We start from the raw sequence: 57,671 nt of genomic DNA, 5'->3' as shown, positions 1-57,671 counted from the left end.
GAGGACTTACTGGTTTCTCCCGGAATAAGAATCAGCCCGGCAGAAGTGGCGGTAGCGGCTTCTGTAGGCAAAAAACGGCTCCAAGTAAACGCTTTGCCTAAAATTGCCATTATTTCCACAGGGGATGAATTGGTAGAAGTTGACCAAATCCCTTTACCTCATCAAATCCGGAAATCCAATGTATATGCTGTGCAAGCCGGTTTGAAAGAGCAGTTTGGTATCCAAGCCCGGTTATACCATTTGAACGATGATAAAGAAGTCTTGCATTCCCGTTTACAAGAGATCCTTTCTGCGTTTGATGTGCTCATTCTCAGTGGCGGTGTATCCAAAGGAAAAGCGGACTATGTGCCGGAGATTCTGGATCGTCTAGGGGTAAAAAAAGCATTTCACCGGGTAAAACAGCGGCCAGGCAAACCGTTCTGGTTCGGGGCTACTCCTGACCAAAAAGTAGTCTTCGCTCTCCCAGGCAATCCTGTTTCCACCTTTTTGAACGCCTATAAATACGTTTTCCCTTGGATCAGTACTGCACTGGGACAACAAGCTTCCCCCCAGATATTTGCCCAATTGGCAGCTGAATTCACCTTCAAGCCGTCAATGACTTACTTTCTGCAAGTACAACTTAAGTACAACCCACAGGGGATTTTGCAAGCACACCCTATCGAAGGCAAAGGCTCCGGTGACTTTGCAAATTTACTGGACTGCGATGCTTTTGTAGAACTTCCCGAAAACCAAGAACACTTTCGAAAAGGAGAGGTATTTTCAGTGATCCCTTACCGGTTTGGGTTTTCATCAATGCGATAACATCGAGTATACGTTTTTGGCTCTTCTAACTAATTGACTGTATATCCTGTTACCTAGTTAGTTAACAGGATATCACTCATACTAACGCCATAAACCATGCTTAACAAAATCCTGATCCCCACAGACTTTTCCCCAAAATCACTATGTGCGCTGGAGATGGCTTGCACCATTGCCATGCGGTCAAAGGCAAAAATCGAACTGTTATACATTGTGGAAATCGCCCTTTCCCTCAAACAGGATCATCGCGGCCGGTACATCAGTACAGTACCGGCTGCTCAAGCCTTTGTCGACCAAGTGTATCAAACGGCTTTTGCTAGGTTGATACAACAAAGAGAGCTGGTCAGCCAATACCCGGTAGACATTGAGCTCAAGGTGGAAATGCACAATGACCCTTCCAAACTGGTTTCTTTTTTGGTGCAACATGATTATGATTTGCTGATTCTGGGAGGGAAAACCATCCGGAAATACGATGAATTATTTGAAAGTACCCAACGGGAATTATTAACGGAGTTCTCCAAATTTCCCATCATGGCCATTAACCAGGAAATGCAGCACTACCGTTTGAAAAAGCTCCTGTTAACCACCAATTTTCAACAAGACTTAAGTAAAGTAATCAAGTGGATCAAAGATTTCCGGCACTTGTTGGAAGCCCAGTTATACATCCTTTATGTCAATACCCCAACACATTTTCTTAGTAGCCGGGAGATACAAATCAAATCAAAAGAGTTCGTTCGGAAATACGGTTTGGAAAAGGCCGAGTTGGTGCTTTACAACGATCGAAGGGAAAGGTTTGGGATTCTGAATTACGCGGACGACATTGATGCCGACTTAATCATTACATTTACCAATAACACCCAACGGATACACCGTATCCTGAAAGGGAATCTTACCGAAGATTTGGTCAACCATTCGCTGCGCCCTGTTTTAACTTTCAACTTAAAGCGCCTGGCAGATTAAAACGATAAAGACCGCCTGACAATAATTTGCCGGGCGGTCTTTGAATGACTCCTGAGAGCTATTGCTCTCAATGTATGTTTACCTTAGTTTTTTTTCACTTTAAAAGAAGCGCAGTTTTCTTCGTACAATACATTTTTCACGATCACGATCACGACTTCGTCTTTGTTGGAAGCCACTCCCACTTGTTTGTCTTTTACGGCTCCGTCTTCTGAGCTAGAAGGAGCGTTTTCCCATAATACCTCACCGGTATTTTTCCACTTAAAGTATTTTCCGTCAATCTTAACCGAGGTATATTCGCCTTTGGTACTGAAAACAAAGTTGCTCAAAATTGTTTGGTAATTTTTTCCGGTTGGCACGGTCGTTTTCGCTACATAATCTCCGGTGTTGGCCACAAACAACTCACACAAACAAGCTCCTTTGTTTTTTTCATCTTCCATCCCCACAAAGCTAAAATGAATAATTTTCCAATCATTTCCGTTCTTTTGAAAGGTTAACGTCACCGTTTCAGAGCCTTTCGACCAAGTAGTTCCTTCTTTTTGAAATTCATAATCCACTACATACACTACCACACCCGTATTTCCTTTGATGGCATTGTGTAAAATTTCCTTCACATCATATTTCACCACCAAATCGTCTTCACGCATCACATGCTCCAGGTAGCTGCTGAATTCCTCGTATCCTTGCGAGATCACTTTCACCTGACCGCTTACTTTGGAAAGGATGGAAGTAGATTGAAAATTAGGGGCTAAAAATTTTAAGACAGAACTTTTGTCTTTGGACTTAGTAATATTTGCATAGGCTTTTGCATACTCCTGTGTAATTTTCTTAAGCTTTTGCTCATCAGCCTTCGCATTTTGCGCCACCGAATCAAAAGCTACGATTGCCACAAGGCAATACGTAAATAGGATTGTAAAGATTTTCGTAATTCTAAACATGATAATACAATTTAAAAAAATTTGATTTCCGGTAATATTCTTAGCTTTTTAACCTTTTGAACATAAAAAAATTGCTACACTTCAAGCATGGCCTGGCATTTCTCTAAGGTAGCCTTTAAAAGCAAAAATCTATTTTAATTTTAAGCTAAAAAAATTTACTTTTTCCAATAAAGTCACCTCATTTCCTTTTTGCTTTTACAAGCAAGATTCTATCCAAATCTACCCATCCAGGTCTAAGCCCAACTTATTCCTTAAGTCCACTAAAATAGGGTATTTCTCAGCCAGGTAATTGAACTTTTCATGCTGAGTATAGAGCCTTCTTTCTTTTTTGGTCTCGGTTTCCTTGATTTCAGAGTGGATTGTGATGTAATCATTGGCCAGACAATTCCTTAAAAAGCTGGCAACTTCCGCTTTCAAGGATTGTACTTGTAAAGAACCTTCCTGAAAGACCATCCCTTGGATCGTATTCAGGTTACTTTGGTTTTCGGTATAGTATCTTTTCCAGGCGGCCTGTAACGCTTCCAGATCAAAGGGGGTTTTTCTTTTTTCTTTGGGGGTTAAAGCCTGGTTCTCTTTCTGAACTTGTTCCGCTTGTTGGATACGTTGACGGGCATGCTCTGTATTCGTACTGATGGCATGTGTGGGCTTGAGTTTTCCCTGTAATTTTTTGCGGAAAGCTTCTTGTACGGAGGCTTGTTGCGGATTTGGAGTTGATTTAGGATCTACCCGGTCTTTTTTTTTTCCTGGTCCACTTTGGCCAGGGCGATTGCACTGTTGACATAGCACATCTTCAACAAAGCGATCTCCGTATGCAGTCGTTGGTTTTTACTGCTTTTATAATTCAAATCACATTGATTGCCGATATTCAATGCTGTCATCAAAAAGGAGACTTCGGCTTGTTGGGCTTGCTCAACGTACTTGGCTTTTACACTTTCCGACACTTCCAACAAATTGGCGGTTTGTGCATCCTTACACACCAGTAGATTTCTGAAGTGCTCGCACAAGCCTACAATAAAGTTATGTGCATCAAATCCTTTTTTCAGAATCTCGTCAAACAGCAATAAGACATTGGCCGTATCTTCTAGTCTCAGATACTCTGTCGCTTTGAAATAATAATCATAATCAAGAATATGCAAATTCTTAATCGTTGTTTGATAATCCACCGAACGGTTAGGTGAGAAGGTCACGATCATATCAAACAAAGAAAGTGCATCACGCATAGCCCCGTCTGCTTTTTGGGCAATCAGGTGCAAAGCCTCTTCTTCAAAGGAAATATTTTCTTGCTCACAGATCTGACTGAGCTGTTGTACGATATCCGTAATCTGGATACGGTTAAAGTCAAAGATCTGGCAACGGGAAAGTATCGTAGGGATGATTTTATGTTTCTCGGTAGTCGCCAGGATAAAGATCACATAGCTGGGTGGTTCTTCCAAGGTCTTCAAAAAGGCATTGAAAGCCGCATTGGACAACATATGCACCTCATCAATGATATAGACTTTGAATTTTCCTCGCTGAGGTGGGTAACGCACCTGATCGACCAGGTTTCGAATATCTTCCACAGAGTTGTTGGAAGCGGCATCCAATTCATAGACATTAAAGGAGGTGTTTTGTTCTAACACGGTTCCTTCATTTTCCTTTGAAGCGGTTTCATTAATCACCTTTGCCAATATCCGGGCACAAGTAGTTTTCCCTACCCCTCTAGGCCCACAGAATAACAGGGCCTGAGCAAGCTGATTATTCGCAATCGCATTTTGTAAAGTAGTCGTAATATGTTCCTGGCCGATCACCGTCCCAAAGGAGGAAGGGCGGTATTTCCGGGCCGATACAACGAAATTATCCATATAGCAGCTTAGCCGTTCATCTGGTGTTTATACTAATATCAAGGCGTATTGATTTCCTCTGATCTTTTATTTTTCACTACACATCCCCACCGAAATCAGCTTTCAAAGTTAGGGGATAGATCCTGGAATACAAATAATTTTTTTCTCCCGGGCCTTGGTTTCCGGCCTCTGAAATCGACTTTCCTGAAAAGTCGGCAAAATACCCTCCTGAAGCTCAAGGAGTACGGATAAAAAATGGGAAGAACCTGTAAAAGCCCTTCCCATTTTTTACCTTTTTAAAGACATATACTTTGTGATCAACCTCGATTAATACGCCCATTTAAGATACATGGCCCCCCAGGTAAATCCTCCGCCAAAGGCACAAAGTACCAAGTTATCTCCTTTTTTCAATTTGTCTTCCCACTCCCACAGGCAAAGCGGAATGGTAGCCCCAGTGGTATTGCCATATTTTTGAATATTGACCGTGACCCGTTCCATAGGTACTTCTACCCGGTTTGCCGTAGCCTCTATAATTCTCAAGTTTGCTTGATGAGGCACCAAATACGTAATATCATCCCCACTTAGCTGATTGCGCTCCATAATTTCTTTGGCTACTTCCGACATATTGGTGACCGCATGTTTGTATACGGCCCGGCCATCCTGGTAGAAATACTGTTCGCCTTGTTCTAAGTTGGAGTGATTCAAAGGATAAGCAGAGCCTCCGGCTTTTACTCTCAACAGGTTTTTGCCTTTTCCATCGGTTTTTAAAAGGGCATCCACGATGCCGAAAGGTTCTTCGGTGGGTTCTAACAATACAGCTGCTGCTCCATCGCCAAACAAGATACACGTTGTCCGGTCTTGGTAATTAATGACCGACGAGTTTTTATCCGCCCCGATGATGACCACTTTTTTATAATTGCCCGAACGGACAAAGTTCGCACCGGTTTCCAAGGCATATATAAATCCGGAACAAGCTGCAGCCATATCAAAGCTCATGGCATTGCCCGCTCCTACTTCTTCACAAACGATATTCGCAGTAGACACATAAGCCATATCCGGAGTGGCCGTAGCACAAATAATCAAGTCAATTGTATCCGGAGCGATTCCCCTTTTCTCACACAACTGCTGTACCGCTGCACTAGCCATCACAGATGTTCCTTGGCCCTCCCCTTTTAAGATCCTCCGCTCTTTGATCCCCGTCCGGCTTGTTATCCACTCATCATTGGTATCTACCAGTTTTTCCAAATCTGCATTTGAAAGTACATCTTCGGGCACATACCCCGCTACTGCAGTGATAGCAGCATTGATTTGTCTCATTGGTTACTTTAAATTAGTTATTTAATCCAACAACAGATTGCTGATACCCTTTTCCACATTCATCCGGATACCGCTTTGGTAATATTGCGATTATTAGCATGAAATTTCAGATTTTCACAATTACTTGATAATCAACAAAATCTGAGTTATTTTCATCTTATTTTTAACAAAATTGGCACAAATCTAATTTCTTTTGCCTTATTCCACAGCACTTTTTCAGTATAAATTTTCAAGTTTGAGGAAATCCTCTTAACAAAACCCTCGCTTTTTATCCCTTCTTAACATTCAATACATCAATCCTTTTCTCCCTGACTATTCGCCGGTTTATCACTATTACAAAATATTCAAAATCAAGCATATTTACATTGATTCTCCTTTTTATTTTACTTCTTTTCCATACAGATGAGTACAAAAGTTTTGCCGCCCCCTTTACTTACATAAAACAAGGCAATGCCCCCAACAAAATCCCAAATGCCCAATTAAATATTTCTAAAAGGTTCATGGGAAAAGAAGATTATTGAATATTTTTATACGCCATTTAAAAAACATCCATTAAAAACGAATGAAAATGAAAGTGAAGTTTTGTACAAAGGATGCTCTAAAATCCTTAGTAATTCTTGCTATGCTTATGGGAGTCCAATTCAACGCCTTCTCCCAAACCACCTTTAAAGTCGCACCGGAAAGTAAAGTATCTATTGACGGAACCTCTACCATTCACGACTGGACAGCCAAAGTGAATAAAGCTGAGGGACAATTAACACTATCCAAAAAATTTGCAAAGAAAGGACCTAAAACAGGCGAATCTGTGGAGGCCGCTACGCTTACGTTGATTGTAAAAAGCATTGAAGGAAGAAATTCCACAATGAACAATAAAATTTACGAAGCCTTTAAAGAGAGCGAAAACCCTCATATCACGTACCAACAAACCGGGGCTGCGGCTATCTCGCAAGCAGACGAGGCTTCCGGTTCGTTCACGCTGGTCAGCAAAGGAAATCTGAGTATGGCCGGTGTCACGCATCCCATCGAAATTGAACTGAAAGGAAAAAAAATAGCCGGTAACAAATATCAGTTCACCGCCAGTAAGAAACTCAATATGACGGATTACAAGATGGAAACACCTTCTGCCATGTTTGGCCAGATCGTTACCGGTGAGGAAATAACGGTCAACTTTGATTTGATAGTGGCACCTCAATAAGAAACCCCAACACCCATCTTGTCAGTAAAAATTTAAGTTCAATCATTATCTAAGTAAAGTAACAAGCGAATGAATTTGAGAAGAATGAAATTAGCAGGTGCCTTCATCGGTGCATGGGCATTAAGTATGCCGTTTGCCAATGCACAGGAGGCATTTGACGAATCCTCTGCTTTTGAAACGTATGTAGACTCCATCCCCGGTACTGGAATCAGTTTTAAAATGGTGCCCATTCCCGGTGGGGAATTTATGATCGGTAGCCCGGAGGCAGAGGCTAACCGGAAAGAGGACGAAGGCCCGCAGAAAAAAGTAAAACTCGAGCCCTTCTGGATGCTGGAAGTAGAGGTTCCTTTTGAAATGTATGAGATTTTCAGAGATAAAACCAAAGACTTGATGTCAAATGGCGAAACCTATGTTTCCGAAAGCGGTGATCCTATTACCCGCCCCAGTCCTCCATACGAAGATCCGACTTTTGGCATGGGAAAATACGGGTATCCGGCTGCCAGTATGACCCAATATGCGGCTCTTTCTTTTTGTAAATGGCTGTCGAATCGCACGGGTAAATTTTACCGCTTACCTACCGAAGCCGAGTGGGAATATGCCTGTCGCGCGGGAAGTAATACAGCGTACTCTTACGGAGACGACCCGGAGCAATTAGAAGAATATGCTTGGTACTATGATAACGCTGACGATGCCTATCAAAAAGTAGCACAGAAGAAACCTAATGCTTGGGGGCTGTATGATATGCATGGCAATGTAGCAGAGTGGACGCTGGATCAATACGATGCTGAGTTTTACGCAAACTTAAAGAAAGAAATAAACGAAAACCCCTGGCGCTTGCCTACCAGCCTTCACCCCCGTACGGTAAAAGGCGGTTCGTATTATGACGATCCGGAAGATTTGAGAAGTGCAAAACGCACCGAGTCCAGCATGAGTTGGAAAAGAAGAGATCCGCAAATCCCTAAAAGTTTCTGGTGGAACACCGACTCTCCGTTTGTTGGCTTTCGCATCATTCGTCCCGCCAAAGACATGAGCAAAGAAGAGATTGCCAAATTCTGGTCAAGTGTATTAGATGAATAACAATACGATGAGAAAGAGAATGGGAACGGTTGGTATGATCCTCCGTATCCCGTTCTCTTTTTTTATTTATTTTGAAATAAGTTGAGTACAAAACTCAAAATACTCCCTTTACTAAGGGAAAACACCCCTTGAAAATCAAGTATACATAACTTTCTAATCTCTAGCTAAAAGTAAATATGAACAGAAGCGGAAAATTTAATGCCACACGAAGAAATTTTGTAAAAGGGTCTGCCGCTGCAGCAGGCGGAATGCTCTTGAGCCCCCTGGCCTTTCAAACAGGCTATGCCGGAGCCGTTGACGATACCATCAAAATCGCCTTGGTAGGTTGCGGTGGTCGCGGTACCGGAGCTACCGTACAAGCCCTCAAAACCAAACAAAATGTAAAGCTGGTCGCTATGGCCGATGCTTTTAAAGACCGCCTGGACAATTCCCTCAAGCACATTGGCAACCAAGAAGACGTTGACAAGTCCAAAATCAAAGTAAAAGGAGGAAATAAATATGTGGGTTTTGATGCGTATAAAAAAGCGATCGACCAGGCTGATGTTGTGATTTTGGCCACCCCTCCGGGCTTTCGCCCCATCCATTTTGAATACGCTATCGAAAAAGGCAAACATGTATTTATGGAAAAGCCGGTAGCCACCGATGCCACGGGAGTTCGCAAAATATTAGCAGCCGCCAAAAAAGCCAAAGAGAAAAAACTCAACGTCATTGTCGGCTTGCAGCGTCACTACCAAACCAGCTACCGGGAACTAATGAAGCGAATCCACGATGGGGCCATCGGGGATATTGTAGCGGCTCAAGCCTACTGGAACAGTGCCGGGGTATGGGTGAAAGAGCGCGAAGAAGGCCAAACCGAGATGGAATACCAAATGCGTAACTGGTATTATTTCAACTGGTTGTGCGGAGACCATATCGCAGAACAACATATTCACAATATTGACGTGGTGAACTGGGCAAAAAATGCCTACCCGGTAAGAGCTCAAGGAATGGGAGGCCGCGAAGTACGGACCGATAAAAAATTCGGAGAAATCTTTGATCACCATTTCGTGGAATTCGAATATGCGGACGGCACTGTATTGTCTAGCCAATGCCGCCATCAGAAAGGTTGTATGAACCGCGTTTCCGAATTTCTGCATGGCACCAAAGGACGGGCTACCACCCAAGGCCGCACCATGATTACCGACCTTCAAGGGAATAAAATTTGGAGCCATCGTGGCAAAAATGACCCGAACCCCTACCAACAAGAACACGATGAGTTGTTTGCAGCGGTAGCCAACGGAGACTATAAATATGCCGATGCGGAAAACGGAGCCATGAGTACCATGACTACGATTTTGGGTCGTATGGCTACTTACTCCGGGCAGATCATTGATATGGAAGAAGCCTTGAAATCCGAGCTGAGTATTATGCCGGAAAAATTCGCCTGGGATGCTACTCCACCCGTAGTGCCGGATGAAAATGGCTTTTACCCCATCCCTACACCTGGGGTTACCAAAGTATTATAACCTCCTAAAAAGTATACCTGATAAAAGACAGCTCATAAAAGCTGTCTTTTTTTCTATCATCCCTCTTCCCTCCGGCTCCTTTTCTCCGGAGGCCTTTGATTAAGTCCTCCCTTCTTGTTTCCTTTGCACACTGAGTACATGTTAGAAATTTCAGCGCTTTGTTCTACTTCCCTCACGAGAACATTAGCACTCCAAAGTCAGCTAGTGAAAGAGGAAGAAGAGCGGGTTGAAAAAAATCAAAAGAAGCTTATTTAGGTGGATACAATGGCACTTATTAAGCGTACAAACATGTGCAATAACCTTAATAGACGAACATGAATTACCTATCAGTCGAGAATTTATCCAAAAATTACGGAGATAAAGCTTTATTTGAACAAATCGGCTTTGGCTTGGAACAAGGCCAGAAAGTGGCTTTGGTTGCCAAAAACGGCTCCGGAAAATCCACCCTGCTCCGTATCCTGGCAGAACGTGAAATGGCCGATGGCGGGGAATTTGCCTTTAACAAAGATATTTCCGTAGGCTTTTTAGAACAAGATCCTCACTTTGAGAAAGGGCTCAGTGTGATCGAATATATTTTCCAGTCTGAAAACCCCTTGTTCCAAGCGATCAAAAATTATGAAAGAGCCTTGGAATTGCAACATACGCAAGCGGGAGACGAGGCTTTTGCCCAACTGGAAGAAGCCACACAGCAAATGGAAACCTTAAAGGCCTGGGACCTGGAGCTGAAAGTAAAACAGATCCTGACCACGTTTAATATTGATCAGTTGAACCGGCCGGTAGACCAACTTTCCGGAGGGCAACAAAAACGGGTGGCATTGAGCCGGGTGCTGATCGAAGAGCCGGATTTTCTCATCTTGGATGAGCCCACCAACCACTTGGATTTGGAAATGATCGAATGGTTGGAAAATTACCTGATTCGCAGCAAGATGACCTTACTTCTGGTCACACACGACCGCTATTTCCTCGACCGCATTTGCACGGAAATCCTGGAAATGGACGATACCGGCCTTTATCATCACAAAGGGAACTACGAATATTATTTGAAGAAACGGGCAGAACGCATCGAGATGAATTCCCGGGTTACAGAGAAAGCCCGGAACCTGATGCGCAAAGAGCTGGACTGGGTAAGACGGATGCCCAAAGCCCGGGGTACCAAAGCCAAATACCGGATGGATGCCTTTGAGGATTTAAAGACCAAAGCCAAAGGCAAACGCAAAGAAGAGGGGTTGCAACTGGATGTGCAGATGAAAAGAATGGGTGGCAAAATCCTGGAATTGAAACACCTTTCCAAAGCCTATGGAGAACTCAAAATCCTGGACGACTTCTCGTATGTATTTAAAAAGAAAGAGCGCATCGGTATTGTCGGGAAAAACGGAGTGGGAAAATCTACCTTTCTGAATATTCTTACGGAACAAGAAGCCTTTGATCAAGGGGAAATTGACAAAGGGGAAACCATTGCTTTTGGCTACTACTCTCAAAAAGGCCTGGAACTGACCGAAGACAAACGGGTCATCGATGTGGTAAAAGAAATTGCGGAAGTCATTCCGATGAGCAATGGAAAAAACTTTACAGCTTCACAGTTTTTACAAACCTTTCAGTTTCCTCCCGAGCAACAATACGCCTATGTTTCCACATTGAGCGGAGGGGAGAAAAGACGCCTGTACCTGTTGACAGTCTTGGTCAAAAACCCCAACTTTCTCATTTTGGATGAGCCAACCAACGACCTGGATTTAATGACATTGAATATCCTCGAAGATTTTTTGAGTGAATACCAAGGTTGTGTGATCATTGTGACGCACGACCGTTACTTCATGGACAAATTGGTAGATCATTTATTTGTATTTGAAGGGAAAGGAAAAATCCGTGATTTCAACGGTAAATATACGGAGTACCGTAATGAGCAACTCCGGATAGAAAAAGAAGAAAAGGCCAAAACCAAAGAAACCTCTGACACCGATAAAAAGAAAACACAAAAGCCCAGTACTTCCAAGAAGAAACTTTCTTACAAAGAACAGAAAGAATACGAAGCTCTTGAAATCGAAATAGAAAAGCTGGAAGAGGAAAAAGAAGCCGTCAATCAGCAATTAAGCAGCGGTACAATCACCGATCATGAAGAATTGCAAAAGCTCTCTGAAAAAGTAGGAGAATTGATGGATACTATTGAAGAAAAGACCCTGCGCTGGATGGAATTAGATGATTTGAAAAACTAATCCCCAAGATTTCCGGCATCAATCACCCGGATGGCAGCATATAAAGTCGCATCTATACTGCGGGGCATTTCTGTAGGAAAACCAGGGCTTGTGGTATACATATCACAAGCCTTGATAATTTTAAATACATTCATCGCCTTTTACAGCCAAAAGTTTAATGAATCCTATGGTTATAGCCTAACATTAGATAATAAGGAATAAGTGGTGTGGCTTTAAAATCTTGTCTGATTACCTTGCCAATATTGAGCGTTAAATCAGATTTTTTAAACGAATATCCTGTTTGTATTCCATACAGAAAGTGTCCTCCTGCAGCAGGCTCGTACCAACCGTCTTTTACCTCGCTCAAAATGTTTTGCTTAAAAGAATCAGAGTGCTTAAAGTGTGTAACTATAGCTTTGTCAAAACCAATTTCACCACCTACAAACCATTTCTCCCTGTAATATCCAAAAACACCTTTTATTTCACTTCCGAAATTTTGCAATCTGACCAAAGGGTTCTCAAATCTCCTGTAAATACCATTTAGAATAATACCCATTTTAAAATTTGAGCCGTTTATAAGTACTACTTGACCACCAATCTTTACTTTGAAATCATCCAATAGCTTTTCTCCGGATGGCATTGAAAAACGGGTGTTTAGTACCCAAGGTATTTTTGTGCTAGACCGATAAGTGTAACCCATATTGTATGACAAACTATAATCCCACCCTACACCAATGCTTAAAAGATGTTCAGCGTTTTCTGTAGCATTCCAATTGATCGTTTGTGCATTGATTGGGGAGATGTAAAAAGCCAGAGACAAACTAAAAATTAATACTTGTAAAGTTTTCATGGCAATTAGTTTAGCGCAATTAAATAATCAAGCACAACTGGATACACTGAATCCCATTTGAAGTAAATCATTTCATGGCCTGTATCATCAATTTGAACGATTTCATGATTTGGAAAAAATGCAGCTTCCTTCTCAGAAAATTCCAGTCCGTGAGACGCATTATTTTCGCCATATAGGAAAAGAACTTTCGTTGTATAATTACTGAGGTTGGTTGTGAAGTCAAATCCATCCTTTTCAGCGATCTTCGAAAGAGCATTTAAAACGACCGCTCCATTTCTCCAAAATGGTGATGGTCCCTCTATACCTTCATCATTGCCTTTAGCATAGGTATAGCTTGAAGCTATTCCTACTTTATAATCCAATCTTTCGTGATCGTTTTCCCGTCCGGTGAGAAATTGATCGTAATAGAGTATATCATTGGTTGCTTCTGCAAAAAGCTTAACTTTCCGACTGTTTTCACTATACTCATTCCATAATTTTTTATTGAGCCCTCCCGCTTCGGCCAATATGGCCCCATCTATCTGGTCAGGGTAGGAATTGATATATCCTGCAGCTAACATTGCCCCCCAGGAATGACCGAAAAGAAATACTTTTTGACTTGATGAACACTTATAATGTTCAATAACAGCGTTCAAATCATCCAACATCAGTTGAATAGAATAAATACCCTTATCATGTCTTCTCGAAAGCCCTGATCCACGTTGGTCATAAAAAACAATAAAGTACCCATCATCTGCCAACTGTTTGATACTTAGCGCATTTCTATAGTCCGCTCCTGGCCCCCCATGTAAAAATACTACCATTGGATTGGCAGGATTTCCATAAGTTTCAGCATGTAAAACGGTACCATTCACCGTGATGGATGGTAAATTGAAGTTTTCATCTACCGTTTCCGGTACTAAGTTGCCCGGTTTGTCAAGATAAAGTTCTTGTTCGCAAGCACTGAGCAATAAGCAAGTTGAGGCAATTGCTAATAAAATTTTTTTGCACATAATTTTTGATTTAAAATTTGTACAAAAATCAGTATGCTTCAATCGAAAATCGCCCTGAAATGAAGGGTGGAACACATTTAACCGCTCACAAGCTTACCAAGCAAAATATTATAAATCAACAAGTTATGAAAGATGAACCTTTGTGCATGAATCATGAAACTCATTCAATGAGCTTAATTTGAAGATTTTTTAAATACTCCGATGGAGATTGACCGGTGATATTCTTAAAATTTCTGTTGAAAGAGGTTTTTGAGTTGAAGCCGCATTCGTATGCAAGAGAAAGTAAAGTGTATTTCTGATTTTCGGCCTTGGCAACCTTTTCTTTAAATTCTTTAACTCTTAAATTATTGATATAATCAAAAAAGTTTTTTTGTTCTACCCTATTGATAACTTGAGAAAGTATGTTGGGGTGTACATTAAGTTGTTTAGCCACCATAGACAGGTTTAGCCCGGGCACAAGGTGCAATTTTTCTTGACTTATCAATTGTTCAAGTTTACTATGTATACTTTCTAATTGATCATCTGTAAGGAAAGATTTCTCGTATTTTGAGTTTTCGGCAGATACTTCGATCTCATCAAAAGGCTCTTCCAACTCAAAACCCGAAGGGTCCGTTGCAGGTAATGGATTGGTAAAAATACCAACTTGTTTAATTCCAAAATATCCAATGAACAACACATAGAGTACAACAAAAGAGAAGATATATTTATCAGGGGTGAAGAAAGCGATCACCCAAATGCAAAGTAACCCGATTACTAAATTGAAAAGCCATTGCAAATTAATTTTTTCAGTATAGGAAAAATTATCCCTAATGCTCTTTTTATGCATGTACAAAAAGCGAAGAGACAAAAAACAATATACAACACCTGAAAGAAGAGTGACCGTAAATATTGTAAAGGTAAGAATTTGATAAGATTCGCCTCCGTTTCGATAAACAAGAATTTTATCATCAAAACTTAGTAGTAAAAACGGTAGAATTGACAACAGGGCAAGGGCAAACGGAATAAAATGCAGTAACTTATGAGTGATTCTTGCAGGATGGGTGGTAAAAGCAGTGACGTAAAGGTAAAGAAACGGACTGTGTACTAAAGGCATCGGTATTTCAAGCCCCAAGAAATAAGGAAATTGTATATATTCTTGAGAAGAGATAATCCCAAACATTGTAAGGTGTAAGGTTATTACACAAAGCCAAATAAAAAGTATTTTATCGGCACTGCTTTTATTCCTTTTCGTTAAAAGCAAGATTGAAAGGAAAGCGCTTATAATAATTCCGGTTATATAGATCATTTAGTAAGGTTGTATACCACAAATTTATCCATCCGTTTTACTGGTCATTAATATTTACTTGAAAGACTCTAAAGTTAAGAAACTCATACCTCTTGAAATACAAAACCCTATTTTTATCAACAAACTACTTTCACTTGTTTTTTTACAGAGTATTTTATCTATTCCACTCTCCGGATTACCCATAACGGTAACATTCATATGCCCCCTAACAACTTTCTGCATTGTCTTCTTTGACCGGCTATTCATTTCTTGAACTTGTTCAACCTATACTTCCTGGGTGTCAATTTATCTTTGTTCAAGATTTTTAACCAAAAACGTTCAGAAATGAAAAGAATCACATTTGCCATACTTGTATTTACCTTGGCATTTACAGCTTGTAAATAACAAAAACCAACTTATGTCACACAACACATCGAAAACAAATTTAAACAGCCCGGATGGAAAAACGGCTTTGTTAATCATTGATATTCAAAACGACTACTTTCCAGGTGGAACCATGGAATTAGCAAAGGCCCATGAAACGGCAGAAAAAGCTGGTAAAATACTCTCCTACTCCCGAAAGGAAGGTATGCTTGTTATTCATATAGCCCTACAAGAAGGAACCTACCTTCTTCTTACCGAATACGTAAGGAGCGGAGATCCACAAAAGTGTAGCGCCTACTGGTCCGGAGAAAGTAATTACAAAAAATAATCCTAATAGCTTTAGGGAAACCGAATTGATGGACTATTTAAAGGAAAATAACATTTCAAATTTGGTAATAACCGGTATGATGACCGATGTTTGTGTGGCGGCCACAACCCGGGCAGCAATGGATTTGGGGTTTGAAAACACCATTATTTCAGACGCTGTCACAACAAGAAACCGAGAATTACATGGTAAATCCCTACCAGCAAATCGAGTTACGGAAACCTATTTGGCGGGTCTGAATGTATTGGGAGGTCTCTACTCTAAAGTTGAATCAACCGAAGATTTTTTGAAATAAAGTAGCATGACAGATTATACTTCTTTCCATAAAATATTTTAAAATATGTGGATTTTTCAAAAGATGAACTGGCAAAGTTCTGTTCATACTATAAGCCTGAAAAAGTAGAAAAGAATACGATTTTATTGAAAGAAGGTAAAATTTGTAATTTCGAAGGGTATGTTCTCGAAGGTTGTTTTAAAATTTTCTATAAAGATGAAGATGTTCGAGAACATATCCTATATTTCACAATCGAAGATCGGTGGGTTTTAGACATAGGCAGTTTCGTTCTAGGTACGCCCTCACAACTCAATATACAAGCCTTGGAAAATTCTGTAATTTTAACAATTGACAGAGCTACAAAAGAACGTTTGTATGTCGAGATGCCTAAAGTAGAAAAATTTTTCAGGATCGTGAACCAAAAATCATTGGCAGCAAATCAATTGCGAATGATAAGTATGCTTCACAAAAATGCAGACAAGAGATATCTGGATTTTTTAGAAAGGTATCCGACCTTGTCACAGTGAATTGCCCAACATCAAATTGCGGCCTATTTAGGAATAATCTCACGAATTTTTGAGCAACATCAGAAAAAAGTATTGAGAAACCAGAAATAAATAGAACTGAGACACTAGTAATTGAATAGGCGGATCCGCCAGTAACTGAGGAAGTACACCTCTGGATGGACTTATCCTTTTTGGAACGAAGAAAAGGACCATTACAAATCATTTGGCAGAGGGTGCTACGATAGAGCTGTTTTGATAATGCGAAGCATTTGAAATGCCAAATACCCATATAACCACCGTTGTGTGTAATTTGAGAAAAGATAAATTATTTATGAGCTATACTACAAGATTCGCTAATTTGACAGACAAAGAAAATTTGCTGGAACTTTACAAACGAGTTTCAAAAATAATCGGTGGAATTGCAAGAACTGAGAGTGAAATTACTGAAACATATATTATCAACAATCTAAAAAAATCAATTAATAATGGTATCTGTTTGGTTATTGACCAACCAAATGGTGACAAAATCATAGCAGAAATACATTGTTATAAATTACCTCCTAGTGTTTTCGACCATATTTTATCTGAATTGACCATTGTAGTTGACCCTGAATATCAAAATCAAGGGCTCGGGACATTACTTTTTAATTCCCTTTTAAAACATATTGAAAATAACAGGACTGATATTTTAAGGGTAGAGCTTATAGCTAGGGAAAGCAATGTAAAAGCAATAACATTTTATGAAAAACTAGGCTTCAAAATTGAAGGTCGATTTGAAAGAAGAATTGATAATAAAACTGAAAATTTTGAGGCTGATATCCCAATGGCTTGGTTTAATAAAAACTACACACCACAAAACATAACCGCAATGACGGCGGATTCTTTGTCGGCTGAATCCACCCGGATTTGCTAAAATCAATAACTTAAAACCCGTAACCGGCGCTTATATGAGACTGCCCTTGGTAATAAGATAAAAATGAAAAAGCATCTGCATTTTTATATGGTAGTCATTTTATGCGTTTCCTTTGTATGCTGTATAGAAAAGAAGAGAAATCACCGCATCAAAAATAGCATCAGCCAAAAAGCAAGTGAATTACCGGATGGCTTCACACCTATTAAAGAGGTAGATACCGTATTCACGCCGAATGCTCCATACAGAATTTCGCGAAAGATCAGGAGGCTTAGAGATGGCCATCTATTAATCACTGCGCTTTCCGATGTTATGCATTATGATGGGAAATCACTTTCGAAAATCTCAAAACCAGAAGGGCTTGAAAGTTTTGATGCTTTGGAGGATTCGAAAGGCAATATCTGGATTGCAAGTACCCATTACGGCGTTTTTCGTTATGATGGAAACTTTAACCTTAATTATAGTTATTAATGAGTAATCAAGAAGACATATTATTAAATTCGGACGAACTTCCTAAGGAGTTCAAACATGAGAGGTCCCGTATCATGTACATAGAAGATAAATCCGGTGGACTTGAAGGAGATGCAAGAATTGGAAGAGTGTATTTTTCCAAAACAGGCAAAACGATTTATTACAAAGGCAGAAGATTTCAGAGCTTAAAAGGCATGGGGTTTAAAGCCAATTATTTTGATCTTGATAATGGAGATCAATTCTGGATTTCAGGACCTAAAAAAGATCAAAATGATCGACTTTATGGAGGTCAATTGAACATAGAGATTGATGACGATATTCAAGAGGAATATTATAAACTAATAAATAAGGACTAAGAGCGGTCCTTTCTTTGAATACCCAAAGAATTTTTTGATCAACAACAGGATAAATGCTTGCATATACCTGGCCAAGGAGCAACCCTCATTGACAACCCTTATATTGAGAAACATCCAATTCGGAGAAATTCATTACCGAAATATTTTGCATGTATCGGTAAATAACCTCCCTCCCATACTCCTACCCATCAACCCGTAATAAAAATTTTCATTTTTCCCTTTACTCTAAATAAGTATTCCCTTAAATTATACTCGTAAAATTACCCGCTCAAGGGTAGTCATTTTTCTATCCCTTCTATTTCTAAACTAAAATAACAAACCATGGAAATTCGCTCTTATGACGGCACCAAAAACAACCTGGAAAATCCTCACTGGGGCAGTGCCAATTCCCAACTGTTACGACTGACTAAAATCGAGTATGCCGATGGAGTAGCCGAGCTGGCTGGCCCTTACCGCTGCAAACCCCGCGCAATCAGTAACATCATTTGCTACCCTCAAACCCCAAACAAACCTAATAAGCACAGTTTAAGCAATTTCGTATGGGCTTGGGGGCAGTTCATCGATCATGAGCTTGACCTTACTCCTTCGGGAAAAGAATTTGGCGAAGCCGATATTTACGCCCCTTACAATGACCTTGACCCTAAGGTCGCCAAAGGTAAAATTCCTTTTGAGCGATCGGTATTTGATCCGGATACCGGAAACCATAGTAAACGACCCAGACAGCAAATTAACAAACTGTCCGCGTTTTTGGATGCCACCAATGTCTATGGCAACAGTTATCACCGGGCCAATGCCTTGCGTTCCTTTGAAGACGGCAAGTTAAAAATATCCAAAATTGACGGAGAGGATTTTCTTCCCCTTCAACAAGACGCTCCTTTGATCAATGACTTTCCTTCAAGCCTCAATGGTCAACCTCATTTTTCGGCCGGAGACATTAGAGCCAACGAGCATTCGGTTTTGACCTTCATGCACACTTTATTTCTCCGGGAGCACAACCGCATCTGTGATCAATTAAAAAAACAACACAAGGATTGGAATGATGAAGCCTTGTTTCAGCAAGCCCGGAAACGGGTAATGGCTTTGATGCAAATAGTTACGTTCAACGAGTACCTGCCAGCCCTCTTGGGTGAAGACGCTATCGCTCCTTACGAAGGGTACAACCCTCATATCAACCCGGGGATCTCCAATGTGTTTTCTACCGCTTGCTACCGTTTGGGGCATTCCATGCTTTCCGAAACACTTGCGGTGATCGATAAGCAAGGGAGCATTGATCATTTCAATTTAAGGGATTTATTCTTCCGGCCTGATGTAATTCTCAACGGGTTTAAAAACCGGGAGGTTTTTGGCTTAAGCAATTATAAATTGCAAATAGAAGACCTGTTCCGGGGGCTTTCGCAAAGCATTATGCAAGAGGTGGACAATGAAATCGTGGAGAGTGTCCGGAGCTTTCTGTTTCACACTACCGCCCGGAAAACAGAAACACTCAATGGGGAGAGCAAAGAGTTTTTGGATTTGGCTTCCCTCAACATTCAACGGGGAAGAGATCACGGATTGGCCAACTACAACCAGTGTAGGGTGGATTTTGGCTTAGAACCCATCAGAAGCTTTGCCGAAATCACGAATAATGCCAGCTTGCAAAGTAAATTACAAGCAGTGTATGGAGATGTGAACAATATTGACGTATGGATAGGCGCTCTTTGTGAAGATCACTATCCCGGTGCCAATGTAGGAGAACTCATCCGGACTGTATTGAAAGATCAGTTTGAACGCCTCCGGGACGGAGATCGCTTTTGGTATGAAAATGACCCGCATTTAACACCGGTGGAAGTCAAAGAATTGAAGTCTACGCTATTGTCAGATATCGTAAAACGCAATACTAAAATCGGAGTCACACAATTCGACCTCTTTTATGCGCCTTTACCCTTTATTCCCGGCACAAATAATGGCACGCTGCCTCAAGCCGTTCAACGCATCCAATTGGAAACCCGGGTGCGCTTGGCCCACTATGAAACTCCCGGAAATATTGATACCGGAATCCAAGCCTTTAACGAGACCTTAGTCATCAGCCGGGTAGGACAAAGTATTACCTTCGAAGAAAGAGTAAGAAGGGTACATGGCTTATTCAACTTGGAGATTGAAGGCATGAGTTTCTATCACTGTCAACAAAAGTTATTGCCAGGAAGAACGTATGACCCTAAATTTTTCCCGGCAGAGGGGACTATCGTTGTGTACCAGGACGGCAAAGGGAAAAACTTTATGAAGGCGGCCGGGCATGACGAGAATGAGCAGCCTCAGGGTTGGATTTTCTCTGCCCGGGAAACCTCGGCTCCTACCGAAGATGTCCATGACCGGGCGGATATTTTGACAGATTTTGAAATTATCGTAGACAATGAAATGCGCTATTCGGACTTTGACTCTCCCGGGATTCCACAAGACGACCGGGTGGTACAACAAAAGTTGCTCTGCAAACGCATCAACAATCAATACCTGACCATTGACGATGCTACCGAAACTTTACGGCTGATCAGTTTATTCACATTAAACTTGGGCAAATACGAAGTGTATACCATCTTGGAAAAAGCTCCGGAAGAGGTTGAACTCGATGGTCGCAGGCATTTTGTTGCTCAAGGAACAGTGGTGGCCTTTCGTGATGAAGAAGGCGGAAAAATCCGCATACGAGTGGCAGGCCACGATGAGGATATTACCGGGCAAGGTTGGATTTTTGACGCCACAGAACAGTAGCCACACAGCAAAAGCGTAATTTGAAAAAGAGCCATGTACTACAGGCCCATAGACTTTGTAGTACATGGCTCTTTTGTATGAGAAACCGCAACGTTAAATAACTTAAAAGACTATGTGATGAATTCCTCCTACCGTTGTCTGTAGACGTCCAATACATCACGATCTTCAAATACCGGCGGAACATCTTGCCACTTGGACTGATCAAACTCCTTGACCCCCTTAAGCAAAGCCGTTTTTACACTCTCCGGAATTTGCTTCATCACGTTCAAAGCCTTCGTTTTATACACAACCTTAGCGGTATATACTTTTGCGATACTGCTTTCATTGGTTATGTAAAAGTCTAAGGTTACATCCACCCTTCCGGAACTATTCGTAAAACTGCTTTTATCCGAAATACTCAATTTTCCCACCTTTAAGATCAAGCCTATTTGCCCTTTTTCTTTGGGTAAGGAACTGTCTAAAAACTGCTTAAGAGCTTTTTCCACCCCATGTTGTAAGTCTACAGTTACCTTATTGTTAAATACGCCCACTTTCGCCACTCCTATCGAGTGTTTGTCATCCCGGGCATCAATTACTTCTTTGATATAAAAATCACGATCGTTTAAAGATACCTGTTCCGGCTCCAATGTGACAAGCCGCACTTGCGCCTGGCCGGAAGAGGTAAATAACAGGGAAACTAATAACATTGGTGTTACCAGGAATTTCATTATCAATTTGTTTTGTGTTTGTGGTAAAATAGCACTGTTAGTCGATGGTAAGCATATCACGATAGTAGAGTATATACCAAAGTTATACCGATTTCCTTTAACAATTTCCAGACTTTTGAATAATTTCAAAAGGCAGAGAAATTCATCAAATAAGAAACATATCCATTTTTTTAAATGAATTGGGGGAAGGTACTCGATATTGTTCATAAAAAAACCGCTCAACAGAATATTGAGCGGTTTGCAATTGTACCTAGAGCCGGAGTCGAACCGGCACGGCCTAATGGCCATTGGTGTTTGAGACCAACGCGTCTACCAATTCCGCCACCTAGGCCTCAAAAGTGCGGTGCAAACATAGTAAGAAAATCGTACTTCCCAAACATCTTCTCAAGGAAAAATCACAACTATTTTTCAAGTAACTCAAATACAAAAAGTTACATTTTTATTTTTTTTCATCAATTTATCATTTCTTATTTTGAACTAGTTTAAACGTATAGTTTTTGACCGAATATGGGATCAAAATCGGCTCATCAAGGCACTTTTTGAAGAGAATAGCCAAAGCTATTGTTGAGAAAAGTAACACAGAAGAGGCGTTTTTGAAACATTTTTCAGGAAAAAGAAAAAGTTTAATTCACTTCTTTATTAAAAATCATAACTTTCCATCAAAGTCTTCTATTAACTGATTTCCTAGAAAAACCGAATATGAATCGAGAGGGTTTACAGTATAATTTTTTTCCAGCTTTACACAGTGGTTTGTTTCCTAGAAAAGAAAAACTTCACCCTTCTACAGATCTAGCATGAGAAAGAGCTTTGAAAAAACTCTACTTTTATTTACGTATTTCATACCGAAGCTCTTTCTCTGATTTGATGATTATTTGCTTAGACCTTCTGCAGATTGTCCGTTTTTTCCACAGTGGGCTGTTGCCGTTTTGTACTCCATCCGGTTTTTAATCCCAATACAAACCAAGCCAAGGCTACGGTTCCGAAAGCAAAAAGGGTGTCCCCCACTGAGCGCAGCCATCGCAGCATTTCCATATGAGGTTCTTGCATAAATTCAGCGGAACGCGCATACCACATTCCTTCGTTCACGCTCGCAATGGTTTGTAACAGCCCAATAGGCAGTAAGCTCAATACCACCATCAATACCAAACCAATATTGATTGACCAAAAAGCATAAAACAAGGCTTTCTCCTTCCAAACCACTTTTTGATAAAGTCCTCTTAACACAAATAGCATCAAACCAATGCCCAACATACCATACACTCCAAATAAGGCCGTATGCCCGTGTACAGGGGTGGTATTGAGCCCTTGCATATAATACAAGGCTATAGGCGGATTAATCAAAAAACCGAAAATACCGGCCCCCACCAAATTCCAAAAAGACACTGCCACCAGACAATAAATCGGCCACTTATAAGCTTTCACCCAAGAAGTTGCCTTGCTGAGTTTATAATTGTGAAATGCCTCAAAACCTATCAATACCAACGGCACTACTTCCAAAGCACTAAAAGTAGCCCCTAAGGCCAATACGGCTGTGGGTGTTCCGCTGAAGTACAAGTGATGAAAAGTACCGATAATTCCTCCTGCCAGGAAAATAATAGTAGCAAACAACACCCCGGCTGTAGCCGATTGGATCCGCAACAATCCCATCCGGGTAAACAAGAAAGCCGCAACCACTGTAGCAAACACTTCAAAGAAACCCTCTACCCACAAGTGCACGACCCACCAGCGCCAATATTCGGCTACGGCCAAATGTGTTTGACGACCCCACATTAATCCGGCTGCGTAAAAGACGGCAATCGCAATGGAGGAAATCAGGAACAATAAAAGCAAATGACGGCTTTCGGTTTTTTGTTGCAAAGCCGGCAATAAAGCCCTTCCCATCAAAAACAACCATAAAAACAAACCTATCAATAAGAAGCCCTGCCAAAAACGCCCCAAATCCACATATTCATACCCTTGATGTCCAAACCAGAAATTATCGACCAAGTTCAACTTCTGCATAATTCCCATCCACTGCCCGGCCAACGAGCCCACTACGATAAGCAACAAAGCGCCAAACAGGAAATTCACACCCAATTTTTGTAATTTCGGCTCGTGTCCGGATACTGCCGGGGCAATATACAAACCGGTTGCTAACCAGGAAGTTGCAATCCAGAAGATCGCCAATTGCACATGCCAGGTGCGTGTAACGGAATACGGCAAGAGTTCGGCCAACGAAAGTCCGTAAAACCCCTGCCCTTCCACACCATAGTGGGCTGTAACAACCCCCAGCAGTACCTGCACCAAAATCAATGCTGTTACAATCCAAAAATACTTGAGCGTGGCTTTCATCGAAGGAGTAGGTTTTAAACCCAACAAAGGATCGGTTTCCGGTAAACTTTCTGCCAGCTCTTCCGCACCTTCGTTACGGGCATGGTAAAAGGCCAATAAACCAACACCTAATAATAGCATAATCACACTAAAGCCCGTCCACAAAATCAGGTCCCCATTAGGGATATTGCCAATCATCTTGTCAGGAGGCCAATTCTGGGTGTAACTGACTTGCTCCCCCGGACGTTGTGTTACACAGGCCCAGGATGCCCAGAAGAAAAAGGCATTCATTTTCCGGACTCTTTCCGGATCTTTTAACGCATTCTCCTGAAGGGCATAGCTCTCCCGTAATGCATCAAATTGGGGGTCGTTGGTAAACAGTCCCTTGTAGTATACACTATTCTGATGAAATGCTTCTGCCCGCAAATTGGAAATTATCAGCTCTCCCGAAGTTTCTTGATAGGTATTCTGACGAATATCCTTTTGCAAAACCACTTCCAGTTGGGCCTGAAGTTCTTCAGGGAGTTCTTGATAGTGTTTACTTTCCCGGCTTTGCGCCAGACGATCCAACATAAATACCGCTTCCCGGTGTAGCCAATCGGCCGTCCAGTCCGGGGCTTGGTAAGCACCATGCCCCCAAATGGACCCTATCTCCTGCCCTCCTATACTCTGCCACACATTTTGACCGTCTTTAATATCTTGCCCGGTAAAAAGAAGTTCGCCACTTTCCGAAACCACTTTCTCCGGAATAGGCGGGGCCATTTGATAAATTCTCACACCAAAATACCCTAACACCAAAAAAGAAACCCCAACGACAAAGCCCAGGGTTATCCATAGGGTTTTATATGTTTTCATAAGGATAGATTTGTAATTAAATAATCAAGTAAAAAATAATGAGAAACAGTTTACTGTGGTTGGTGAATGAAACGGTATACCACTGTTTGATATGCCTATACAATTCGGTATTGAGTGATGTTCAAAACTTAACTCGTCTCTCTCATAAATTCCGTTTTACTCCAAAAAACTTCCGCCATCCGGCTTGCCCTCCATTTGGCTTCCTCGGCTTTCGCTCCATGAAAAAGAGCATCTACGGTTTGGCAAAATAGATCTAACCAATGATCATAATGTTTCCGGGTAACCGGCAAATGCATATGTTGGAGAAAGGGGCTTCCCTTATAGGTATATTCTTCCAGTAACAACGTCTGCCAGAATCGATACATGATGGAGAGGTGCTTCGTCCAGTCGCTAATCTGTTCATTAAATACAGGCCCGAGCATTGCATCCTGCCGGACCCGGGCGTAAAACTCCTTTACTAGTTGCCGGATGTCTTCCAGTTGTTCGATCGGTTTAGTACACTGCATAATAAAATTATTTAAAGATCTTTTTATCTTTTATTTAAACAAACCATTCACAGTTCCCTCAAAACAAGGAGAGGCTGCTTTAACAAAGCTAATTACATACAAAAATAAAGGTATTGATTATTAGGAGAAATGGCAATCATTTTTTCAAAAACACCAAACCATTGCTTAAATCTTCCGTTAATTCCCGGACCGAGATATTCTCTAACATCTCTTGTAGGGAATTCCGGATTGCTTTGAACTGGTGATGAATCGGACAGGGTTTGTCTTCTGAGCATTCTTTGACTCCCAAACCGCAACCGGTAAAAAGTTTGTCTCCATCAATGGCTTTGACTACATCAATCAGTTTCAATTGCGCTTGATGGGGTTCTACATAAAATCCTCCGTTGGGACCCTTCATGGAACTCACCAAACCCATACGGCTCAAGTTTTGCAGAATCTTCGCAGTAAAAGGCTCCGGAGCTTCAATTTCTTTGCAAATATCTTTTATCCCGGCTCGTTTCCCCTGTTCGGTTCTGGCTACTATAAATATTACCGCTCTGATTCCGTATTCACATGCCTTTGAAAACATTCCCTTTTTAAGTTAATGGTTTACCAGATCAGGTGCTTTTCATTCTTCTTTACACCCATCCGTTAATTTTCCTTTTTATGAAATGCTAAACTATACGATCCCTGGCATTTTGCATATTCTTTTCCAATAATTCAGTTTGGGGAAACAAGATGTTATTCTCCAAGTGTATATGCCGGTGGAGATCTTTCTCAAACTCATTTAGTTTGGCAAAAGCCACCCGGTAGGTAGTACAGGCATCACTTGGCGGAGTATAATCATTGCTTAATGCCCGGATTTTTTCAAACCGTTCCCCTTCATCGCTATGTTCATTCATCATCACCCGGATAGGATTGGCCACGGACCCAAACCCAGATTGTTCGCCCCTGCCCTTTTGCTGTATCAATTTGCGTACATAAGGGAATAAAATGAACTCTTCCTTTTTCATATGTTGAGCTAAAGCCCCGGCAGAGGATTCAAATAATTGAAAAATCTCCATCAGTTCCGGGTGGTTCCTTCCATGTACCGCGACAATTTTTTCAAGATACCCTTTTAAGAGTGGTATGGCTTCTTCTACATAGCGATGGTGTTTTTTTTCGATATAGTCAACCAACAAATCCGGAGGCCAATCGGCAACGTTTACATTTGCGGACTCAGTCCTGTTACTGTCCGGTAACTCTTGAAGAGCGGCCAGTACGTTAGCTAATATGTCTTCATCGGTACAGGCCTCTTCCAGCGTCCGGCCTCCACGACAACAAAAGTCCAAATGATATTTTTCAAATACATCCGCTGCTTGGTAATTACGGCTTACCATGGCTCCCAAGGTTTCATTTACAGATACTTTCATAGTATTATCAGGTTGTGTTCAGGACAAATGTAAAAAGTTTTTTGATTAATAAAAGATAAAAAGGTCTTTTTATTTCAAATAAAAAGAATTAAAAATCAGGAAGTAAGCGAAATGCAGACAAAGAAGTATCATTATTAAGATTTAAATAACTCATTATTTAACTGAAGATCAATAATTTACCAATTAAACAAGATATCCAAAAAGATTAATTACCGAAACCCCATCAAAACAACTAACCTATTTTGGTTTTTCTTGTACTCCGTATCAGACCATCTCTTCGGCCTGCTTTTTCAAGGCATTATTCATTGCTTCAAAGCCTGCCTGGGTTTTAGATTTTATCATCTTCAAGATCGGTTTTGAAAAAAATCCACTGAAATTCTCTCCATGAACCAACTGTGTATGTCCGGCACCTATGGATTTTAATAAAAAATAATGCTCACCATCGAACAAACCTTTGATCCACAAATGCCCCAACCAACGGAATTCTTGCTGCGATTTCAACGCAATGATTTGGGGTCTGAACACTTGGGCTTTTGTCCCTTCCATCACCAAGGTATTTTCAAGCACCTCGCCTTTACGTGCGTTTCCTTTAATTGATCGGATAAAAGGATTCCATTCGGGATATTTTTTGAAATCCATCAGAATCTGCCATACGGTTTCCACAGGCGCTTGAATATTGATAGAGGTTTTGATCGTTTTATTCATGTTTGACGAAAAAGTTTAAAATTGAACTTCTGAAGCAAAACTAAGCAGATACCTCTCTATCCAATTTGCAGCGGCTGCCAAAGAATTGACAGTTGACGCCAACATGGTCAAGGGTTGAAGGATGAAGGGTTGAAGGATGAGGGATGAAGTGAATTTTTATTTATTCAATGGATTTACAAAATTTGCTGGGCACAACAAACCTTTTCACCCGGTTTAAATACAAAGCATGACTTTTAACGGACGGTTTCTACTAAACATCATTCATTTTGCGGCCCAGAGAGGAAGCTGTAAACAAAAGCTCCTTCAGTTGAGTGGTCATTCATACAGTGAATTGAATACAGAAGCATTCAGGGTAGAAATGCAAGCCTATAATAAAGTAATGGAAGCTTGTTTGGCAGCCACAAACGACCCCTTCTTCGGGATGCATATGGGAGAATATATGAACCTGTCGGCTGCCGGCCTGATCAGTCAAATTATCCAAACCAGCTCCACGGTAAAAGAGGCCTTGGAATATTGTTGTGAATTTTCCGGTTTGGGCTGCCGGGCTTTACCTTTGGCACTGACCGAAGAAAAAAATCACTTCAAACTAACCTTCACACCGGATGCTCTTTGGCAAACTCATTCTCCTTCAGTGGTACAACAAACGGCGGAAGGGAGTTTGGTTTTTACCATTAGAGAATTCCAAGTGCTAACCCGTCAACAACACCGGCCACTAGCCGTTTCCTTTGCTTTCTCACAGCCAGAGACGACAGACGAATATCACCGTTTACTCCAATGCCCTGTAAAATTCAACCAACCTGAAACGGCTATTTTCTTTGACAAAGCACATGTAAACGAACCCGTGATTACCAGTAATTTCAAGCTTTTGCAAATTCTTGTTCAACATGCGGAAGAGCAATTAGCCTCCTTGGCCCAACAAGAAGGTTTTGCGGAAATGGTGAAGAGAACGGTTGTCCACTTGGCGAACCCACAGTTTCCCACCATCGAGCAGGCAGCAGCCCATTTGGGCCTCAGTGTGCGTTCTCTTCAGCGAAAACTTCAACAGGACCAAATCAACTTTAAAACCCTCATCGAATCCCTTCGTAAAGAGTTGGCTTTACGGTATTTAAAGAACTCCAACCTCAGTATCAACGAAGTGGCTTTTCTATTGAGCTATGCGGATGCCAGTGTTTTTATCCGCTCTTTCAAACGTTGGACGGGGTATACTCCTTTGGGATATCGCACTCATCACAGCATTGCCAGTTAGTCTTCTTTCTTATCACTTGCGGATCATTTCACCCTACATCTCTTAAGAAGATTAGGCTCAATTATTTAGCTCTACTCTTCCGGTTTCCCAAAGTAAAATATTCTTTTTACGGTAGAAAAAATTCCACTCAACTCTATGGTTTTTTAAAAGTTGAAGTTTACCTTCGCCAGCACATTCAGCTAATTTATATTTAATCTAAATTAATATAATTATCATAAAATGATGAAAAGGGTATTATTCCTAATTGTAGGCTTACTTGCCTGCCAATTGGTGTGGGCACAAAGCAATTTGGGAGGATTAAAAGGTAAAATCACCCAGGAGGACGGCCAACCCCTTCCCTCAGCCAATATCGTATTGAAAGGAAAACGCCTCGGAACTTCTTCGGATGTCACAGGAGATTTTACCTTGCAGAACATTCCCGCAGGTAAGTACGAAGTAGTCGCTTCTATGGTAGGCTTTGAAGCTCAAGTACAGGAAGTTACCATCAAAGCAGGAGAAATTACCAACGCAAACTTCACCTTGAAAGCCAACAGCGAAATGCTTTCGGAAGTAGAAGTTTTCGGAGTACCGGATAAGCAACCGGACAAGTTGGATGCAATGACGCGTCTGCCACTACAACCCCGGGACCAGATCCAAAGTATTTCGGTCATTTCCAACCGTTTGATTGAATTACAAGGCAACTTGACCATTTCAGACGCGACCAAAAACGTACCGGGTGTGTACACCTTTGCCACTTATGGGAACCGTAGAGAGAGTATGTCAGCCAGAGGCTTCCGCGGAATTCCCATTCTGAAAAACGGTGTGCGGGTGCACTCTGATTTCCGGGGTGTTGGGATCCTTACGGACATGTCCGGAGTGGAAAGTATGCAAGTCATGAAAGGGTCGGCTGCCATTACTCAAGGGATTGCCGGTGATTTGGGTAGCCCGGGTGGGGTCATCAACATTGTGACCAAAACGCCAAAATTCCGTCAAGGAGGAAATGTTTCCCTTCGTGTAGGAAGCTGGGGACAAGTACGCCCGACTTTTGACGTATACGGCCCGATGGACAAAAAGAAAACCGTGGCATTCCGGATTAACGGAGCCTATGAGCGCTCTGACAGCTACCGGGCATTTGTTTCCAATGAAAAGATCTATGTAAACCCTTCGTTGGCTTGGCGCCCTGATTCCAAAACCACGATTACCTTGGAAATGGATTACTTGGACGATAATCGCACCCCGGACCCGGGAACAGTCAACCTGGCAGAAAATGATAAAAACGCCATCTACGATATGCCTCATAGCCAGTTCTTAGGGTATAAGTCAGACAAAGCCATCACGAAAAACGCAACTTATGCAGCCCGCTTCGAAAGAAGACTCAATAGCCAACTTTCTTTAAAAGCTGCTTATTATATGTCCAATTTACTATTGGAGGATATGAGTGCCAGCCTTTCTCAAGGGGGCCGGGGCATGGATATGTTAAAAAGCAAAAGCCAGCGCTATAGAAGTTTAAGCAACTCTTACCGGAAAGACAACAACAGTGTATTGCAAGTTGACTTAATTGGCCAGGAAGTGGAATCCGGTTTCCTAAAACATACGTTCCAAGTTGGCTTTGACTACCGTACTTTGGATTTGGAAACACGAAGTGCTTCTTCATTAATCGATACCATTGATGTATTGCAACCGGTAAACCATACCTTACCTCAAGGTAATAGTGTAGAAGACGGAGATCCCATTACCAGTAGTTCCAAGTCCTTTGGTTTGGTAGCTCAAGATGTAATTACCATCGTAGAACAATTGAAAGTATTCGGAGGGATCCGTTACAGCTCTACACAAACCCAACGAAGTGATAACAGCGGAGTGGACCATAGCTCAGCCTGGAACCCTCATGTAGGCGTTATGATTTATCCGGTGAAAAATCTGAATATTTTTGGTAGTTATACCAACAGTTCCAACCCTCGCAATGCTACTCTCCAAGGAAAAGACGGTGAAGAATTGGGCAACGAACGTTGGGACCAATTCGAAGCGGGGATTAAATCCAGTTGGTTGAAAGACCGCTTGCGCTTTAACCTGACTTTGTACAAAATCAACAACAAGAACATGAACATGCCTGTATACGATGATAACTGGGTAGAAACCGGATATTATCAAAAAGGCGGAAATGACGAACGCAAGGGAGTGGAAGTAGAAATCACCGGGCGTCTCTTGGACAACCTGGAGGTCATTGCCGGATATGCCTATACCGATGCGAAATACAAAGAACACGAAGCCTACTATTATAACTCTGCTCCCTTGAATACGCCTAAGCACACTGCCAATGCCTGGGCCAATTACTTATTTGACCAAGGGCCTTTGAAAGGCTTGTCCCTTGGATTGGGAGCCTATTACACCGGTGAGCGTCCTATCAACGACTGGGCCCGTGTAGTAACTCACGATGGGATTGTCCCCGGCCAAAAGCCATTCAATGTAGAAGCCTATACCTTGGTGAATGCACAAGTTTCTTATAATATCACGCCTCAGTTAAACATGAGAGTACTCTTTAATAATATTTTTGATGAAATCGGATACAATGCCTACCGTACCCGGTACATCAACCAAACGGACCCACGCAGCTTTGCCGCAATGGTGAATTACCGTTTTTAAAACTTTTCTTTAGTATAGTCATGGGATGGCCATCCGATCCGGTCATTCCGTGGCTTGATTCAAAAACAGCTTTGGTTTCCGGAGGTGTTTTTTACAGTTTTTAAGACAAAATAAAACTAACCCTCATGATAATATCCGTTCATACACTATGAAAAAAAAGTATTCTCTGCGTAAGTTCTTTAATGACATCCACCTATGGCTGGGGATTGCCAGTGGTATCGTTCTGTTCATTGTTTGCTTGAGTGGTACACTTTATACTTTCCATGCAGAAGTAGAGGAAATGCTGGAACCTGAAAAATACCGGGTAGAAGCCCCTAAAAATACAGCCCCTATGCTGGCAGAAGCCTTGCTTTCCAAGGTGCAGGAAGAAACCGGGGGTACGGCTAGTGCTATCAGTATTCCCCGGGACCCACACAGACCTTATCGCATTACCATCAAAAAGTCCCCCAAAGACCGTAGAGGCACTGCCTATTATGTCGATCCTTATACGGCTGAAATAAAAGGCACTTCCAAAGGACCGGCCAGCGAGTTTTTTATGACCATGTTCCGTTTGCACCGTTGGTTGTTGATGGAGCAAAACACCGGGAGAATTATTGTCGGAATCAGTACGATTATCTTTGCGGTTCTTTTAATCACCGGAATGGTACTTTGGTTTCCCAAGCGTTTAAAAAACATCAAACAAGGATTAAAAGTAAAGACCAATGGCAATTGGAAAAGGTTAAATCACGACCTGCACAATACCTTGGGCTTTTATACCTTTCCTCTTTTATTAGTCATGTGCCTTACCGGGCTCTGTTGGTCTTTCGGATGGTACCGCGATGGCTTAAGTTCCGTCATGGGAGCCAAAGTATTTGGCGGACGGGGAGCCAAGCCTACACAGATAGAACAAGTAGTCCCTGACACTCCTGCCCGCTCCGTTGCTCAATTAATACAGTTGACCGATGAGCACCTTCCCTATACAGGGGATTACAACATCTACCTTCCCTCCGATCCCCAATCGGCAGCAGTCGTTTACAAATACCAAACCGGCTTTTTTGCCTTATCCGCTTACGACAAAGCGGAATTCAACCCCTACAATGGACACTTATTAAAACTCGATAAATTTTCAGACAAAGCGCTTAACGAAAAAATCGTTGCTACAATCAAGCCTTTGCATACCGGAGAAATTTTCGGCACATTCAGTAAGATCCTGTACTTTATTTCCTGCCTGATCGCCACTTCTCTTCCCGTCACGGGAACGATCATCTGGATCAACAAGCTGAAAAAGAAGGCTGCCAAAAAGAAAAAAGCAGTAGTCAGCTAATTCGCTGAACTTATCCAATTAACTTTTAGGTACGACCCATTGCTTTGCGATGGGTTGTCTTTTTATATCGGCCTTTATATTTATTTTTCAGAATTCTTCCTCTACCTTTGCAGAGCGAAGGCACCCGAAAGGGTTTAATAGGGAATCTTGGTGAAAATCCGGAACTGTCCCCGCAGCTGTAAGCTTCATTCCACTGTCGGTCCATATGCCATTGTCTATCCTAAAAAGATGAGAAGGCGACCTACAGGAAGTAAGTCAGAAGACCTGCCTTTTACTTGAAACAATGCCATTACCTTCGGGAGTTAAGGTAGAAAGCAACTTGGCTTTTTCAGTTTTTCATCCAAAGTATCCGGTGATGCTTGTCTGTTTCTTTGAAAAAAAGAGACAACAGCCCCCGGGCTCTGGCTCGACTCTGCCTTGCTGCAAACCACCTCCCTCCTTTCCGGTAATCAGTTGTTTCGCTTATTCAAAAATTTAACACTTTAATAATTTCAACAAAAATGAGTAAGCTTTACAAAAGCAGTTGGAAATGGCTTTGCCTCTTTGTCTTCTTAGGACTGGCCATTAGTTGTAAGGAAGAGGAGGATGTAGTGCCTCAACCTTCGTCTGTCAAGATTGTGCTTCCGGAAAATAGTAGCGCCTTCTTCCCCGGAGAGGAAATCAACTTTGTGGGAGATGCCTTGAATGCCCAAAGTTTTTCCTGGACGGCCAATGGAGAAGAGTTTTCCAAGGAAAAATATGCAACCCACACATTTGACGAAGTGGGTAATTATGACATTGTATTTTCAGCCAACAGTGCAAGTGGTACGCAAACCGTTTCCACCAAAATTGAAATTGTCAACGGTGTCAAAGTCAACGGGTTTGGTGTAAGCGGGGAAATTTTTGCCGGAGAGCAACTCTCACTTACTGCGGAATTGCAAGACCGTTATCTGGATGACTACCAATGGGCACTTAATGGAGAGCCTGTAGCAGAAGGGATGACCTTTGAAAAGATATTTGCCAAACCCGGTACACATACCCTTACATTTACGGCTAGTAACGCTACCCGGAGTTCAACGTATGAATTAACCCTCAAGGTTGAAGCCCGCTTCCTTTTTACAGACGGTGCTTTTATTGTCAATGAAGGAAACATGTCGAATGAGATGGGAACCGTTTCTTTCCTTCCCCAAGACGGAGCCTTAATTACCAATGCTTACCGGCAAGTAAACCCCGGAAGAACTCTTGGCAACGTTACTCAATCAATTGGTTTTTATGCTGACAAGGCCTATTTCATTTCTCAAAACGGCCCTAACTATATTACCGTAGCCGATGCCGGGACTTTAGTAGCCGTTGACTCCGTGACAGAAACCCAAGTATCCTTAAGCTGGCCCACACATATTGCTGTTGTGGATGAGCAAAAAGGATACATCCGGGATAACAACGGAGTGCATATCGTCAACTTTGCCGAACATACCCTTAGTGGTACGGTAGAAGGTGTGAGTGCAGCCAAGGATCAAATGTATATTGTCAATGACAAATTGATTACCTACAGCGGAAAGACTTTATACATCACGAATACCAGTACCGATGTACTGGAAGACCAAAAAGTATTTGAAGAAAATATCGGTACGGTAACCTTAGACAAATACGGGCACATATGGGTGGCAGTCAGTGGCAGCCCTTCTAAGATGGTACAATTGTCCGCCGTGGATTTCAGCATTCTTCAACAAATTGAAATGCCCCAGGATATCAGCCTTTCTTCCGGGTTTGTTCCTGTAGGCGTTCAAGTCAGCCACTCCGAAAATGCCTTCTTTATTCAACCGAATATGGCCTGGGGTACTCCTCAGAAAGTATACAAAGTAAATTATGGAGAAACGGTTTCTTCTTCACTCCTGTTCGACATGGCCAATTGGGACGATGATGAAGCGGGAATCAGTTATGGCACCATTGGCCTGGACCCCATCAGTAACGAGGTATATATCACTACCATCAAAGGATATGCTGAGTATCAGACCAATGCCTTGTTTGTAGTAGACGGAACAGCCGGTACACGCACCAAATACTCCGGAGTGGGAAGCTTTCCGGCTCAAATCAGTTTTGCAGACAGCTCCGACTGGTAACAGTATTCAATAACTTAATTTAAGAAGAAAGTGAGTAATAGAAAGTGCTTGATTTGCCGGACGGAGCTTACACATGGCTTATTACTGACTTCTTCTTTCTTCAATTTCACTTCTTTTTAACTTTCACTTTATTTTTAATTATGAAAAAAGTAATCCGCTTGTTCCTGCTGTCTCTGACAGTATTCGTTTTGGGTTGTTCGGAAGACGATGACCCCGCCACCCCGGCTCCGGAAATTACATTAGAGGCTCCGGAAGACGGGTTTGATATTCTCATCACGGAAACCCTACTACTCAAACCTACGGTCAAATATGCCGAAGGAGCCTCTTACCTCTGGAGGCTAGATGGCAAAGAAGTATCTACCGACCTGCACTACGAATTCAAACCGGAGCTACTCAAAGAGTATACGATTCTGCTTACCGTGATGACAAATGCTGGTAATGCCAAGGAGTCTGTTCAGATCAAAGTAAACCCGGCTCCTTCTACTCCTCCGACAGCGAACAGTTCTCCTTATATCACCCAGATATTTGACTACCAATATGCTCCCGGACAACACGCTCAAAGTTTGGCTGCTGGCAAAGACGGAACCGACTTTATTGGAAACACAAGCAGTTATGTGCTTTTAGGAGGATGGGGAGGTTATATCACCGCAGGTTTTGACCATACCGTGGCCAATCAAAACTCCTATGACTTTGGTGTATATACTCAGCCCGGCACAGGCTCGGAACCGGGCGTAGTCTATGTAATGAAAGACTTAAACGGAGATGGCCAACCCAACGATGGCGAATGGTACGAACTGAAAGGAAGCGAATTCTCTCATCAAGAAACCATCCGGAATTACGAAGTCACCTATTCCAAACCAACCAACGCATCCGATCCGGTTACCTGGCAAGATAACCAAGGCAACAGCGGATCTTTGGTAGCCGGATTTGGTTCGGGAGGCGCTACCTGGTGGTGGGATGCCAATGCCACCCAAGTGACTTTCCAAGGCACCAAACTTCCCGACAGCCACTACAATGCAAACAACAACGGAGGGCAATACTGGACCAATTATCCCGACCGCTTTGTTTGGGGATATGCCGAAAACTACCAAGGTTCAGATCATGATGCCAACCTTAAAGCCAACTTGTTTGATATTTCCAATGCCGTAGACGCTCAAGGCCAACCGGTTACACTGACGGGCATCGACTTTATCAAAGTGCAATCGGGCGTTTTCCAAGTGGCCGGATGGCTGAACGAAATCTCAACGGAAGTCAGGGGCGCTTTTGATGTTCAACTAGTTATGTAAGAAACACAAACATTCACAACTATTGAAGCTCTTCTAGCCACCCCACCTTCGCTTAAGCAAGGAGGGGTGGTTCTCTGACGTACCCGCTCAAACATCACACTCATGAAAAAATTAATCAATACACTTCTGCTTGTCAGTGGTTTCATTACTTGGGGAATGGCACAAGAGACAGACTCCACCTTCTATTTACAAGAAGTCACGGTGAAGGAAAATCGCATTCCTCCGAGGGTGAGTTTTAAAAATACCTCCATTGAAAAAGAACAACTCCGGGAAAACCTCACGGCATCTTTAGGGGAAATACTGGCGTTAAAAACCCCTATTTTTATCAAAAACTATGGGGCAGGCGGTACTGCAACGCCCTCGTTTCGGGGGACGGGCGCCAGCCATACGCAAGTGTATTGGAACGGTATCAACCTGAATTCTCCTATGCTCGGCCAAGTAGATCTTTCGCTGTTTCCCGTTGCCTTCACCGATGAAATCGAAGTCAACTATGGCGCGGCTAGTTTGCTATACGGGACCGGGGGCTTAGGCGGGGCAATTCAAATGAATAGTAAAGTAGCGTGGAAGAAGCAGTTTCAGTTGATGGCTTCCCAATCCGTCAATAGTATGGAAAACCATATCAGCAATGCCAGCCTTACATTTGGGAATTCCAAACTTCAAAGTACCACCAAAGCCTTTTACAAAAAAGCGAATAATCGCTTCGACTTTGTCAATACCATCCAACCTGGCCAACCCACCTGGACCAATAAACATGCACAGCAGCAACAGCACGGTTTTCTACAAGAACTCAGTGCCAAACTAGGCAAGAAACAAACCCTTGGCATCAAAGCCTGGTACCAGCAAAGCAAAAGAGACTTAGCCCCTTCTATGGACAAAAAGGAAGAGTTTGCCTGGCAAGGAGACGAATCCCTTCGCTTGCTGGCAGAATGGCAATTGAACGATTCAAAGAAAAACCTCTCGTTAAAGGGAGCTTATATCCATGACAAGTTGGAATACGAAAAAGAATTAAACAATGCAGCTCAACCCAAGACTTCTTATTCTTTAAGCAATGGCCATATTTATAAACTCAATGGAATCGCCAATTTCAAAATTTCCAACCAATTGTATCTCAACTCCGGATTTAAATGGGATTACGATGAAATCAGCAGCACCAGCTATAAGGATTTGGATTCCGGTGAAAAAACCAATGCGCATCAAAATACCTTTGACCTCTATACCAGTGCAGAATGGCTTCCGGTACCATCTCTAAGCATAAGTTTGCTTTTCCGGCAACAGTGGCTGGACAGTGAACGCAAGCCTTTCTTGCCTTCTTTGGGAATGAAATATGCGCTCTGGACCAATGCAACATTCATTTTAAGTGCCAAAGCCAATTTATCCAGAAATTTCCATGCTCCTACTCTCAACGATCGTTATTGGTACCCGGTAGGCAATCCTCAATTAAAGCCGGAAGAAGGATGGACCGGAGAAGGTGGTTTGCAATTACAAACCGCATCCACTCATCGCCCCTGGCATGCCAGCTATGAATTGACCGCTTTCAATTCAGTGATTCATAATTGGATTATCTGGAAGCCGGCGATCAGCAACTTATGGCGCCCTGAAAACTTGCGGGAAGTACACTCTCAAGGAATCGAACAGGTATTGAAAATCCGCTATCAACAGAACAATTGGCGCTTGGACTTTTTTGCTTCTGCCTCTGTAGTCAAATCCGAAAATCAAAAACCTTACGATGACCTGGACGACTCCGTGGACAAACAACTTTTATACACGCCTGTCAGCAGTTTTCAGGGATATATCAAAGTAAAACATAAGCAAAATACACTCATTGCCGAGCAAACCGCATATGGAAAACGCTACACACAAAACGATGGAAGTGAATGGCTCAACCCTTATTACCTGACCAATTTGGTCTACGGCAGAGAGTTTTCGCTAGGAAAACACTTGTTGAGCTTACAAGCCAGAATCAATAATCTTTTTGGTTATCACTATCAGTCCATTGCCCGGAAGCCTATGCCCAACCGGGTGTATCAACTCAGGCTTACTTTTCATATGAATGAATAAGAAGCTCAATACCATGTCATCTGTTGTCAAAGTTTTTCAATTTCTACTCATGCAATACAAAGTTTTAATTAAGAAGAATGTTTCCATGAAAATCCTAAAATGCTTATTCTTCTCTCTCCTTTCGCTTCTGGTACTGGCCTGTAACGAACCGGAAGAGGCTGCACCTCAGGCAGATTTGGGTTTTGCTTCCGGCAAATACCAACAAGGGATATTCATTACCAATGAAGGAAATTTTGACTGGGGCCATGGCACCATCTCTCATTTCAACCCGGAAACAGGGGAAGTTTCCAATAATATATTCAAACAAAAGAATGGCTTCGAACTGGGAAATGTCGTACAATCCATGACCCTCCATAAAGACAAAGGTTATGTGGTCGTGAATAATTCGGCCCGGATTGAAATCGTCAACCCGGCTACCATGGAATGGCAAGGCCGCATTCATATTCCCAAAAGCAGCCCCCGGTATTTGTTGCCCCTCTCGAATAAAAAAGCCTATGTAACGGATTTGTACGCAGACCGTTTTTATGTGATTGACCTTCAGAAAGACTCCCTTATCAAAGAAATCCCCACCACCGGATGGACAGAAAAAATGACACAATTGGATAAATGGGTGTTTATGACCCAAACCCGGACGGTGTTTGACAACCGGAAAGAAGGCGGGGAGTTATTATTGAAAATTGACGGGGCGACCGATCAGGTCGTTGACAGTGTCGCACTTCCCAAAGGCCCGATGGACGTAGTGTTGGATGCCCGAAACAAACTATGGGTGCTGTGTAACGGAGGTTTGATAGAAAGGACTCCGGCCTTGGTAAAAATCAACCCCTATACCTTGGAGATTGAAAAGCAATTTGACTTTGGCAACGATGCCGGTACCTACCCTTCGCGCTTACGCATGAACGACAATGGCACCAAACTCTATTATCTCAACCATCATATATACGAACAAGACATTGATGCGGACACCCTCAACCAAGAGCCTTTGGTCCCTGCTAATGGGCGGTTATTTTACGGATTAGGTTTTGATACACAGCTTCAACAAGTATATGCCTGTGATGCTATCGACTACGTACAGCAAGGTTGGGTCTTCCGCTTTGACTTACTTGGGGTAAAAATTGACTCCTTTAAAGTGGGGGTAATCCCAGGTGAGTTTGTATTTTAAAACCCGAAGCGACAATTCAAATCCTGGCTACGGGTAGCTACTCAACAGCAAGAAGATTTACCACTTTATTATTTATCAGAATCAGAATCCACCCTTTCTTACCCAAAGGGAGGATTCTTTCTTTAGGCTCAAATTGTGTTTTAAGTTTAAACTGTAAAGGCATTGCCTTCATTTCCCTTCGCCAAACCGTTCTATATGTCCGGATTTTTTCTTAAATTCAATACAAAACCTAGCTTTTCTTGAATTCAGCGCAAAAGGTGTTTAGCAAACGGTTCTTGCAAACACCCCTACCACCCTCAGCGGATTTGTTTACCCTTCCAAATTAAAAAGTATGAAAACCTCATTACGCTGCTTTTCATCGATTTTCTTCATCGTATTGTATGGGAGTTCCCTTTTGGCTCAAGCTCCGGATGCCATCAATTACCAGGCTGCTGCCCGGAACACCGCCGGAGATCCTATGGCCAATCAGAACATTACAGTCCGGCTGGGAATTTACAGCGGTGCTATCCCTACCACACTTGTATACGAAGAGCTGCACAACCTCACCACAAGTGCAACAGGTATTTTCACGTTGGCCATCGGACAAGGCAGCGTGGAAAGCGGTAATTTCGCCAATATTGATTGGGGAGCCGATCGCTACCATTTGAAAGTAGAAATAGATGCCGGATCAGGTTTTATAGAAATGGGTACCTTACCGTTTCTCTCCGTACCTTATGCATTGTATGCCAAAGAAGCCGGAAATACCTTTGCCCTTCCTTTTGACGGAAGTATCTCAGTGGAAGGACAAACCGCTTTTAAAAGTGCAAACACCCACACTGGAAACGGATTGGCCATCACCGGGATTCAAGGAGGAGGTTCCAGTATCGGTACGATGAGCCGGTCGGCCATCTGGGGCACAGCCGAAACCGGGCATGGTGTCGTTGGCTTTACTTCGGGTAACGGAGCCTGGGCCGGCATCTGGGGCCGCACCAACAACCGTAATGGCTATGGCGTGCATGGCAGTGCCTCTGCCGGAGGCATCGGCGGTTATTTTGAAGCCATAGGCGATAATGCCGGCCCTGCCTTAATCACCGGTGCCGGTCGGATAGGATTCGGAACGCCAAGCCCGGAGAAATTTCTACAGGTAGAAGGCGATTTGTTTGTCAATTCCTCTAAAGGGGCGATCGATTTCGGCTACCCCGACAATGGCAACCAATGGCACTTATCCACGCTCAATGCCGGAGAAGACTTACAGTTTTTCAGCAAAGCGGATGGAAGTGCTGTCAATTCCCGCAGACTTATCTTTAAACAAAACGGACAAGTCGGTATTGGCAACCTTACAAATCCTACGGGTCAAATGGAAATTGCGTCTAACAGTACTGCGGCCAGTGCTCACCTTACCCTTACCGAAGCAGGCAATGACTTTGCGAGGCTCAACTTCCGCAATACGGAAGCCAGCGCTAAATTTTGGTCAATAGCCGGGTACAATGCCAGCACTATCAGCAATGAGCGTCTCAATTTTTATCATAGTATCACCGGAAATCTCCTGACCATCAGAGGTGATGGCAATGTAGGCGTATTTGATGCCAGTCCCACGGCCCGTTTGCACATCGGACAGCAAGGACAAGCGGTTGGAAACGGATTGCGTTTTGATGACGGGGTTAATCAGGATTGGGACATTACCCATGGATTTGGCTTGCGCTTTCATTACGGAGGGGCTTTGCGTAGTTTTATCAATGCAACCACCGGAGCATACACCCAAAGCTCTGACAGGCGCCTGAAAACCGATATGGAGGCAGTAGGAACGGTACTCCCTCAAGTGAACCGGTTGAAAGCCTTACGCTATCAATACATCACTTCCGCCATACCGGAAAAAACACTCGGCTTTATCGCCCAGGATGTACTTCCCCTTTTCCCGGAGTTAGTTCATTATTCCCAAGCAGATGATCTCTATGGAATTAATTATGCAGGCTTCAGCGTCATTGCCATTAAAGCCATACAAGAGCAACAGACCGTCATGGATGAACAACAACAAACCATCGATGACCTTCTAAAAAGAGTAGAGGCCTTAGAGAAAATTTTGTATCAAATGCCTTAAATGACTTACCATGCAAAAGATGTTCATTCAAATAATCATAATGGGGCTACTATTCGGAAGCAGCCCCCTTTTTGCTCAATCCATAGAGCAAAGCGTCATAGCATCTTCAGGCCTCTCTGTACAGACCGGAGGCATACAACTGGACTTTACTGTGGGTGAAACTTGTGTTACTTCTCTGGAAGCGGCCACAATTGTACTGAATCAGGGTTTTCAACAAAATGCATTGATTGCCACAGGCCTCAAAGGACTGCCCGCAAATATTTCTTTGAAGGTTTACCCGAACCCCTTCGAACGTGAGCTTTGGATTACCCTGGAAGGGCCCGACCTCAACTTTTGGGTGCAGCTTTACGATATTTCCGGCCGGCCCCTTCGCGAAGCGAAATATCCAGTACAGGCTTCCGGCTACTGGCAACAACATATCGACTTCTCCCGGCATCCATCCGGTTCTTATTTAGTCGTGATCACTTCCCTCAAAGGAGAATGGTTAAGCATTTACAAACTCATAAAACCCTAAATCCCGGGCTACACAACGCTCTATAACATTATCCCCATCACGCTTCTCGGTTATTTTTTTTTATCCCTGGATCCGGGGATACTTTTCCCAAAAAAGCTTCCCATTTTTGCTATGTAATTATTACTTTTTAATTTATCAGTCTGTACCGATGTTTTTTTAAACTGAAAACCAGATAAATCCTAACCTCCGGAAGTTGCTATGAAAGATTTATTATACGCTATAAAGACCCAGAATTTCAAAAAGATTACCCGGGAATTAGAACGTTTTCCAGTCGATTCTCTCACTTGGGCAACTTTTGAAGAGTTGCTTTCCCTTACGCTTCAGTTGGTAGAAAACACCCCCTTTCAGGATAAGGGCTTTGGCGTACTGGAAAAACAGCTGAATATTTTTTGGGTTCGCTGTAGTGAAAAAGGCGCGGGATATGCCTTGCATCTATACGACACAGTACTGAACCGCCTGGAACAAACCCATTGGGACGATGAACAGGAAGCAGCAAAAGGGTATAAAACCCTAAGTGTATTTAAAAATGATAAGATAGGTTTATATAGCAAAAATATATATTTACGGGCTGCATTAAGGGAAAACTCTTCCAGAATACTGGAAATAGCAGAGCATATTCTTACCTTGGAAGACCGGCAAATCGTTCAATCTCGCAAGCCTAGCCACACAGGTACACTTGGAGAGATCGTAGAATTTCTGTTAGATATTTACTTCTATCATTGTAAGTTTATGGGGGATGAAGATTTACGAGCCAGTGCCGCGGATTATGTCATCCCCATGGCAAAAAAATTCCCCAAACAAGGCAACAACCTCACCTTAAGTTTGGTGAAAGAGCATCCCGATTGCCCTAAAATTATCAGCGAACTGATTCATTACTACCTAAACCTCGATTTAAATGAAGATCAGTCCGGTTTATTTTATAGCATCGCGTTGGCTGTTTTGAGTGCCAATGGCTCCGGAAGTTTATTCAAGAAAATCCCAAAAATTCTGAAGCACTTGGCTCCCCTTTCGGCCACCTGGAGGGAGCAACAATGGGAATATTTTGCTGAAAATTTTGTGTACTATCCGCTCGAGGATGAAAAGGCTATTCTGCACTTCCTCGAACGCAGTAAGCAGGCTTTTGCCTTGGTAGAACTTATTGTCAATTCTTCCGCCATGACGCCCAAAGTACAAGCATTAAGAGACCTGTTTCAGAAGGCCGTACAAAATCCTCCTTCTAAAAAGAAGAACCCAAAAGCAGTAGCACCTAAAGGGGTTTCTTTCCGGAGTGTAAATTTTAAACTCGCCGTACTGGATGAATTGATGTACACGATGGACGTACTTCAACCGAAATTTGATATCCGGGAATTTGCCTGCTCACAAGCCGAGCGGATCATTGATATTGAAGAAGAAGGCTATACTATTGTTCCGGAAGCTATGGCTTTTTTTGAAGAATTGCCCGTTTCGGAAAACGACCTTGCCCAAGTAGAGTCCTTATACTTTGACGGAGGCTTAGACATCTACCGGCATATCTATCCTTTTTTTGGCGGGGAAGAAGACTATTTTGATATCGACTCGCTGGAAGATATTGCCCTGTTAAAAAACCTGAAAAGCTTAAATATTACCTCTATGGTAGATGCTTCTTGTAGTTTGAAACCTCTTAAGGGTCAGGATAAACTGGAGCAAATCACATTGGACGTAGTGACCTATCAAAACATGGATACCTTACTGGAATTGCCTTCGCTCCGGCATATTACTACGTTTAAGAATGTCGTAAAGGCTTATCCGGAACTATTTCAACAACTACAAGAAAAAGGGATAGAAATAAAAGTTAATTCATGACTACTATTCAACATATATCATTCGGAAAGTTTTTCCCTAGATTTTTTTACTTATTGAATGAACCGACTAAAATTTCAATTTCTTACAACGACTTAAATTGTACCACTATGAAAGAATTACCTGATCACATCTACGGACCCGTTCAGCAACTGTCAGAACAGGGTGAGCAATTGGTAGACAATGACCAATTGGAAAAAGCCAAACAAAAATACATAGAAGCCTTGAAATTGCTACCGCTACCCCATGCCGATTGGGAAGCAGCCACTTGGCTATATGCGGCTATGGGCGATGTGCATTATTACCTTGGAAACTTTGAAGATATGATGAAAAGTTTTGCTAATGCGGTGCAATGTCCGGGAGGTTTAGGTAATCCTTTTATCCATTTGCGTTTGGGACAGGCCTTTTACGAGTTGGGTTTTATAGAAAAAGCAGCTGACGAACTTAGCCGGGCATATATGGGAGCCGGTGAAGAAATTTTCGCAGAAGAAGATCCTAAATATATCTCTTTTCTGGCCACGAAAATTTATATGAAGAAAATGAAAGCCAGTTGATTGTGACCGGGAAGCTGTTTTCATCGATGGTCTTTTAAGAAATAGGAAAACCATTCATTAGATGGTCCGTACGATTTCTCTTATTTCCCCTCTATATAAGGAGGCTGTCTAAATAGGTAAAAGAACCTAAAATGCTATAAAGATTCTAAGACACAAATATTAGATTGATAATTTAGTGTTTCTGTGTAAATCTTAGTGACTTTGTGGCTATATATCACCTTTTTAGTCAGCCTCTCTTTCTCCCACTGTATTTCTTCGTTGAAAGGCTTCAACATTTTCTACTTCCATAAACGGGCAACGCTATGGCCATAACTTTATCAGGAGTGTTTGATGATCAAGAAAAGGGGTAAAGTAAAAATTGAGCCCCCTTCACCTATAGAAACGACTTCTTTTTCAAAATATACCTTATAACCTCACATTCAAACTACTAAACCCATGAAAATAGTTGACAAACACGATACTGAAACCGTTGAAAAGATCATAGCCATCGGCTATCCGGAAAACAAAGAATATTTGGAAGAATTGTTGAGTTGGACAGCGGACCCCAACTGGCCGGTGGCGATGGTAATCTATGAATACTTAATCGAATTAGGAGACGAAATCGCTATCCACATAATCAACCTTGCCCACCAAGTCGATAATGACTGGAAAAGCTGGTTGTTGTCTTTACTGATCCATCGTTACGATGCCAACAAATTGGAGCAAGTACGAAGCTGGCTGAAAATTTGGGCTTCTTCACCCGGTTCCGAAGGATGTGATATCCAGGCCCTGGAAATCTTAGCCGAGCAAAAAGCGATTCCGGAAGAGGAAATTATCAAGATTGCCCGGAAAAATCTATTCTACTACAATGGCAAAGTACGGGACACCTACAATATTCTGGAAAAGGCCTTGAATGGGAAAACCTTCGGGGAATACACCCTGTAATGGCAGTTTGTTTGTAGAAAAATCGTATTTAAGTATATGTCATTCATTTTTCAGTACTTACAAGCCCATCCCAATTTATCTGTTTTTTACACAATTGCATTGGGATATATTCTTGTCACACTTCCCAGGTTACTTTTCCGTAAAATCTATAAGAAGCCCAACAGAAGAGGTGGAGGCTGGTTAATTTACGGCTTGCTTATCACGCCTTTTTCATTTGCTTATTATGCTTTTAGCCAAGAGGACTATTGGACCTATTTCTTTTTATACAACTTTCTTTGGTGGCTGATGTTAATTTATGCGCTCATACTTAGTGGTGATCTATTTCGAATTCGAGCAAAAGGTAGGGAGTCCCTCATATGGATCGCTCTCATCATCATCCGGGGAGCTATTATGTCGATAAGTATTACCTTTACCCTAATTAAAAATTTATAAGAAACACCTGCTTTTTTTGAACTTTCATAAAACGATCATGCCAGCAATTCTTGAATTCTATCATACCTTTCCTGTACTCTCCCGATGGTTAGGTCTGGCCTTACTTTACTTGCTTGTCATACTGCCCGGTATGGTATTCCGTATAAAAAACTGGAATACGAAAAGGGGGGCACTTATTATTTTGGGAGTTTCCCCCTACTACTTTGCCTTTGCAGCCTCCGGTCAGGAATATTTCTGGAAATACCTTTTCACCTATGGCCTTTCCTGGTGGGTGATATTTTTCTATGACCTGGAATTAATTGGGCGAACAAAAAAAACCAAAAAAATGGATGATGGGGAACCCGTTTACTGGCTGTATGCGGTTATTCTTTGGGGAATTGCCATGCAACTGGGCATCATTGTTCACTTTATTTGGATTTTTGCTGATATTATCACGTTTTTCAAAACGGATCTCAGCATCAGTATTTGGATCTTATTCGGAATACTTTATGTCATTGTCACGATTCCGGGTATGTTGTACAAACGAAAAAACTGGAACAGCCGCAAATTCATGTTGATCGTCTTATACCTTGCCCCGGTATATTTTTGTTGGACGGCCTTTTCTGAACCGCACTTTTGGTCACATTTGATTGTTTTTGGGCTTTCCTGGTGGTTTTTATGGGTATATGATCAAGACTTATATTACAAAACTACTTATCCTTCACAACATCTTGACAAAGAACAAAAAGAAGCCCTCCGAACGGATAGTTCGGATAAATACCGGATGTATGCCTTAAATATTTGGGCACTGTGCATCGCGATAGCCATTGGCTTTTATCTTTTAGCTTAGAAAAAAGAAGATTTGTTGACACTCGTTATACAAAAACGAATACCCGTTAAGAAAACGTATCTCAGGGAAGATTCCCAATTCGAGACAAACAACCTTCACAAAACGAAAACTTCCATGTCATCAATCATAGAATTTTTACAGTCTGTTCCCGTACTTACCGGATGGTTAGGTTTGGCCTTATTCTACATCCTTGCCACAATTCCCGGCATGTTCTATTACAAGAGAAACTGGAACACCAAATTTGGCGCGATCACCGTCTTAAGTCTATCCCCTTTCTATTTTGCTTTTGCAGCCATTGGGCAGGACTACTTCTGGATTTATATTTCTATTTACAGTCTTACTTGGTGGTTTCTGATATTCTATGATTTGGAATTATCCGGTCGAACCACAAAAATGGGAGAAGGAGGTCCCTTCATCTGGATGCTTCCGATGTACCTTTGGATCCCTGTCATGGTTTTGGGTATAGTACTTCACTACGTCTGGATCTTTGATGAAGTGGTTACTTTTTTCAAAACGGACCTCAGCATTGGCATTTGGTTGTTATTCGGACTACTTTATTTTATCGTGACGAATGCGTTTAAATGGAATGTCCATAAAATCATGTTAATCATCCTGTTTCTTTCCCCGGTGTATTTTTGCTGGTCGGCTTTTTCTCAACCCTATTTCTGGTCACATTTGGCCATATTCAGTTTTTCTTGGTGGGTTTTATGGTTGGATGACGTGAGGCATGAGCAGGCATTTGCACCAGATTATTTTTCTTTCTGGGAATCTCTGAAGTACAGCAAATGGAACACCCTGTTAAGCCAAAAGTCCGGGTATTTCTGGTTCCTTTGCACTTTAGTAGCCATTGGGTATCATCTGTTTTTTTAAGAATACTTAAAAAACCTCCCAGAAACAAAGAAATATTTAATGACCGTCATTCATGTCGTCACTCATCCATTTTTCCCATACTTTTCCTATCCTCAGCGGATGGATAGCATTCATCTTGTTATACGTTCTGGCCACGATTCCCGGAATGGTATTCCGCAAGAAAAACTGGAACAGCCGTCTCGGAGCGCTTGCTATAATGGCGATTTCCCCATTTTATTTCGCTTTTGCAGCCATCGGGCAAGACTATTTCTGGACCTATATCTCCATTTACAGCCTGAGCTGTTGGTGTTGGATGTTATACGATATGCAATTAATCGACCGGACCATGCAAATAAATGAAGGCGGACCTTTTATTTGGATATTGTGGATTTATCTTTGGCTGGCTGTCATGCTTTTGGGCATTTTCTTTCACTATCTCCGGGTTTTTGACGAAGTGATCACTTTTTTTAAAACTGACCTCAGTATTGGTCTTTGGTTGCTTTTCGGGATTATTTACCGGTTGGCGATGATTCCAGGATATTATCATGAGAGAAAAAACTGGAACTGCCGCAAGTTCATGTTAATTATTTTATACTTAGCTCCCCTATACTTTAGTTGGATGGCTTTTTCTCAGCCCTACTTTTGGTCACATTTACTACTTTTCAGCCTTTCCTGGTGGCATTTGTTAAGTCATGATCTATATCTGTATCAAATCACCACCACTTCTCACCGAAGAGCCTTAGCCGCCCAAAGAGGAGAAAATTACGATGCTACGGAATTGTTTAACCGGTCCCGAAAGCTTTGGGTAAAAGCCCGGTATGTTTGGTTTTTCAGTACATCAATTGCCGTTGGGTATCACCTGTTTGCTTAACGAGAGAAGTCATTGTGAACACTAGGGTCTGTCTTTTTCCAATTGCCCCAACACTTCATTTTTCGTGAATGGCGCTTGCTTTCTCCCCAGCAGTTTTCTGATAGACAGCAATCCGATGGCAGGTCCTATGGCTAAAAGAAGGAAACTGTACGGGCTGTTCATCTTCATAAGCAACCAAGTCATTAGTTGTATACTCACAATAGTAATGGCAAATCCAATGCAATTGACAATGGTCAGAGCCGTACCGATTTTCTCTTGTGGTGCCGTTTGGGAGACCAAGGTGGAAAACTGAGGAGAATCCGCTACTACCGCCATGCCCCAAATCAATAAAAACAACAAGAAAAACGCGCTGGGAATATAAAAGGCCAAGGGTGAGAGCATACAACAAAGTCCTGAAGTCAACAAAGCAACAAACGCAACTTTGGCACTGCCATAATGCAAAGAAAAATAACCTCCCGCCACACAAGACAATCCTCCTATGCCAATGGTAAAAAAAGAAAGCAGGGAAATGTCCCAATCTATACCCGGATGAACATCAATATAGCTTCGGAGGATAAACGGAAGAAAAGCCCACAAGCTGTATAACTCCCACATATGCCCAAAGTACCCGGTCGCTGCCGCTTTAAAATCCGGTTTTTGGAATACTTTGAAAAACGCCTTTATATCCGGTTGAGGGCTTCTTTTATGATAAGGCCCATCCGGAACAAATACCAAAATCAACAAACCTCCCGCTATGGCAAAAGCAGAAGTGGCACACAAGACATAGGGCCAAGGCAATTCTTGTAAAAAGGTTTTAATCAGATGCGGGAAGGCCGTGCCTACTACCAATGCCCCAACCAGATAGCCCAATGCTTTCCCTAGGCCTTTCCGGTGCCAATCCGCTGCGATTTTCATCCCTACCGGATAAATCCCTGCCAGAAAAAAGCCCGTTGCAAACCGCAAGCTCAACAAAGACCAATAACCTTGGCCAATCACATAAACCAGTACGTTAGCGATGGCTCCGGCCAAAGCACAAATAAAAAACACCTTTGAAGGGGAATAGCGATCGGAAAGGGTCAACAAAGCAAATACCAAGGTACCCGAGATAAAGCCCAACTGCACGGCTGAGGTCAACGCTCCTACCGAACCTTCCGGCAAATGAAAGGCCACTTGTAATTCTGAAATAATGGCATTTCCTGCAAACCACAAAGAGGTTCCGGCAAACTGAGATAGAACGATAATGGGCAGTATCCTGCTCTCCTTTGTGAAATGCATGAATTATGGTTGTGTAAAAGTAATCCGTATGTATAGCCACATTCCATCCCAACCCTATCATACAGCCGGATGGAATGTAACTATAAATACAATACTATCACAGAATAGAGGATGTAATCATCATATCAGATAATTCCCAAGACTTATCGAATTGCTTTTTGGTTTCTTTGGCTTCCGGATTTTTACCTTGGGCTTTCAAACTATTGTGCAAACCGATCAAGGACCATCCGTTATTACGGTTAATTTCCAAATCTTCCCGGTATACCATTTCGGCTTCAACAGGCATATTGGCTTTTAAGAATACGGCACCCAGTGTTTGCCGTACAGGAATATGCCAGGCGGCCGGTTCACTATACACCAACTCGTCTTCAAACTTTACCCCTTCTTTCAAAAGTTCGATGGCCATTTGATAATCTCCGTTGGCGGCCGCTATTTCTCCTGCCAATACTCGCTGTGCTACTTTTGCCACGTTAATCGTAGGGTTGGTATAATTGGCAATAAGCGTTTCCAAATCAGGATCTTCCAGCATTTTTTCAATTGCCATGAGTTCCTCTTTCGCATCCTTCATATTTTGCTTCCGCAAGAAAGCAATTCCCCGGGTATAGTGCCAGATCAACATTACGTGTTTGTAATCTTTGCCTGGTTGCGGAGTGGTGAGGACTTCATTCCATTTGCCAAAACGCAAGTTGGCCAACATAGGCGTAGAAAAATAATCTTGCAAAAAAGTGAAGGTATTTAATTCGCTTACCGGAATTTTTTCCGCGGTTTTTTTGGAAGCCTCCAAGGCCGTTCTGCTATCGCCCAAAAAACTTGCAGCGGACCACAAAAAGTGGATATTATGAGGGTAATAGGCCAAAGGGTACAAGCCTTGTGCATAACATTGAGAAATATAATCCTCATCAGCTTCAATGGCCCCGATGTTAGACTTCACGGCTTCTTCATAGCGCCCTATCCGGATAAAAATATGAGCGGGCATATGCACCAAGTGCCCGGCTCCTGGCATCAGCGAACCTAGTTTCTCAGCACTGACAATACCTGTTTCCGGATAAGGCAATTCCACCATATGGATATAATAATGGTGGGCGCCCGGATGTTCCGGATTTAATTTCATCGCTGTTTCCAAGGCTTTTTTTGCATCCATTGTGCCGGGGTTCGGATTTCCCTCATTATCCCAATAATTCCATGGCATGGTATTCATAATAGCCGCTCCGTATAAGGTTTGAATATCGGCATCCTCCCGATACCTTTCCACCACTTCTTTCATGGCTTCTACATACGTTTGGTTTAATTCACCCAATTCTGACATTACGTTTTTACTATACCGCTTACTCAAGGCATTGATCATAGCCATTTCTTTTTCAGTGGCATGCATCATCAATTGTTTTGCTTTTTCTGAAGCTTCATAGGCTTTTAACCTCCGTTCGTTATCAGGCATAGGGTCGTTGATATTAGGCCCTAAAGCATAGGCTTGTCCCCAAAATGCCATAGCACATGTGGGATCCAAACGTGCGGCTTCCATAAAAGAACGGTGAGCCTCCGCATGGTTAAAAGCGTAAGTAAGCCTGATCCCTTGATCAAAAAAGGTTTGGGCTTTTTCCACATTGGTAGTTACCTTAAAGTGATGATTTCCTAAATTTTCGAACAAAGGGGCAACAGGCCGGTCGGGATTGGCGACTTCGTATTCAAACTTGGCCGGGGTGCACCTTACTAATTTGCGGTCGAGGTTGGCAAAAGCAAGTTGAGAAGCTTTTGCCAGTTCCGTAGTTTTTTTAGGTTGCTTTTGTTCGCCAAAGAAGTGCTCGAATGTGGCAAAGGTAATCGCAACGATAAAGAGTGCTAAAATGATAGGGACTCTTTTCATGGCATTGAAGTAGTTAGCGTAAATAAATAGAAAGTGGTTATTGCCTAACGAAGTTAAAAAATTACCCATCCAATATCAATGCTTTCACACAAAGTATTTTACCTTTTCACCTCATTACCAGTTTATTCCCATTCAATAAATTACAAACCTGTTTATCAGTATATTACCAACAAAACACCACCAAATATAGCTTTAAGGAGACAAGGGTTTTACTTCCTAAATATTTTCATGCGCATCATTATCTTTTCAAAATAAATATAAGCCATTCTTCACGTTCCGGAAGTACTGCTTCTCTCCTGTTCATCCATTTTGATAACCTAAATGTATACATTGTTATGGTATTAATATTGAGTATAAAAAAATACAGAGAGGTGCCGCATTTCAGTACCTCTCTGTATTTGTGGAGCTTGCAGGGAAATAGACCTATACTGCCTGATTGACCGATTGTAAAACTTCTGCGGTTACGTCTTTTCCTCCTTGAAAGTTCTTGATCAAACTACCAATGGTATAAATAGGTCCCCAAGGAATGCCCCACCATCCCAGAAAAAAGCTAAGTAGAGAAAAACCCAATCCTTGACTGATTCCGGACTCACCGGACCGGATAAAATAGATGTCCGAAGACCTTCTGAACGTCATAATGATGATGGAAATCGTATATTGATACACAACAAATTTAGCTCCGTGTTCCAATTCACGATTGATTTCTTGAGTGGACAGATCCTCAATTCCTTTAATAGCGGCCATAGCAATTATTTAATCAGGTTTAACAAAGTATACATACTCTATTAAACTTCTCAAATCCTATTATTATTACAGATATAAAGGTAGTTGTTCCTACTATTCAATTACCTGACGGTGAGTATTAAATAATTTCAAAAAATACGCAGGCAAAATGACCAACTTTTTTTCATTTATTGATCGGTAAAAATCCCGGTCATTTCCAATAAATGTCAATAGTTAAACTCTTCCCTATCTAAAATACCCCAAGCCATTGCAAGGATCGGAATCACATCAGTGGAAAACTTCTGAAGTATAATAAAGTAACAGAATACCTTGCTCTCTAAACAGGACTTTTACTTGCCCCGGCCGGAGATATACTTCCCGGGAAGTCATGAGGGGCCAGTCTTGTGGGTGGAGTTGTAAACTCTCCCATAACTCCAGACTCACTACCGTATCTGACTTTGATTCATTTTGCACCCATTGATTTAAGTTTTTCGCATCGGTTTTTAAGGCTATTTTCATCCGGTAATCTGAAGGACCGGGCACCCAGCCATTGTCATTATCCTGATACCAAATTTTGTATTTGACTTCCTTTACCGGAGAGCACACCTTCAGGTATTCCTTTAAAAAGGAAAGCTTTTCCTACTGGCTATCAAACACATCACTCGATGTATCGGTAGTTAAACTTTTATCCGATGAGCAAGCTGTTCCCAAACTTAGGATAAGCCAATAAAATACAAACTTCATGATTTCTAAATTATGGTTCGCCTTTGCCAAAGTACTTCTTTCAATAGAAGGCTTCAGTTTCACGGAAGACACCTGCGATGCCCATTATACCAAACTGACCCAAACCGCTAAAAAATGACATAGGCTACCGGCCAATACAAATAAATGCCAAATGGCGTGGTGGTAATACAAGCGTTGCCAAAGATAAAACACCACCCCGGCACAGTAAAAGCCCGCCCCGGCCATTGCTCCAATAAATATATCGGCCGGCATACTTTCCCACAAACTTCGAATGATTCCCAATGATGATAACCCAAGCCCCAAATACAGGCATGTAGAAAGCACCCGGAACTTTCCTGTATAAAACAGTTTGAAAACCATTCCGGCAATCACCAATATCCATTGCACCCATAGAAAATACACCGATACAGGCGGTTGAATATATTGAATCACAAAAAAGGTAGTGGTCCCGGCAATCAAAAAATAAATACTGATATGGTCCCAAATTTTTAAACCCTTCTTCACTTTTTCCTTCCGGACAGCATGGTACAAAGTAGAACTGGTATACACCATTAATAAGGACAGTTCGTAAACCACCAAGGCAAGCCATTGGGAGAGCCCTAGTGAAGCCCTCATAGCCAAGTGAAACAGCACAGGCATACTGCCCAAAATTAATAACAAACCCAAGCCATGGGTCAAACTATTGGCCAGTTCTTGTTTAACAGAATAGGTGTTTTGTTGCATCTTTTCTCCGGTTTTAGATCATACGCCCGAAGATATACCGGTCAGTCTTTGGCAAAAAGGACTTTGATTAGCTTTTGGCAAATTTCTCATTGCCGCCCCACACTAGCCTGTCCTTTTAAAGAAAAAACAAACTGTCTTCTCCGGTTTTTTAGAAAAGTTGCTTCATCGTTTGATTTACCAAATGATCAGCGGCACGGGTTGTTTCAGGCAAACGGTAGTTGGGAGATAAACGCAACACCCATTGGCAAGCCGTTTCCAGAGAAATCATATGCCCGACAGAAACAAAAACAGGTTTCACTTCTGTTTGAGTCCTTACGACCTTTCCCACTTCCTGCCCTTCAAAAAGCAAAGGAGTACTAGCCCCTCTTTCTTCGCCCGGTGCTTCAAACTCCCCGATCAAGCGGCTTTTGGCACATCCGATACTCGGTATCTGCAATTCGATTCCCAGATGGCAGGCCATACCCACTCCTTTGGGATGCGCCATCCCCTGCCCGTCACAAACTATCAAGTCCGGTTGAATTCTAAGCTTTTCAAATGCCTTCAGTATCGGAGGAATTTCCCTAAAAGAAAAGAGCCCGGGAATATAGGGAAAACAGATCCTGTCTTCACAAATAGCGGTTTCGACACATTCCAGGGTAATGGCATCCAATATTGCCAGGCCTGCTACCACACGTTGTGCAACTTCATTATACGCTACGTCTACTCCCGCAATAAATTTCACTTCACTGGAAGGATCTCCTTCCGTAAGGATTTGTTTTTTAATATCTTCTTGTATGTTGAAAAACGGTTCGAGCTCCAGCTCCTCTTTCTTCACCCCTTCTTGTTGAAAGTATTTCCTTTCATTTTGCCATTTTTGATAGTCAAATGTATTTTTTTTCATAGTACAAAGTAATATAAAGAAGTGTTAAATCCCCCTTTTAAAACGGGTTATTAACCCAAAAGAAGGCTTATGTTCATACAAGGTTCTTACAAGTGAATATACGCTTGTGAAGTCTTGCTTCATCACTTATGTCCAACAGTAAACAAAGCTTCTTCTTCCCGGTTAATAAGAAGGAGGTCCGGAGCCTATTGGCAAGGGTATTCTATGAATAGAAAATTCTCAATAATGTTCAATTTTGCTACTTCTAAAAAGCGGATAAATCACTGCAAAGAGATAGTCATTCCGGAATTCTTTAAATTTGCCTATACAAAAAATTCAAATCAGATATGTGGAGTAATATCAACGTAAAACTCAAAGGCCTATTCATTCTTTTATATCTTCCTTTGTGCACCTTTTCCCAAAATATAAACAGTGCATTGACTGCGGACGACTTTCATGGCGAATGGTACGGATATTATGATATGGAAAATTCCACGGATCCTATGCTAACGGTACTGGTTCTCCGAAAAGTAGCGCACAACAAAGTGAAGGGGGCCTTTATCTGGTCGGATTACTTTAACAGCAAAACACTTATTGAAGGGGAACTCAAAAACGATACGTTAACGCTCCGGGAAACAAAATTACTTCAAGGCTACGAAAGGGATTTATCCGGCAAATATGTATTTACCTTAGACAATTCTTCTAAAAAAAGGCTTACGGGTTCTTTTATCAACGCCCGTGTAAGTACTGCAAAACTTTCCCTGACCCTTAAGAAGGAATTACCGGAAAGCAAAGCCTCAGCCTTCAAACAAAAAATTTTCGACAATATACAACGGTACGGAACAACTACCTTTTCCCCGGTGAGTGAAACGCTGCGTTTTGAAGATATTCATAAGAAATACAAAGAGTTGTACTTTCCGGATACTCCACGCTACAAAGTACTGGAAGCCAGTGGCAGCACCTTTATCAAAGACATGAAACTGCCTATTTCCTTGGTAGCCACAAATGACAACCGGCAATTTGTCAAAATCAAATACCAGGGGCAAGATGTATTATTGGGAAGGGTTGGCTCTGAAGAGTGGAAATATGAACCTATCAAAGGGGAGTTATTGGAATATGAAGTAGCCCTTTCGGAATTATCCACATTCAACTATCTTCAAAATCAACTTGCATGGCAGCTCAAAAACGGATTCACCTGTATCAAAATAGAAAATGCCCATATGGATTCATCAGACTGTTATAAGTTGGTTTTTCAGAAGGAAGATACCATAAAGGCTTTGTATCTCGACAAAAATACATTTCAACTTCGAAGAAAGGATCATAATTACAAGATGATACTTTATTCAGGTTTCCAAGAAACACCCGGAGGAACCATCCCATTTCGTAAACAAGAAATCGGTTTGAACGCTCATAATTTGATTATTTTAAATCATTTTGACTTTAAACCGGAAGTTGATACTACGCTTTTTAAGATTCCCGGTCATCTACAACACAAACGCCACAGAATCGTCAGCGAAAGTGAAGTCCATAATGAAAAAGGAATTCAACATTATGAAAATCAAAAATTTGAAAAAGCGATTAGTGAATTTACCCAAGCCATCCGGATACAACCGGAAGCAGCCAATTACTACCTCAACCGGGGCATGGCCAAATACGAAGTAAAAGATTATTACGGTGCGATCAGTGATTACACACAATGCCTGGAAAGAAACCCCTTGGAGGCCGATGCTTTAAACCGCAGAGGGCTGGCCAAATATCAACTGAAGGATCTTGAAAATGCCTTGGTCGATTTCTCAAAAGTCATCGCCTTAGACAGCAACCATATCGATGGAATCACCAACCGGGCGTACACGCATTTTGAAATGAAAGAGTATGAAAAAGCCAATCATGATTTTTCCAGGTTGATTGTGCTGGACAGCAACAATACGCAGTTTTACGTTGACAAGGCGGTAACACTGGCCGAATTAGCCCAATACGAAGAGGCCTTAACTTATTATAACCAAGCCATAGAATTGGGAAATGAAGACTCCGACCTATACAATTACAGGGGAGTTACTTACTATGCTTTGGGAAATTTTGCATTAGCCCAACAAGATTTTGCCTACGCCTTCTCCAAAGATTCAAGCGATTATATCAAAGCCCAAAACTTAGGCGATGCATTATTCGAATTAAAAAAATACGAAGCGGCCAAGGAAGCTTATACCCAGGCCATGAACGTGACTAATCCCCAAAGTGGAAAGCTGCATTATACCATCGGGCTATGCCATTACTACCAGGAAGACTATGCTATGGGCATACGTTACTTCTCGCAAGCGATAGAGCAAAATCCCCGGGAAGCCAGCTACTTCGATTACAGAGCCCGCTCCTATATGAACTTGTCTCAATACACCGAAGCCATTGAAGATTACTCCTCTTCCATCAACTTTCATCCAAACGATGCACAAATCTATTTGGAAAGGGGAACGGCCAAAATTGCCCTCCATAACAAACACGATGGCTGTCGTGATTTTAAGAAAGCCCAGGAAATGGGAAATGAGGAAGCCGATAAGATGATTGAAGAATATTGTAATTACTATCTGGACGAATAAAACCGTTCCCAAACCCGGATTACGGAATAAAAGAAATGCAGACCGCATAAGGAAATCTGCATTTCTTAAGGAATTGTCCTTTGGGGAGGTAATTAAACAAAGGTCAACAGATAACCCAATAAAGCTCCACCCACCACAATCCAGATGGGGCTCACTTTGGTAAAGGCAAAAGTGATCACAGTACTTAATACAGCGATTGCCCAAGCCTTTCCATCGATTAACACCTCCTGACAAAGGTGAAAGGTTACGGCCGCCATAATGCCAACAGCACCGATATTGACGGCATCCAAAAAACCACCGGCCAACGAGGACTTCCGAAGTTTTGGAACGAGAGGATTTAATAGTAAAACGAATAAAAAAGAGGGTAAGAAAATCCCCGAGGTTGCTGCTATTGCCCCCCAAAAACCATTGATCTGATACCCGATAAAAGTGGCCGTTGACAATACCGGACCCGGAGTAAATTGCCCGATAGCAATGGCGTCCAACAACTCTTGTTTGGTCAGCCAGCCTAGGCCTTCCACCAACTCTCCGTCAAGATAGGCCACCAACACATAACCACTCCCAAACAACACGGCCCCGATTTTCAAAAAGACCAGAAACAGTTTGGTATTGGAAACAGGCCCCAACAATGTAGTTCCTAAATTCAATAGAAGTAAAGGAGTAAGGGAATGTAATGCCTTACCGTTGCGGTGATTTATTATTCCAAACCATAACAAGCCGATCATACCCGCGCCAAGTATACCAACAACCTCATTGACACCCATCAAAGACGCAACGATCACCAATCCGCCTATCACACCAAGTTGCCAGTTTTTCAATGCTTTCTTCCCCAGCTTAATGATAGCGCTTAAGATAATCGCAATCACAGCAGGTTTAATACCGTATAGAAAGGGCTCAATCGCAGGCACTTTGCCATACTCTACATACAGCCACGCTA

50 protein-coding genes, 1 tRNA gene and 1 riboswitch (2 of these 52 cut by a window edge) are annotated in these 57,671 nt (G+C 42.1%); of the genes, 29 read left to right on the top strand and 22 right to left on the bottom strand.

The window, feature by feature from the left end:
- Together AAG747_RS03955 and AAG747_RS03950 are read left to right on the top strand one after the other, a co-directional pair.
- Nucleotides 1–801: the 3' portion of a molybdopterin molybdotransferase MoeA gene (locus AAG747_RS03955; protein WP_346819832.1), read on the top strand. Its footprint begins 432 nt before the window's first position; the window shows 801 of its 1,233 coding nt (coding positions 433–1,233); the start codon falls outside the window, past its left edge; it ends in the stop codon at nucleotides 799–801.
- A gap of 96 nt (nucleotides 802–897) precedes the next feature.
- Nucleotides 898–1,758 (top strand): universal stress protein, encoded by an 861-nt coding sequence (locus AAG747_RS03950; protein ID WP_346819831.1) that lies wholly within the window; start codon nucleotides 898–900, stop codon nucleotides 1,756–1,758.
- A gap of 83 nt (nucleotides 1,759–1,841) precedes the next feature.
- Here the strand turns inward: AAG747_RS03950 and AAG747_RS03945 are convergent, their stop codons facing one another.
- The 4 genes from AAG747_RS03945 to AAG747_RS03930 all read right to left on the bottom strand — a co-directional run bounded on the left by AAG747_RS03945 (nucleotide 1,842) and on the right by AAG747_RS03930 (nucleotide 5,830).
- Nucleotides 1,842–2,693, bottom strand: a complete 852-nt coding sequence (locus AAG747_RS03945; protein ID WP_346819830.1) for a hypothetical protein — start codon at nucleotides 2,691–2,693, stop codon at nucleotides 1,842–1,844.
- Nucleotides 2,694–2,912: 219 nt separating this feature from the next.
- Entirely contained in the window at nucleotides 2,913–3,479 is a 567-nt protein-coding gene (locus AAG747_RS03940; protein WP_346819829.1) for a hypothetical protein, read from the bottom strand.
- Nucleotides 3,416–4,534 (bottom strand): DNA polymerase III subunit gamma/tau, encoded by a 1,119-nt coding sequence (gene dnaX / locus AAG747_RS03935; protein ID WP_346819828.1) that lies wholly within the window; start codon nucleotides 4,532–4,534, stop codon nucleotides 3,416–3,418. Before dnaX ends, AAG747_RS03940 begins: the two co-directional genes overlap by 64 nt.
- A 306-nt stretch (nucleotides 4,535–4,840) precedes the next feature.
- Nucleotides 4,841–5,830 carry a beta-ketoacyl-ACP synthase III gene (locus AAG747_RS03930; RefSeq protein ID WP_346819827.1) on the bottom strand — a complete coding sequence of 330 codons (990 nt, stop codon included), beginning with the start codon at nucleotides 5,828–5,830 and terminating at the stop codon, nucleotides 4,841–4,843.
- Nucleotides 5,831–6,398: 568 nt separating this feature from the next.
- Here AAG747_RS03930 and AAG747_RS03925 point away from each other — a divergent pair.
- The 4 genes from AAG747_RS03925 (at nucleotide 6,399) to AAG747_RS03910 (ending at nucleotide 11,817) form a co-directional block, all read left to right on the top strand.
- On the top strand, nucleotides 6,399–7,025 hold the full coding sequence (locus AAG747_RS03925; RefSeq protein ID WP_346819826.1) for a YceI family protein: 627 nt from the start codon (nucleotides 6,399–6,401) through the stop codon (nucleotides 7,023–7,025).
- A gap of 69 nt (nucleotides 7,026–7,094) precedes the next feature.
- Nucleotides 7,095–8,102 (top strand): formylglycine-generating enzyme family protein, encoded by a 1,008-nt coding sequence (locus AAG747_RS03920; protein WP_346819825.1) that lies wholly within the window; start codon nucleotides 7,095–7,097, stop codon nucleotides 8,100–8,102.
- 176 nt (nucleotides 8,103–8,278) lie between these two features.
- On the top strand, nucleotides 8,279–9,607 hold the full coding sequence (locus AAG747_RS03915) for a Gfo/Idh/MocA family oxidoreductase (RefSeq protein ID WP_346819824.1): 1,329 nt from the start codon (nucleotides 8,279–8,281) through the stop codon (nucleotides 9,605–9,607).
- A gap of 314 nt (nucleotides 9,608–9,921) precedes the next feature.
- Nucleotides 9,922–11,817, top strand: a complete 1,896-nt coding sequence (locus AAG747_RS03910) for an ABC-F family ATP-binding cassette domain-containing protein (RefSeq protein WP_346819823.1) — start codon at nucleotides 9,922–9,924, stop codon at nucleotides 11,815–11,817.
- Here the strand turns inward: AAG747_RS03910 and AAG747_RS03905 are convergent.
- From AAG747_RS03905 to AAG747_RS03890, 4 genes are all read right to left on the bottom strand, one after another.
- Nucleotides 11,814–11,951, bottom strand: coding sequence for a hypothetical protein (locus AAG747_RS03905; protein WP_346819822.1), 138 nt, complete (start codon nucleotides 11,949–11,951; stop codon nucleotides 11,814–11,816). The genes AAG747_RS03910 and AAG747_RS03905 overlap by 4 nt on opposite strands.
- Before the next feature lie 20 nt (nucleotides 11,952–11,971).
- Nucleotides 11,972–12,646 carry a hypothetical protein gene (locus tag AAG747_RS03900; RefSeq protein WP_346819821.1) on the bottom strand — a complete coding sequence of 225 codons (675 nt, stop codon included), beginning with the start codon at nucleotides 12,644–12,646 and terminating at the stop codon, nucleotides 11,972–11,974.
- 5 nt (nucleotides 12,647–12,651) lie between these two features.
- The gene (locus AAG747_RS03895) at nucleotides 12,652–13,638 is read right to left on the bottom strand and encodes an alpha/beta fold hydrolase (protein WP_346819820.1); all 987 of its coding nucleotides are present in this window, start codon (nucleotides 13,636–13,638) and stop codon (nucleotides 12,652–12,654) included.
- Nucleotides 13,639–13,798: 160 nt separating this feature from the next.
- A complete protein-coding gene (locus tag AAG747_RS03890) occupies nucleotides 13,799–14,797 on the bottom strand; it encodes a helix-turn-helix domain-containing protein (protein ID WP_346819819.1) in 999 nt (332 codons plus the stop codon).
- Nucleotides 14,798–15,320: 523 nt separating this feature from the next.
- On the opposite strand from AAG747_RS03890, the gene AAG747_RS03885 reads away from it, so the two are divergent.
- The 7 genes from AAG747_RS03885 to AAG747_RS03855 all read left to right on the top strand — a co-directional run bounded on the left by AAG747_RS03885 (nucleotide 15,321) and on the right by AAG747_RS03855 (nucleotide 20,870).
- On the top strand, nucleotides 15,321–15,614 hold the full coding sequence (locus AAG747_RS03885; RefSeq protein ID WP_346819818.1) for a cysteine hydrolase family protein: 294 nt from the start codon (nucleotides 15,321–15,323) through the stop codon (nucleotides 15,612–15,614).
- Entirely contained in the window at nucleotides 15,562–15,906 is a 345-nt protein-coding gene (locus AAG747_RS03880) for an isochorismatase family protein (protein WP_346820183.1), read from the top strand. Before AAG747_RS03885 ends, AAG747_RS03880 begins: the two co-directional genes overlap by 53 nt.
- A 47-nt stretch (nucleotides 15,907–15,953) precedes the next feature.
- Entirely contained in the window at nucleotides 15,954–16,412 is a 459-nt protein-coding gene (locus tag AAG747_RS03875) for a Crp/Fnr family transcriptional regulator (protein WP_346819817.1), read from the top strand.
- A gap of 310 nt (nucleotides 16,413–16,722) precedes the next feature.
- Nucleotides 16,723–17,304, top strand: a complete 582-nt coding sequence (locus AAG747_RS03870; RefSeq protein WP_346819816.1) for a GNAT family N-acetyltransferase — start codon at nucleotides 16,723–16,725, stop codon at nucleotides 17,302–17,304.
- 63 nt (nucleotides 17,305–17,367) lie between these two features.
- Nucleotides 17,368–17,772, top strand: a complete 405-nt coding sequence (locus AAG747_RS03865) for a hypothetical protein (RefSeq protein WP_346819815.1) — start codon at nucleotides 17,368–17,370, stop codon at nucleotides 17,770–17,772.
- On the top strand, nucleotides 17,772–18,128 hold the full coding sequence (locus tag AAG747_RS03860; RefSeq protein ID WP_346819814.1) for a hypothetical protein: 357 nt from the start codon (nucleotides 17,772–17,774) through the stop codon (nucleotides 18,126–18,128). The genes AAG747_RS03865 and AAG747_RS03860 overlap by 1 nt, the downstream gene beginning before the upstream one ends.
- A gap of 321 nt (nucleotides 18,129–18,449) precedes the next feature.
- Nucleotides 18,450–20,870 carry a peroxidase family protein gene (locus tag AAG747_RS03855; protein ID WP_346819813.1) on the top strand — a complete coding sequence of 807 codons (2,421 nt, stop codon included), beginning with the start codon at nucleotides 18,450–18,452 and terminating at the stop codon, nucleotides 20,868–20,870.
- A 128-nt stretch (nucleotides 20,871–20,998) separates the two neighbouring features.
- On the opposite strand, the gene AAG747_RS03850 is transcribed toward AAG747_RS03855, so the two are convergent.
- From AAG747_RS03850 to AAG747_RS03820, 7 genes are all read right to left on the bottom strand, one after another.
- Nucleotides 20,999–21,577, bottom strand: a complete 579-nt coding sequence (locus AAG747_RS03850) for a hypothetical protein (RefSeq protein ID WP_346819812.1) — start codon at nucleotides 21,575–21,577, stop codon at nucleotides 20,999–21,001.
- Between the two features lie 247 nt (nucleotides 21,578–21,824).
- Nucleotides 21,825–21,908, bottom strand: a tRNA-Leu gene (locus AAG747_RS03845).
- 545 nt (nucleotides 21,909–22,453) lie between these two features.
- On the bottom strand, nucleotides 22,454–24,742 hold the full coding sequence (locus AAG747_RS03840; protein ID WP_346819811.1) for a nitric-oxide reductase large subunit: 2,289 nt from the start codon (nucleotides 24,740–24,742) through the stop codon (nucleotides 22,454–22,456).
- Nucleotides 24,743–24,870: 128 nt separating this feature from the next.
- The gene (locus AAG747_RS03835; protein ID WP_346819810.1) at nucleotides 24,871–25,248 is read right to left on the bottom strand and encodes a group III truncated hemoglobin; all 378 of its coding nucleotides are present in this window, start codon (nucleotides 25,246–25,248) and stop codon (nucleotides 24,871–24,873) included.
- A gap of 136 nt (nucleotides 25,249–25,384) precedes the next feature.
- On the bottom strand, nucleotides 25,385–25,816 hold the full coding sequence (locus tag AAG747_RS03830; RefSeq protein WP_346819809.1) for an RrF2 family transcriptional regulator: 432 nt from the start codon (nucleotides 25,814–25,816) through the stop codon (nucleotides 25,385–25,387).
- Nucleotides 25,817–25,901: 85 nt separating this feature from the next.
- The gene (ric, locus tag AAG747_RS03825; protein ID WP_346819808.1) at nucleotides 25,902–26,639 is read right to left on the bottom strand and encodes an iron-sulfur cluster repair di-iron protein; all 738 of its coding nucleotides are present in this window, start codon (nucleotides 26,637–26,639) and stop codon (nucleotides 25,902–25,904) included.
- A 264-nt stretch (nucleotides 26,640–26,903) separates the two neighbouring features.
- Nucleotides 26,904–27,344: an SRPBCC family protein gene (locus tag AAG747_RS03820; RefSeq protein WP_346819807.1), complete on the bottom strand. Its 441-nt coding sequence runs from the start codon at nucleotides 27,342–27,344 to the stop codon at nucleotides 26,904–26,906.
- A gap of 226 nt (nucleotides 27,345–27,570) precedes the next feature.
- Here AAG747_RS03820 and AAG747_RS03815 point away from each other — a divergent pair, with 226 nt between their 5' ends.
- From AAG747_RS03815 to AAG747_RS03745, 15 genes are all read left to right on the top strand, one after another.
- Nucleotides 27,571–28,590, top strand: a complete 1,020-nt coding sequence (locus tag AAG747_RS03815; RefSeq protein ID WP_346819806.1) for an AraC family transcriptional regulator — start codon at nucleotides 27,571–27,573, stop codon at nucleotides 28,588–28,590.
- Nucleotides 28,591–28,809: 219 nt separating this feature from the next.
- The gene (locus AAG747_RS03810) at nucleotides 28,810–31,209 is read left to right on the top strand and encodes a TonB-dependent siderophore receptor (RefSeq protein ID WP_346819805.1); all 2,400 of its coding nucleotides are present in this window, start codon (nucleotides 28,810–28,812) and stop codon (nucleotides 31,207–31,209) included.
- Nucleotides 31,210–31,357: 148 nt separating this feature from the next.
- Nucleotides 31,358–32,512, top strand: coding sequence for a PepSY-associated TM helix domain-containing protein (locus AAG747_RS03805; RefSeq protein WP_346819804.1), 1,155 nt, complete (start codon nucleotides 31,358–31,360; stop codon nucleotides 32,510–32,512).
- A gap of 101 nt (nucleotides 32,513–32,613) precedes the next feature.
- A riboswitch (cobalamin riboswitch) is annotated at nucleotides 32,614–32,798 on the top strand.
- 214 nt (nucleotides 32,799–33,012) lie between these two features.
- On the top strand, nucleotides 33,013–34,611 hold the full coding sequence (locus tag AAG747_RS03800) for a DUF5074 domain-containing protein (protein ID WP_346819803.1): 1,599 nt from the start codon (nucleotides 33,013–33,015) through the stop codon (nucleotides 34,609–34,611).
- Between the two features lie 140 nt (nucleotides 34,612–34,751).
- Nucleotides 34,752–35,897 carry a PKD-like domain-containing protein gene (locus AAG747_RS03795; protein WP_346819802.1) on the top strand — a complete coding sequence of 382 codons (1,146 nt, stop codon included), beginning with the start codon at nucleotides 34,752–34,754 and terminating at the stop codon, nucleotides 35,895–35,897.
- 102 nt (nucleotides 35,898–35,999) lie between these two features.
- Nucleotides 36,000–37,955: a TonB-dependent receptor gene (locus AAG747_RS03790; protein ID WP_346819801.1), complete on the top strand. Its 1,956-nt coding sequence runs from the start codon at nucleotides 36,000–36,002 to the stop codon at nucleotides 37,953–37,955.
- Nucleotides 37,956–38,040: 85 nt separating this feature from the next.
- On the top strand, nucleotides 38,041–39,114 hold the full coding sequence (locus AAG747_RS03785) for a YncE family protein (protein WP_346819800.1): 1,074 nt from the start codon (nucleotides 38,041–38,043) through the stop codon (nucleotides 39,112–39,114).
- A 331-nt stretch (nucleotides 39,115–39,445) separates the two neighbouring features.
- A complete protein-coding gene (locus AAG747_RS03780) occupies nucleotides 39,446–41,191 on the top strand; it encodes a tail fiber domain-containing protein (protein ID WP_346819799.1) in 1,746 nt (581 codons plus the stop codon).
- 19 nt (nucleotides 41,192–41,210) lie between these two features.
- Nucleotides 41,211–41,705 (top strand): T9SS type A sorting domain-containing protein, encoded by a 495-nt coding sequence (locus AAG747_RS03775; protein ID WP_346819798.1) that lies wholly within the window; start codon nucleotides 41,211–41,213, stop codon nucleotides 41,703–41,705.
- A 198-nt stretch (nucleotides 41,706–41,903) separates the two neighbouring features.
- Entirely contained in the window at nucleotides 41,904–43,526 is a 1,623-nt protein-coding gene (locus AAG747_RS03770) for a DUF6892 domain-containing protein (RefSeq protein ID WP_346819797.1), read from the top strand.
- A gap of 107 nt (nucleotides 43,527–43,633) precedes the next feature.
- Entirely contained in the window at nucleotides 43,634–44,077 is a 444-nt protein-coding gene (locus AAG747_RS03765) for a hypothetical protein (protein WP_346819796.1), read from the top strand.
- Nucleotides 44,078–44,512: 435 nt separating this feature from the next.
- On the top strand, nucleotides 44,513–45,001 hold the full coding sequence (locus tag AAG747_RS03760) for a DUF5071 domain-containing protein (RefSeq protein ID WP_346819795.1): 489 nt from the start codon (nucleotides 44,513–44,515) through the stop codon (nucleotides 44,999–45,001).
- A gap of 469 nt (nucleotides 45,002–45,470) precedes the next feature.
- Nucleotides 45,471–46,262 carry a hypothetical protein gene (locus tag AAG747_RS03755; protein ID WP_346819794.1) on the top strand — a complete coding sequence of 264 codons (792 nt, stop codon included), beginning with the start codon at nucleotides 45,471–45,473 and terminating at the stop codon, nucleotides 46,260–46,262.
- A 114-nt stretch (nucleotides 46,263–46,376) separates the two neighbouring features.
- Nucleotides 46,377–47,132: a hypothetical protein gene (locus tag AAG747_RS03750; protein ID WP_346819793.1), complete on the top strand. Its 756-nt coding sequence runs from the start codon at nucleotides 46,377–46,379 to the stop codon at nucleotides 47,130–47,132.
- A gap of 52 nt (nucleotides 47,133–47,184) precedes the next feature.
- Nucleotides 47,185–47,982 carry a hypothetical protein gene (locus AAG747_RS03745; RefSeq protein ID WP_346819792.1) on the top strand — a complete coding sequence of 266 codons (798 nt, stop codon included), beginning with the start codon at nucleotides 47,185–47,187 and terminating at the stop codon, nucleotides 47,980–47,982.
- 21 nt (nucleotides 47,983–48,003) lie between these two features.
- Here AAG747_RS03745 and AAG747_RS03740 read toward each other — a convergent pair whose 3' ends face one another.
- From AAG747_RS03740 to nfi, 6 genes are all read right to left on the bottom strand, one after another.
- Complete coding sequence (locus tag AAG747_RS03740; RefSeq protein WP_346819791.1) at nucleotides 48,004–49,236, bottom strand: MFS transporter; 1,233 nt, start codon at nucleotides 49,234–49,236, stop codon at nucleotides 48,004–48,006.
- Nucleotides 49,237–49,333: 97 nt separating this feature from the next.
- Nucleotides 49,334–51,097, bottom strand: a complete 1,764-nt coding sequence (locus tag AAG747_RS03735) for a tetratricopeptide repeat protein (RefSeq protein WP_346819790.1) — start codon at nucleotides 51,095–51,097, stop codon at nucleotides 49,334–49,336.
- 423 nt (nucleotides 51,098–51,520) lie between these two features.
- A complete protein-coding gene (locus tag AAG747_RS03730) occupies nucleotides 51,521–51,841 on the bottom strand; it encodes a hypothetical protein (protein WP_346819789.1) in 321 nt (106 codons plus the stop codon).
- A 267-nt stretch (nucleotides 51,842–52,108) separates the two neighbouring features.
- Nucleotides 52,109–52,426 (bottom strand): hypothetical protein, encoded by a 318-nt coding sequence (locus AAG747_RS03725; protein ID WP_346819788.1) that lies wholly within the window; start codon nucleotides 52,424–52,426, stop codon nucleotides 52,109–52,111.
- 222 nt (nucleotides 52,427–52,648) lie between these two features.
- Nucleotides 52,649–53,287 (bottom strand): PAQR family membrane homeostasis protein TrhA, encoded by a 639-nt coding sequence (gene trhA / locus AAG747_RS03720; protein WP_346819787.1) that lies wholly within the window; start codon nucleotides 53,285–53,287, stop codon nucleotides 52,649–52,651.
- 148 nt (nucleotides 53,288–53,435) lie between these two features.
- Nucleotides 53,436–54,167, bottom strand: coding sequence for a deoxyribonuclease V (nfi, locus tag AAG747_RS03715; RefSeq protein ID WP_346819786.1), 732 nt, complete (start codon nucleotides 54,165–54,167; stop codon nucleotides 53,436–53,438).
- Nucleotides 54,168–54,493: 326 nt separating this feature from the next.
- On the opposite strand from nfi, the gene AAG747_RS03710 reads away from it, so the two are divergent.
- A complete protein-coding gene (locus AAG747_RS03710) occupies nucleotides 54,494–56,734 on the top strand; it encodes a tetratricopeptide repeat protein (RefSeq protein WP_346819785.1) in 2,241 nt (746 codons plus the stop codon).
- Between the two features lie 92 nt (nucleotides 56,735–56,826).
- On the opposite strand, the gene chrA is transcribed toward AAG747_RS03710, so the two are convergent.
- Nucleotides 56,827–57,671, bottom strand: the 3' portion of a protein-coding gene (chrA, locus tag AAG747_RS03705) for a chromate efflux transporter (protein WP_346819784.1). 325 nt of this gene lie beyond the right edge of the window; only the last 845 of its 1,170 coding nucleotides appear in the window; its start codon lies beyond the right edge, outside the window — the gene reads right to left on this strand; it ends in the stop codon at nucleotides 56,827–56,829.

This window comes from Rapidithrix thailandica (genome assembly GCF_039710355.1).
Lineage (GTDB): Bacteria > Bacteroidota > Bacteroidia > Cytophagales > Flammeovirgaceae > Rapidithrix > Rapidithrix thailandica.
Note: the sequence above shows the minus strand (reverse complement) of the source record. Positions and strands in the feature narration are given on the sequence as shown.

What these genes read in the sequence shown, in the direction of transcription:
- AAG747_RS03735 (WP_346819790.1), bottom strand. Translation starts at nt 51,097, where the DNA reads ATGAAAAGAGTCCCTATCATTTTAGCACTCTTTATCGTTGCGATTACC.
- AAG747_RS03805 (WP_346819804.1), top strand. Translation starts at nt 31,358, where the DNA reads ATGAAAAAAAAGTATTCTCTGCGTAAGTTCTTTAATGACATCCACCTA.
- AAG747_RS03770 (WP_346819797.1), top strand. Translation starts at nt 41,904, where the DNA reads ATGAAAGATTTATTATACGCTATAAAGACCCAGAATTTCAAAAAGATT.
- AAG747_RS03925 (WP_346819826.1), top strand. Translation starts at nt 6,399, where the DNA reads ATGAAAGTGAAGTTTTGTACAAAGGATGCTCTAAAATCCTTAGTAATT.
- AAG747_RS03710 (WP_346819785.1), top strand. Translation starts at nt 54,494, where the DNA reads ATGTGGAGTAATATCAACGTAAAACTCAAAGGCCTATTCATTCTTTTA.
- AAG747_RS03870 (WP_346819816.1), top strand. Translation starts at nt 16,723, where the DNA reads ATGAGCTATACTACAAGATTCGCTAATTTGACAGACAAAGAAAATTTG.
- AAG747_RS03885 (WP_346819818.1), top strand. Translation starts at nt 15,321, where the DNA reads ATGTCACACAACACATCGAAAACAAATTTAAACAGCCCGGATGGAAAA.
- AAG747_RS03945 (WP_346819830.1), bottom strand. Translation starts at nt 2,693, where the DNA reads ATGTTTAGAATTACGAAAATCTTTACAATCCTATTTACGTATTGCCTT.
- AAG747_RS03790 (WP_346819801.1), top strand. Translation starts at nt 36,000, where the DNA reads ATGAAAAAATTAATCAATACACTTCTGCTTGTCAGTGGTTTCATTACT.
- AAG747_RS03920 (WP_346819825.1), top strand. Translation starts at nt 7,095, where the DNA reads ATGAATTTGAGAAGAATGAAATTAGCAGGTGCCTTCATCGGTGCATGG.
- AAG747_RS03740 (WP_346819791.1), bottom strand. Translation starts at nt 49,236, where the DNA reads ATGCATTTCACAAAGGAGAGCAGGATACTGCCCATTATCGTTCTATCT.
- AAG747_RS03850 (WP_346819812.1), bottom strand. Translation starts at nt 21,577, where the DNA reads ATGAAATTCCTGGTAACACCAATGTTATTAGTTTCCCTGTTATTTACC.
- AAG747_RS03950 (WP_346819831.1), top strand. Translation starts at nt 898, where the DNA reads ATGCTTAACAAAATCCTGATCCCCACAGACTTTTCCCCAAAATCACTA.
- AAG747_RS03730 (WP_346819789.1), bottom strand. Translation starts at nt 51,841, where the DNA reads ATGGCCGCTATTAAAGGAATTGAGGATCTGTCCACTCAAGAAATCAAT.
- AAG747_RS03745 (WP_346819792.1), top strand. Translation starts at nt 47,185, where the DNA reads ATGTCGTCACTCATCCATTTTTCCCATACTTTTCCTATCCTCAGCGGA.
- AAG747_RS03775 (WP_346819798.1), top strand. Translation starts at nt 41,211, where the DNA reads ATGTTCATTCAAATAATCATAATGGGGCTACTATTCGGAAGCAGCCCC.
- AAG747_RS03795 (WP_346819802.1), top strand. Translation starts at nt 34,752, where the DNA reads ATGAAAAAAGTAATCCGCTTGTTCCTGCTGTCTCTGACAGTATTCGTT.
- AAG747_RS03900 (WP_346819821.1), bottom strand. Translation starts at nt 12,646, where the DNA reads ATGAAAACTTTACAAGTATTAATTTTTAGTTTGTCTCTGGCTTTTTAC.
- AAG747_RS03830 (WP_346819809.1), bottom strand. Translation starts at nt 25,816, where the DNA reads ATGTTTTCAAAGGCATGTGAATACGGAATCAGAGCGGTAATATTTATA.
- ric (WP_346819808.1), bottom strand. Translation starts at nt 26,639, where the DNA reads ATGAAAGTATCTGTAAATGAAACCTTGGGAGCCATGGTAAGCCGTAAT.
- AAG747_RS03895 (WP_346819820.1), bottom strand. Translation starts at nt 13,638, where the DNA reads ATGTGCAAAAAAATTTTATTAGCAATTGCCTCAACTTGCTTATTGCTC.
- AAG747_RS03750 (WP_346819793.1), top strand. Translation starts at nt 46,377, where the DNA reads ATGTCATCAATCATAGAATTTTTACAGTCTGTTCCCGTACTTACCGGA.
- AAG747_RS03910 (WP_346819823.1), top strand. Translation starts at nt 9,922, where the DNA reads ATGAATTACCTATCAGTCGAGAATTTATCCAAAAATTACGGAGATAAA.
- AAG747_RS03815 (WP_346819806.1), top strand. Translation starts at nt 27,571, where the DNA reads ATGACTTTTAACGGACGGTTTCTACTAAACATCATTCATTTTGCGGCC.
- AAG747_RS03855 (WP_346819813.1), top strand. Translation starts at nt 18,450, where the DNA reads ATGGAAATTCGCTCTTATGACGGCACCAAAAACAACCTGGAAAATCCT.
- AAG747_RS03865 (WP_346819815.1), top strand. Translation starts at nt 17,368, where the DNA reads ATGAAAAAGCATCTGCATTTTTATATGGTAGTCATTTTATGCGTTTCC.
- AAG747_RS03765 (WP_346819796.1), top strand. Translation starts at nt 43,634, where the DNA reads ATGAAAGAATTACCTGATCACATCTACGGACCCGTTCAGCAACTGTCA.
- AAG747_RS03785 (WP_346819800.1), top strand. Translation starts at nt 38,041, where the DNA reads ATGAAAATCCTAAAATGCTTATTCTTCTCTCTCCTTTCGCTTCTGGTA.
- AAG747_RS03860 (WP_346819814.1), top strand. Translation starts at nt 17,772, where the DNA reads ATGAGTAATCAAGAAGACATATTATTAAATTCGGACGAACTTCCTAAG.
- AAG747_RS03755 (WP_346819794.1), top strand. Translation starts at nt 45,471, where the DNA reads ATGCCAGCAATTCTTGAATTCTATCATACCTTTCCTGTACTCTCCCGA.
- AAG747_RS03760 (WP_346819795.1), top strand. Translation starts at nt 44,513, where the DNA reads ATGAAAATAGTTGACAAACACGATACTGAAACCGTTGAAAAGATCATA.
- dnaX (WP_346819828.1), bottom strand. Translation starts at nt 4,534, where the DNA reads ATGGATAATTTCGTTGTATCGGCCCGGAAATACCGCCCTTCCTCCTTT.
- AAG747_RS03800 (WP_346819803.1), top strand. Translation starts at nt 33,013, where the DNA reads ATGAGTAAGCTTTACAAAAGCAGTTGGAAATGGCTTTGCCTCTTTGTC.
- AAG747_RS03810 (WP_346819805.1), top strand. Translation starts at nt 28,810, where the DNA reads ATGATGAAAAGGGTATTATTCCTAATTGTAGGCTTACTTGCCTGCCAA.
- nfi (WP_346819786.1), bottom strand. Translation starts at nt 54,167, where the DNA reads ATGAAAAAAAATACATTTGACTATCAAAAATGGCAAAATGAAAGGAAA.
- AAG747_RS03905 (WP_346819822.1), bottom strand. Translation starts at nt 11,951, where the DNA reads ATGAATGTATTTAAAATTATCAAGGCTTGTGATATGTATACCACAAGC.
- AAG747_RS03890 (WP_346819819.1), bottom strand. Translation starts at nt 14,797, where the DNA reads ATGTTTGGGATTATCTCTTCTCAAGAATATATACAATTTCCTTATTTC.
- AAG747_RS03820 (WP_346819807.1), bottom strand. Translation starts at nt 27,344, where the DNA reads ATGAATAAAACGATCAAAACCTCTATCAATATTCAAGCGCCTGTGGAA.
- AAG747_RS03835 (WP_346819810.1), bottom strand. Translation starts at nt 25,248, where the DNA reads ATGCAGTGTACTAAACCGATCGAACAACTGGAAGACATCCGGCAACTA.
- AAG747_RS03780 (WP_346819799.1), top strand. Translation starts at nt 39,446, where the DNA reads ATGAAAACCTCATTACGCTGCTTTTCATCGATTTTCTTCATCGTATTG.
- AAG747_RS03840 (WP_346819811.1), bottom strand. Translation starts at nt 24,742, where the DNA reads ATGAAAACATATAAAACCCTATGGATAACCCTGGGCTTTGTCGTTGGG.
- trhA (WP_346819787.1), bottom strand. Translation starts at nt 53,287, where the DNA reads ATGCAACAAAACACCTATTCTGTTAAACAAGAACTGGCCAATAGTTTG.
- AAG747_RS03930 (WP_346819827.1), bottom strand. Translation starts at nt 5,830, where the DNA reads ATGAGACAAATCAATGCTGCTATCACTGCAGTAGCGGGGTATGTGCCC.
- AAG747_RS03915 (WP_346819824.1), top strand. Translation starts at nt 8,279, where the DNA reads ATGAACAGAAGCGGAAAATTTAATGCCACACGAAGAAATTTTGTAAAA.